A 52,633-nucleotide genomic window follows, 5' to 3' on the forward strand; every position below is an offset into this window, starting at 1 on the left:
CAGTGACGAAATTTGTTGCTTGGTCATAAAGTAACCCGTTTAGTTTCCCTTGAGAATCCCGTCCAATTTCCCCGCCTTTAGGTGAGATACTATCCTCAGTAATTCCGCCATTTTTAAGCGCGGATGTGTTCCCTAACACAACATGATGGCAAATACGGGTAAGCAATATTGGCTCTTTGCGTATTTCATCAAGTTCACTGATTGTCGGAATTCTTTTGTCTGGAAAGTTATTTTCATTCCACCCTTCCCCGAATAACCATTGATCAGCTGGCGTGTTTTTTGCCGCTTCCCTTATTAACTCAAGCATTTCCTCTGCAGTTTTAGCTTGTGCTAAATTAAGGCGAACTAGTTTTTCACCTTGGAATAGGATGTGTAAATGGCTATCCACAAAGCCAGGATACATCGTGGCGCCTTGTAAATCGTGTAGTTCATCAGCTTGAGATTGTAATTCCTCAAAGTTCCCTACTGCAGTAATTTTCCCTTGTTCCACTAGTACCGCTTCTACTGTTTCATGTTCTTTTTCCATCGTGTAAATTTTTCCGCCATACCAAAGTTGTTTCATTTGAACAATCCTTTCAATCTAACGAGTAAGTAATTGATTAATGTTAGTTAGTATCTCTTTCGCTTTTCCTTCAATGACTAAATCAAAATAATTTGCATTACTAGTAATATCTTTATTAATAAATACAGTTCTTCCCTTTGTCATTGTTGGAAGTTGATTTACTGGGTACACTTCAAGACTAGTTCCAATCACAATTACTAGTTGCGCTTCCCGTATTGCATTAAGTGCTATCATCCAACTATCTTCAGGTAAACTCTCCCCAAATAATACAATATTTGGTCGTAAATTGCCTTCGCAGTGCACACATTTCTCTTTTTCGATAAATGCCTCTCTTGTTGCAGGTGCATCACAATGTGCACATCTAAATTTTTGGATAGACCCATGAAGTTCTGCTACGTTTTGATTTCCTGCTTTAGAATGGAAGCCATCAACATTTTGCGTTGTGACTGTATGCACAATGCCCCGTTTCTCCCAATCTGCTATAATATAATGCCCATCATGTGGCTCGCATGTATCTAAAGTTGTGAGTCTCATAGAATAAAATTCGTGAAACAAGTCATAATTATTTTCTAATGCGGAAACGTGCGCTACGGTATGAGGGTCTATATTTTTCCACCAACCTGAAGACGACCGAAAATCTGGAATCCCGCTTTCTGTTGACATCCCAGCTCCAGTAAGAATAACCGTGTTTTTGGAAGTTTCAAGCCAATCACGAACCGTTGTTAAATTGTTCATCCATATTTCCCCTTTCAACTACTCTTCTATAATTACATTCGATATTGAATGAAAAATTCCTATTACTTAAAAGTAGGGAAAATGGACTAAGAAAAATATGTTGTTGGCAGTTTGTATCCCAATATTTTTTGTTGCATTATTCGGAGTAGGATTTTATCAGAGGATTTATACGAAAAAATTGAAATGGAAAAATAAAAAGAATGATGGTGAAGTTGTAGCACTAAAAAGATATGGTGAATAGTCATGGGGGAAATAAAAGCGTATTAGGGATTGGTTCTCTAATACGCTATAATTCATTTTTCAGTATTTCTGCATATTCTTGTGATGTTTTAATTTGAATGGTTATTACACCTGGTAAGTAATAAGTTTTAATTATAAATGGAATGCCGGTTGTATTTTGAAATTGATAGTCTAAGCCGCCAAAGGAAACCGTTGCATCTCTCCCCTTTGGTACATAACCAATATCTCTAGAATGGCGATGTCTTTCAATCGTTTTTACGCCTAGTAAATCGACCGCATTAAACAGCGTAGAAGAAGTTTGGCAAATTCCTCCCCCAATCCCCATCACTAATTTACCCTTTATTATTTCTGGAGCCTCTTGATAGCCTGTTGTAACATCTCTTGGTCCGACAGTTGTATTAAAAGAGAAAATGTCACCACTACCAACGATCACGTTATTTATTGCGATTGCCGATAACTCAATATTTTTACTACGGCCACTGTTTGCACTATTAAAAAAAGTTGTATAGGATGCTAAGACAACTTCATTTAAGTAAGGTACATCTGACTTTTTATAATCGCTCTCCGTATAAATTAATGGTAACTCCACTTCCCCACCAGAAAAAGACAGTTCTAATATATTATTTACTAATGCCGCCTCGTCAACGGTAATAAGTGGCCTACCCATAATCACTTCTCCACTTATATCTAAACGGTCTAAAATCATAGGTTTTCTATAGCCTTTAGAAAAATCCTCAACCCAAGTTTCGATTGTTTGCTTATATGATTCAAAGCTTGTTAATAGTAGCAAATCATCTGGTACAATTTCCTTTACTATCTTATCAGAAAATGGGTCAACAATTTTTATCGCTCGATTTTCGGAGATAACATCATTAAACGGAAAAAAAGCGAACGTTTGATAAGGGATAAGCAAAACGATAGTAAATAAAAAAACAGCACATTTAGTCTTCAATACATAACCCAACCTGTCTTTTGAAATTATGTAAGTTCTTAAATGTACTGTTCCCCTTATTTTTTATTCAAATACCCCATTACGGAAAATTTCAATATTTACTTTGACATTCACTTTCATATTTGGGTACATTTGATGCCACTTTGCCTCTGTTAATCCAGAATTTCGAACACTAGCATAATAATCATCCCCAAAACCAAATATATCGGAATTTTTCTCCTGGGTATATTTAATAATTCTTGATATTTCACTTTCCATCTTGTCGCCAATAGCTTTTTCTAATTTTTTTGTTACTTCCGGTCTTCCAGTGTTTTCGTTCGAGTGTAATTCAATTAAACGACATCCAAAATCAACTGTAACGTCAAACTCCGGTGTTGAAGGGTTCGTTAAATTTATGGAACGTTTAGATTTTATGGAATCAATCGATACTTCTAATTTATCATCTTGATCCCTATCATGATTTAAAGTGTTTCCAGGTAAAGACAGTTCCACTGAACCAGCTTTAAATTTATCACGAAGCATAATTACATAGAATGCATCTTCTGAAGAGAGCTCTCCAACCATCTTAGATTTATTGAATATTGCAAGTCCATTAATTTTAATTATTTGCCCTTCCTTTTTTATTATCGGCATGGCAATGTCACGAAATGGTGAATAATTGTTCCTCACAACTTCATGTAACGTAGACGATACAGAGTGTTGTTCTTCTACGTTGTGATCAATTAAATTAAATACATGTTGCCCAATGTCCGTAATATTTTCATATTGAGCTTCAATAATTTCTTTCGTAGTTCCATCAGCTACTGCTAAATAAATACTGCTACTAATTTCAGAATTCATCATGGTTGTATGCAAAGTTTGTTCAATACTATCTTGAGCTAATTTTTTTCCAAATAATAAAACGCGGAGTTGACCAGCCATAATTTTTTTCGATGTTTGCAGGTTCACTTTTATGCTAGTTCCGTTACTAGTTTCTTCAGTATTGGATTGTGTTTCTAAACTACTTTTATCATCAGGAGATACTTGTCGAACAGTTAATGTTGTCGTTACTTTATCTTCTTCCTCAAGGTCGTATCCGAGTAAAGTTGTGATACTAATTCTTTCAAGTATTTTTTGTTCTGTACATCCTGCTACAAACAAAGTGCAAATGAGTAAAATTAATATTGGTTTAGTTTTCTTCATTTTTGCTCACCTGCGATTTTTTTATTTTTTTCTTTATAAATGCAAATAGGAATAAAATAAAAGGATAAACAAAAACAACAATAAACGCTACTTTACCAAAATAATCATTTAGCATATTAATAGTCGCTCTTTTATTTACATACAAGTTGACTACAAAAATAATTAAGACAAAAAAGAACGTAAATTTTTTCGTACTAATGAATTTCATCCGAAGTACCCCTCGGTAAGCTGACCACATATATAAACAAAGGTTTGGCAAGATGATGATCAGCCAAATACAAATTGTGATAATTTCAACTCTCTCTATAAATGGAAGACGGATAATACTAAATAAAGTTAAAGTTGCCCAAATCGTTTTGGATAATTGTTCTCCACTAAAAAAAGTAAGAGATATTAACAATATGGATAAATATAGAAATAAAGTAAACAGTAACCCAAAATGGACATAACGTTTATATTTATCCTTTTCTTTTACAAAGGGATAAATGATATTAATAATTTCAAAACCAATGATTGTAAAAGACATTGAAAGAACGCCTTTCGCAATGCCTTTCAATTCAGTATCTAATACAGGTAATAGGAAATTTAAATCTGAATAATGTAAAGGGAAAATCAGTATTGGTGGTATCCAAAGTATAAAAAAGAAACTAAAAAAACAAATACCGACGATTACTCGAAGTCCACCTGAAAATGCATATACGACTATGATTAATATCGTTATGCATAAGAAAATTGTATCTAAATATGGGAATACCCATGTATTAATTACTTCAATATAGTTTTTTAAGATAGCTAAAAATGCAGCCATGCAATAAACAATGTAAATGAAATTAAGAAAATTTCCGAAATATTTACCGAAAATATCCAAATGAATTCCGTATAGATCATTGGATTCATACATATCTAATGTTTTCATCATCACCATGACGGCAATATGAGCCAAAACAAAACTTAGAACTAATGAAATCCACGCATCTTGTTTGGCTTCAGAATAAAGAACGCGTTGAAATCCGTGAATCCCTACACCAATCTGGGATGCAGTAACTACATAAAAAAGGAGGAAAGCATTAAATTTTTGAGTGTTCCCAACATAAAGTGTATTTTTCACTTTGCCACCTTCTTTTCGCCCTGTTGAGATTCGTTACTATCTTCGTTTCGAGAATTAACCGTTTGACGTTTGATAAAAGTAATTGGTAAGCGAATAATACTATTTGGCCACTGTTTAAATCTTGGTGGATAAAATGGTGCCATATAAGGTGCGCCTAAGCTTGATAAACGCAGCAAATGAATCAACATTAAACATATTGCAATCATGATGCCATAATAACCCCAGAACCCAGCTAATAAAATAATTGGGAACCTCACAATTCGGATTACATTCCCCATCATATAGTTAGGTGTTGTAAAGGATGATAGTGCTCCAAGTGCAACGATAATAATCAAAATATTACTTGTAATCCCTGCCTGAACAGCGGCAGTCCCGATAACAATACCACCAACAATCCCGATTGTTTGTCCGACTTTTGTTGGTAACTTAGCCCCTGCTTCTCTTAATAATTCAATAATCAGTTCTAAGAGAAGAGCCTCAATGATGGGAGGAAACGGAACAATTGCTCTTGATTCGCTTAAAGGTACTAATAATGGTTGCGGAATTACTTCATAGTGATATGTGAGTGATGCTACGTATATTGGCGTTAAAAAAATCGAAGTAAAAATCGCAAAAAATCTTAATAAGCGCACAAAAGATGCAATAGGCCATCGTAAGTTTTGATCTTCTCTACTTTGGAAAAATTCAATAAATGCATAAGGGCAAAGGATTGCCATCGAACTTCCATTCACAACGATGCCAACTTTACCACTTAATAAGCCATCACAAAATCTATCAGGTCTTTCCGTTAAAAGCATTTGCGGGAAAATCGATTTCGAATTATCATCAATTAATTCAGCTAAAACGGCACTGTCCAAAATATCTTGTATATCAAGATCTGAAATTCTTTGTCTAACTGTATTGACGTACTCTTCTGTAGCAATTCCGTGAATATATAATAAGGATAAGGAGGTTTTAGTTTGTTTTCCAAGAACAAATTTCTCATTACATAAATTGGGATTAGTTATATATCGTCGGATTAAAGAAATGTTAGTCGACAAATTTTCGTTAAACCCTACTTGCGAACCAATTACTTGAGATTCGTTTTCAGGAGCCGATAATCCCCTTGATTGATAAGCAGAAATTTTTGCGACAACAACTTTCTCGTGTCCAACAATGTGTACAACTGCGGCACCTTGTAACATATCGCCAATAAATTTGTTCAGTTCATCGACAATATCCACTTCAGGTATCGTTAATTTTTGATGGATTGCCTCAGGAGTTTCTTCTACCTCTTGTAATTGAGTTAAGATAATCTCATTTAAGTTTTTATTATCAACTAAATTATCAACATAAACGACAATCATGTTGTCGGAAACAGAACGAACAATGAAATCGGATGGTGAATGAAGTTTTTCTTTTACAGTGAGCAAGAATTGATTTTTATCAGGAGATATTGGTTCTTTTTTTGGTTTTTCTTCATTCTTTTGTTGTTCTTTTTTTTCTTTATCTTCTTTCTTTTGCTTGTTATTCTTGAACATCGCAATCTCCCCATTTTTAATCTTGTTTATCTATTTTTTACAATGGAAGTAAAAACTATACGGTAAACAGTTTTCACCATAGAAAATGCGGTAAAGAAATTGCGCAATGAAGGGTAACATTTACAAAAACTGGTCGTTGGTCTAGCTCATTAAGGTCACTCCGAATAATTTCTGATGATGATTTGACGTTCATCTGGGGTATGAAGGTCACTAAGAATAGTTTCTGATGATGATTTGACGTTCATCTGGCGTATGAAGGACACTACAAATAACATGTGATTGTGATTTGACGTTCATCTGGGGTATGAAGATCACTAAGAATAATTTCTAATGGTGATTTGACGTTCATCATGCGTCTGAGAAGAAATTTGGCGGCTAATTAGATAATGAAAAAAGCCGTAAAGCCAATATTGATTGACTTTACGACTAAGTTATTGAACCTAGAGTTTGAAATTTTGCGTGGCGATGTTTAGTTCTTCTGCCATTTTTGCAAGGGTTTCTGCGGAAGCTGCAATTTCTTCCATTGAACTTGTTTGTTGTTCGGATGCGGAAGCAATTTCTTGTGTATTGCTTGAAGCTTCCAACGAAATTTCAGAAATGTGGACGATATCCTCGACCATTCTTTCTGATGCCTCTTTAATCAACTTACTTTCTGATAAAATTTCGTGCATATGAACCGAAACATTTTGAACCGCTTGCTCGATCTTTTCGAATTCATTTCCAGCTTTTTCAACCAATGTTTTTCCATCGTTTACAGCCGTATAGCCTTCATTCATTGCTGCCATGGAGGATTTAATTTCTTGTTGAATTTCTTTAATTAATTCGCTTATTTGTCCTGATGCGAGGCTCGATTGTTCTGCTAGTTTACGAACTTCATCAGCAACTACTGCAAATCCTTTTCCATATTCCCCTGCTCTTGCTGCTTCAATGGCTGCATTTAGCGCGAGTAAATTCGTTTGATCTGCAATACTCGTAATGACAGAAATAATTTCATCAATTTCAGATGATTTTTTACCTAATTCGTTAATTGTAGAAGATGCCATGCTTGTTTTCTCTTCTACCGTTTTCATTTGATTAATAGTCAGATCAATCACTGATGTCCCCGTTGTCGCTGCTTCAACGGCATTGTCCGTTAATTGATTTGTATTTTGAATGTTTTCAGAGATGTTCGTAATCCCATTTGAGATATTAGTTACAACCTCTTTTGCATCTTCTGTAAAGTTTGTTTGTGCTTCACTATTCGATGCAATGGTTTGGATGGATGCAGAGATTTGTTCAGTGGCTTGAACGGATTCTTCAGAGATAGCGGACAGCTCTTCAGAAGAAGCTTGAACAGATTCGGATGCATGTTTTATTTCTGACACAAGTTGTTTAATATTTTCAACCATAACATTAAAGTTATTTGAAAGCTGTCCAATTTCATCGTTGGATTTGACAATTAGCTTTTCGGCCGTTAAATCCCCATTTGCAATTTTTTCCATACCGTCCACTATTGTGAGCATCGGTTTTGTAATGCTTCGAACAATTACTAAGGATAAAAACGCAATGATAATCGCTGTAATGGAAATGATGATTAGTGATGTATTTTTAATTGAATTTGAGTCTGCTAATACAATCTTTTCTGGTGTATAAATACTTAAACCATAACCTACCGAACTAATTGGAGCATAAGTCAGTATAAAATCTTCCTTTTCAAATTGGAAGGAAGAGATTCCTGTTTCAATCGAACTTTTTGGAAGAATTGTTTCTAGCTCCCCTATTTCAGCTTCCTCTACTGGTAGCCCTATGATTTCTTCCATCGGTGCTTCCTGAATGATTCCTTGCTGATCTACTAAAATGAGATTAGAAGAATCCTCATTACTATCTTTCAAGTATGAATTCACTAGCACTTCAAAATTTGCAGAACCAGCTAAAATACCAATCACCTGATCGTTGTTATCTTTAATGGGTGTTGCTGCTACCACAATTCGGTTTCCTGTTGCTTTTGAAATTAATACTTCTGAATAAACCGATTGTCCATTTAAAGCATTTGGGACATAGCTTCGATCACTATAATCTGAACCGATACTATCCGGTTTTGTATGGGCAATTACTATTCCTTTAGGGTCAATCACAAACATTGTTTCAAAAACTTCAGAACGTTCCTCAAGGTGTTGCAAATAAGGAACCATTCGTTTTGGATCCAATGACTTCAAATTATCACTAGATGCAGATATTTGCATTTCTGACATTTGGGCAGTAAACCATGAATCCACTGATTGCGCCTTGCTTACTACTAAATTGTGCATAGCGGCTTGTTCTTTTTCAATGAGAATATTTGAATTGTTATGCTGAACGAAGTAAGACACAACAAGTAGCGGTAGCATGGCAATGAGTAGTAAAATAACAGTAAATTTTAAACGAATACTCGTTTTTCGTTGATGCTTTGTTTCACTCATGTTTCTATCTCCTAAATTAATATTTCTAATTGAACTCTATCTCTACTATTCAACCTTCCAGATATTATTATATAGTCATAATAATAATAATTGTTGAAAACTTTATAAAATAAATTTGGGGTTACAGAAAAATGTAATAAAGCAGAAAATTAATGCGCGGGGGGGTGATTTCTCAGCACTTTTAAGAGCGCGCTGTGACCCCCACAAAAAAAACACGACCTACGAACGTAAGCCGTGTTAAGAATGAATCACTTTATTTTTCTATAAATCTTTTGAGGATGACTTATTGTTTCATAATAATCATTAATTTTTGTATAGTTGATTGACTCTTTATTACCAAGGCAAAGGACCCCAAACATGCCCAAACTATTATAAAATAATTGATGCACGCTATTTTGTAGTTCTTTATTAAAATAAATTAATACGTTACGACAAAGTATAACGTGAAATTCATTGAATGAACTATCCGTTACAAGATTGTGTTGGGCAAATACTACATTTCTCGTTAATTCAGGATCAAATTTCACTCCAAAATCTATCACCTTATAATAATCAGAAAATGACTTTTCTCCACCGGCTTGTAAATAATTATTTGTATACTTCTTCATAGCATCTAATGGAAAAACGCCACTTTTTGCTGTTTTTAAAACGTCTGAATTAATATCCGTGGCGTAAATCTTTGTTTTATCATAAAGGCCCGCTTCATGAAGTAAAATGGCCATCGAATATACTTCTTCACCTGTTGAACAACCAGCATGCCAAATTCGAATGGATGGATAAGTTTTAAGCAATGGAATAACTTTTTCTTTAAACTCTTTAAAAAAGAGCGGATCTCTAAACATTTCGGTCACATTGATTGAAAAATCCGCTATTAACTTTTGAAAGCATGTAGCATCGTGAATGACTTTGTCTAATAAACTCGTAATCGTTGTTAGATTTTCTGCATATAATCGGTGTTTAACCCTTCTTCTAATGCTCGGATACGCATAGTTTCGATAATCGTAACCGTATTTTAAGTAAATTCCCTCTAACAACAACTGAATCTCTAATTTTTCTGTTTCATTATATTCCTCATCTATTAGATTGTCTTTGTGCATATGAAAACCCCTTTAACCTAATATAGCCATACTTTTAATAATGAAAGTAATTGGTCTGGTTCGACAGGTTTTGAAATATAATCAGATGCCCCAATTTGTAAACATTTTTCACGATCTTCTTTCATTGCTTTTGCTGTTAAGGCAATAATAGGTAATTGTTTGTTTTGTGGATTGGAGCGTATTCTTGTAATCGCCTCGTACCCATCCATTTCAGGCATCATAATATCCATAAGTACTAAATCAATGTCGGAATGTTGTTTTAAAACATTTAAACTCTCAAGGCCGTTTTCTGCAAACAAGACATCTAATCCAGCCATTTCTAAAACACTGGAAAGAGCATAAACATTTCGTACATCATCATCCACCAATAATATTTTTTTACCTACTAGATTGTGATTTGTATTCTCGAGTTTTTCAACAGGCGCAAATTTCTGTCCAGAGTCTGTATCATTCGTTAAATAAAGTTCGAGTTCTGCAAGTAGACGCTCTGGCGAATGTTCATTTTTAATAATAATCGTCTCAGCGTGTTTACTAAGCTCCATCTCTTCTCGAGTTGTTAAATCTCGCCCAGTATAAATAAATACTTTGATAGATTTATATTCTTCATGGTTTTTAATTTGCGTTAATAAATCGAAGCCGTTTGTATCAAGTAACCCTAAATCTAAAATAATACAATCAAAAGTATTGGATTTTAATATTTCTTTTGCTTCTTCACCTGATGAAACAGAATTGATTACGAAATTCAAGTTACCAATTAGTTCCATTAAGCTATTTCGTTGATTCAGATCATCATCAATAATTAACAATCGTTTAATATGGCTATTTTCTTTTGTTTGTTCTGTAAGTTGAATAGGAGTAGTTATTACTTCAATTTTTGGTTTTTCCACAGTTGCAGCTACTTCATCTAAATGGGATGGATTTTCAGTAGTTTGCTCGTAACTGCCAACATAAAACGTAAATGTACTTCCCTTGCCTTCCTGACTTTCAACTTGAATTTCTCCACCTAAAAGCGATGCAATTTCTTTACTAATAGATAAGCCAAGTCCTGTACCGCCAAATTTGCGACTAGTAGTTCCGTCTGCTTGTTGGAATGCTTCAAAAATTAAGTCGAGTTTTTCATTTGGAATTCCTATACCTGTATCTTTTACTGAAAATGCAAACATTGGTTTAGTACGAGTCGTATCATGTGCAATACGTAAAACCACTTGACCAGAACTTGTAAACTTAAAGGCGTTGGATAATAAATTTACTAGTACTTGTTGAATTCGAACCTCGTCACTATAAAATGTTGGTGGAGTTCCGTCTTCAACTTGGATTTGGAATTCTAAATTTTTATTGTCAGCAACAGCTTTAAAGTTGTTTTCTACATATTCTACTAAGTTGTTTAAACTCACTTCTCCTGGTATGATTTCCGTTTTTCCAGATTCAATTTTTGCTAAATCTAAAATACTATTGATTAATATTAATAAATCATTTCCACTTGCATAGATGGTCCTTGCATATTCCACTTGTTTTGCAGTTAAGTTATGCGTTGGATTATCTGCTAACAGTTTGGATAGAATAATTAAACTATTTAATGGCGTTCTTAATTCATGGGACATATTGGCAAGGAATTCTGATTTATATTTTGAACTTAATGCCAGTTCCTCGGCTTTTTGTTCTAGTTCTAATCTTGCTTTTTCAACAATGCGGTTTGCTTCTTCGTATTTAATATTTTGCTCTTCTAAAATTTTCGCTTTTACTTCAAGTTCCGCATTTGTTTGGGCCAATTCCTCTTGTTGCATTTGAAGTTTTTGCTCCGATTGTCGAAGGGCTTGCGTTTGTTCCTCTAGTTCTTCATTCGTCGCTCGTAATTCTTCTTGTTGATTTTGTAATTCTTCCGATTGAGCTTGAATTTCTTCCATGAGTGTTTGGGATTCTTCTAAAAGTTTGGCTAACTGTATTCGACCAATGACACTTTCTAAGACAATGCCCAGATTACTACCCAGTTCATCTAAAAATTGGTGATTTTTTACATCACATTTATTAAATGAAGCAAATTCTAAAACTGCATTTACTTCCCCTTCAAATAAAATTGGAAAAATATAAACATTTGATGGTGTTGCTTCTCCAATAGCTGAGGAAATTCGTACATAGTTAGTAGGAACTTCTCTTAATTCAATTGGTCTTTTTTCGATGATTGCTTGACCAATTAACCCTTCCCCAGGCTCAATGATTTTTTTAATTTGGCAATTTTCATCTGCTGCATAGCTAGCAAGATATTTGAATCTTGAACTATCAAAATCCTTAACATAGAAAACGGCATAGCTAGAGTTAATTAATGGCACAAGCTTGGACAACAATGTTTTTCCTAATGTTTCTAAATCTCTAGTTCCCGTTAAACTTGTTGTAATATCTGTTATATTTGTTTGCTTCCATGTGGTTTCTTTGTCTTTTGTTATTTGAACTTCTAATGTGTCTGTCATACGATTGAAGGATGCTGCCATTTCATCTAATTCATCATTTGCAATAATATCAATTTTTGTAGTAAGTTTTTCACGTTTATTTGCAATGTTACTCATCAATGTTGCCATAGATGCAACACGTCTTGTTAGAGAGAAGATGGTTTTTAGTGAAATAAAGAAAAGGATCATTAAACCAGCAGCCAAAATACTACAAAAAGTGATGATTTCCGTCTGTAAACTGTTTAATACTTGTATCAACGTATTTTTTAAGTCGTTATCAAATGTATTCGTCAATTTTCGGATGGTAACGGTCAACTCTTCGTGAAGAGTTTCCGAATTCTCGTTCAGTAGGCTTTTTGCAACATCATTTTTTCCACTTTCGTAGTAAACGACAACTTGATTGGCAAAGTGAACAAAATTCGTATTAATCTCTTTCAGGTGATTCATTATTTCCTGCTGTTCTTCGGTTTTTACATAGCTTTCAAGAATAGGGATATTTCGTGCTACATTATCCTTTTCTAGTTGCAATTCAGCTAATTCATTATTAATTGCATCTTCATCTTCAAAAATCATTAAATTTCTTAAAATAATTTCTTGATCCTTTACATCAGCACGGATTTGACCAGCTAGTACGGAAGCATCGAAATTATCCTTTATGTTGGCGCTTGCCCCGTTCAAATCCGCTATTTGTCTAACACTCATAATAATAATTATTATTAAAAGAAGTGGTAGTGTAAGTAAGGATAAAAGCATCTTTGTGCGAACTTTCATTGAAACACTCTCCGTTCAAAGCGATTATTGAACTTCTTCTTTTTGAATACATGTTTCATACACTAATGCAATGGCCTGTACACGATCTGAAACATTTAATTTTGAAAAAATATTTGTGATATGATTTTTTACTGTATGTTCGCTTATATAAAGCTTTTCGGAAATTTCTTTATTGCTAAGACCATCAACAATTAAAGAAAAAACATCTACTTCTCTCGTTGATAGTGAGTAAGAAGTTTTCACTTGTTGGATAGCTGTTTTTACGATGTCATGATTTAGTTTTAAGTTTTCTTTTGGCATTTCAATAACGTTTTCATATAAATTTTCCGATTTCGTTGGTGATACTACTCGTATTTTTTCGTATTTTTCCAAAAATTCAAAGAGTTCTGCTGGTGGTAATGGTCTACAAAAATGGTAGCCTTGATATTCATTACAGTACAATTCTTTTAAAATATTTAATTGTTCAATTGTTTCTACACCTTCAGCCACAACATTAATGGCAAGTTTATTCGCTAAGTAAATAATCGATTCAACAATGGCATGACTTTTTTCACCTTGTTGTGTTAATTCTTGAATAAAGGCTTTATCAATTTTCACAGTATCAAAGGGAAAGACTCTTAAGTAATTTAATGATGAGTAGCCTGTTCCAAAATCATCGAGACTTACATGAATATTTAGTTCCTTCAACTTTCGTAAAGTGGTAATAATAAAATCTTCATTACCTAAAAGTGCTGTTTCGGTTATTTCGATTTCCAATAGCGTTGGGTCAATGTTGGTCATTTCTAATTGTTCTTTTACTTCAGTAACTAAGTTTTGTTGAATAAAATGTTGGGCAGAAAAATTGACCGCAATACGAATCGAACTTAATTCATTATTTTTCCATTGAGCTATCTGTTTACAAGCATTATGTAAAACCCATTTGTCAATATCCATAATGACGCCAATTTCTTCTGCTAGTGGGATAAATTCATTCGGTGGTATCATGCCCCATTTTGGATGTTTCCATCGAACAAGTGCTTCAACACTACTAACTTTCCCAGTTTGAACATTGATCTTTGGTTGGAAAACGAGTGAAAGTTCATCTCGTTCAATTGCTTTACGTAAATCGCTTTGAAGTAAAAAGGTTCTGTATGATTCTATATTCATACCAGAATGAAAAACTTTGTATTTATTCTTCCCTTGCTCTTTTGCTCTGTATAAAGCAGCATCAGCATTTTTTAAAATGGAAATCGAATCTTCCCCGTCATAAGGAAAAACAGCAAGACCGATACATGTTGTAATATAAAACTCATAAGTATCTAAGTAGAATGGTTGTTTAAAAGCTTCCAAAATGTTTTGCGCTACCATTAAACATTCGTCGCGATCACTGTTTGTGAGTAAAATCACAAATTCATCGCCACCAATTCTGGCAACAAAATCTTCTTCACGAAGAGTAGATTGCAATCTTTTAGCGACTAGCTGTAGAAGTTTATCGCCCATTAAATGTCCTAAAGAGTCATTCACATATTTAAAGCGATCTAAATCTAAGTACATGACACCCAATGGCTCATTTACATATTTTGATTTGTTAATTTTCTGAATAATTTGTTCATTTAACATTCTTCGGTTTGGCAATTCTGTTAAACCATCGTGGTAGGCCATATACTGTATAACATTGTTTTTTTCTTCTAATTCTTTTGTTTGGGCTATTAGTTTTTGACGAAGAATATATTGTTCTACAAATCTAGCAACTTTTGACTTTAAAATAAGCGGGTCAAAGGGTTTTAAAATATAGTCAATTGCACCGACAGAATACCCCATAAAGATCTGTTCAGAGTCTAAATTATTAGCAGTAATGAAAAGGATTGGGATGTTTTTCGTTTTTTCCCGAGCTTTAATAATTTTCGCAGTACTAAAACCGTCCATTCCAGGCATTTGAACATCCAATAATATGACGGCAAAATCGTATTTTAACAGGTATTTTAGCGCTTCTTCCCCCGAATAAGCTTTCACTAAATTGTAATCTTCTTGCTCTATAATAGCTTCTAACGCTAATAGATTTTCAGGGCGATCATCTACTAAAAGAATATTTATCTGATCTATTTGATTCATCTATTAAAATCTCCACCCTTCATTGACTATAGAACTTCATCGTATTTAGAAAAGGATACCATATTAGTACGAAGGAATGGTAGTTATTTGGGGAACAAAACAAAATATTAAATCATTGGAAATGGGTAGAAAGGTATAGGGGGAATAGATTTGTCGGTAACGGTCAAATAAAAATACTCTGATTGTAAAAAAGTTATTAAAAATATTACAATCAGAGGATATTTTTTGGAGTGTAAAAAAAACTAAGAATACTTAATAGCGCGCTTTTTTACAGCAATAGCAGAAACACCTTTTATTCTTCCATCTTTATAGAAAGGTTTTAGTTTTAACTCAATGTTGGTGCTTTTCATATTTTTATGGATTAGTTCTGTTTCAAAAGTAATAGTTTGTCCATCTAATGCTTTTTGGAAGTGTTGTTTAACTTTAAAAATTTCTTTAAAGGAAAGAAGTTGCGTAAAGTTTGTCCCAACTAGTTCAAAAGGTAAATAGCCAATGATCTTTTCTATCTCCTTATTTGCTTGGTAGAAATATCCATCATAATCTAATGTGAATTCTACATAATGGTCATCAAGTTGGTATTCATTATTATTCGTTGGATTTTCTAATATTAAAGGGTTTGTTAGTTGTTCGAATTTGCTAGAAATATCACGGACAACAGTTAAAAAATATAAGGAATCTGAATGTCTAATTGGCGTTAGTTCAGTTTCATAATAACCGTGGCCCCGTTTAACAGTTGTAAAAGTAACGTTTTGATTTGAAGATGCTGCCATGAGATAATATTTTCTTAAAAACGCTACTTCGAAAGGTGGAAAAAGATCCTCGAAGGTTTTTCCTTCCACACTTCCTGTAAGTTGAATCAGGTCTAAACCAGCGTTGTTTGCATATCTATATACAAATTGGTTTTCAAAAAGTTCTATTATAAATACACTGTCGTTAGAATTGTTTAGTTTTGATGAAGGAAATTGATAGAGTGTATAGTCAGTGAATCTATTAGGTTGATTGATAAGAGACATAAAAAGTGTTACCTCCAATGTAGTACGAAAACTGCTTCTTAATCATAGTTGAAAAACGTATAACGAATATATCCCCGCAAGTTCTCATTTTGATAGGAACCTATTCCTATTTTGAGAATATCTTCGTACCATCGTATAAGTTTACCAAAAAAAAGGCATTCTCAAAAAAATGAGAACGCCCTTTTTGCTTATTAAAATGGTTTAAATACCATAAGAAAAACTAAGATGACTAATAAAATTTGTGCTGTAATTGTTAGTGGCGCAATTTTTTTCGAAACTTGGATATAGTCATAAGGAAGTACATCTCCCTCTGCTTGTTCTAAAATTGATACGAGTGTTTTCGTATGTTTTGGAATAAGGTAAGCTACGATTGGTTGAGTAAGTATATATAAAATAATGGATAAAATATACCAACCTTCCTTGAACAAATAAGGATGGATGATCGCCATAATTAAACCTGTTAATAATAAAGTAATACTCCCTATTTTTGCTAATTTCTCCACTTTCCCATTGACCATATGTGCATAGGCAGCTGTTCGTACATTTCGTGCATTTTTCATAATAAATGGTGATGCAAAAGTTGCACCAAGACCGCATATTGCGCCTAAAATGTGTAATAATAACAACAGTTTAAAAAGAATTTCCAACATTCCACCCCATATTGTTAGTATAGTTATGTATACGTCATTAATAGGTTAAATATTAAAAAGGAGCATCTGATTTAGACGCTCCCTATGTTTAACCAATTAAAAATTCAGATGTTATGTCATAACCCCGCATATAGTCGGGAGATCCTGGGAATCGTTGCATGAAACCATGAATATCACCGTCAAATCGAACTAATTTTACATCTACCCCTGCTTCCTTTAATTTTTCAGCATACATTTCACCCTCATCACATAGTGGGTCGTATTCTGCTGTGAAAATTAATGTTTGCGGCATTTGTGCCAAGAGTTTCGTGTCAGCATGGATTGGTGAAATAAAATTACGATTTTCTAGATCTTCATGTTTCAATGAGGCATGTCCCGCAGCAATATCTAGACCATATCTTGCGTTGTACAGTTCTCGGGATTGATATTCACTACCCTTAATTTTTTCATCTAAGTCAACAGCTGGATAATGTAACACTTGTTTTGCCAACTGGAAATCTCCTGTGACAATTGATTTTAATGCAACTACTGTGGCAAGGTTTCCACCGCCACTTGCACCACCAATCATAATGTTTGTAGCAACCCCACCAAGTTGTTTGGCATGTTCCACCACCCATTTTGTTACATTGTAGCAATCATGGAATGCAGCTGGAGCAGGATGAACTGATGCTAATCGATAGTCTACTGCAATCACCTTTACTCCAGACAAGGAGCAAATTAACCGGCATGAGACATCATTTGATTCGAGGTCACCTTGCACATATTCTCCACCATGAAAGTAAATAAAAAGTGGCAATGGGGGTTTTTCCTCAGGAGTATAAACACGAATGGGGATTTGATGCGTATCAACCTCAACCTGTAACTCCTCTATTTTCAACACTTTAGGACGTTTATCTATCGGAGGATTTTCAACTGGAACACCTAATTGTCGTGCTTGTGGATTATTTTGAAAATATTGTTCAATATAATGGTGTAAGGGCATACCATCTCTCCTTTCATGTTTTTCGATGATATTGTGATATTTGCACCACCCGCACGTTACTTGTGTTAAGTTCATGGTAAATCCCGCGGCTATCGGTAAATGAGATATACTGGTCGCGTTCGCTTTGTATAAGTCGTTCCGCTGCTCTTTGGGATTCAACATGGATAAATCTTCTGACATAATGCTGTTCATCAAAAAAATAAGTGACTTTGAACTCCAACAAGAATGCTACCTCCAATAGATAAAATATTCTTAAAATTTAGGTTAACCAATGGTGTGACGTCTATGACAAAATAAAAAAACCAAGTTTAGAGGTGAATTTCCTAAAAACTTGGCTTTTGGTATTATGTTAATGATCTTCAATGAAAAACAGTTCAGGAACGTACTGTGACATGTATGTTTTAATTTCTCCGTATAATTGATCTCGATTTGGTAATACTTCTTTCGATACTTTATGTAAAGGGATGATTTCGTAGTCTTTCCAATTGCTAAACTTTACATAAGTAGGAAGAAGGCTCGGGTTCGTTATTTCTATAGTGGAAGATGCATTCCCTTCTCTATCATAGGTGATGGTTTTATTCACATCTAACTGCATGATGGCTCCAATTTGTCGATAAAGTTCATCTTGTGCTGATAAAAAATTGCCTAATGAATGAATGACAAAAGTTTTGTTCCCATGAGTGCCTTCATACCATTTTACGGGCTGTAACACATGAGGATGATGAGCAAAAATAATATGTGCGCCACTATCTGCAGCTAATTGAGCGATTTTTTCTTGATAGTCACTAATTTTTCGCTCGTATTCATTTCCAATATGAAGACTCACAACAACTACATCTGCTAAACTTTTCGCGTTTTGGATATCCATCTTTATTTTTGTTTCGTCAATATAATTGACTAAGTATTCTTTTCCTTTTGGTGTAACTAGTCCATTCGTTCCGTAAGTATAAGCTAGAAATGCAAAGGTAATGCCATTTGCAGTCAATGTTTTAATTTGCTCTGTTTCTTCTTTATTTCTTGCTGCGCCAACATAGGTAATACCAAGGTCGTTCCAATGTTTCGTTGCGTTTAGTATTGCCTCTTCCCCACGATCTAGCGTATGGTTATTGGCCATACTGACGACATCCACTCCAACATCTTTTAAGACATTTCCCACTTCAAAAGGACTATTAAAGCGCGGATAATGCGATAAACCTATTTTTTGCCCACCTATGATACTTTCGCTATTTGCAAAAGTAATATCAGTGCTTTCAAGGTATGGTTTTACATGCGTAAACATTTTCGTGAAATCGTATTGATTATTCCCGATATATGCATCGTTATAAACTGAAGAATGAATTAAGATATCTCCTACTGCGGAAATAGAAGCTGAAAAATGTTCAGGTTTTTTTGGTTTAGGTCGTGGAGCTTCTTCCGTTAGCGGTGGATATTCTTTAATGACCTTTGTTTCAGTAAGATTGGAACAACCGGTGATAATAATAATTGCAATTAAAAGAAAAAGTTTTTTTATGTTTCTCAACCTCCTCTAATAAGTTCCATTATATACCATATAGTAACAAAATTTTACACTTATTTTAAAATGTGCGGTTCTACTTAATTTTCGCTAAACTCTATAAAAAACAAGGCGTAATTGAAGGATTTGTTGCCAATATTTAAGGAGTTTTTCATATGTATAATCCGTGTTACAGTTGGACTGTCGAGATGATTCGACAAAAACTGACTCACTAAGGAGCGGATTTATTTGAAAAAACAACTTTTAACGGTAGCGGCATCTGTAGGAATTATGTTCTCTGCATATTCAGCGCAAGCTTCGGCTCATGAATTGACTTACAAAGTTCAAACAGGTGACACGCTATGGCGAATTGCTTCTTCAAATAATATTGCTGTCTCAGATTTACAAGCATGGAATAACCTTGGTTCAAATACGATTCTTGTTGGACAAGAGCTAACATTACTTGCACCACATAGTCATTCTACATATAGTTCATATACGGTGAAATCTGGTGATACTCTAACTTTAATCGCTAGAAATAATAATATTACGGTAACTGAACTAAAATCGATTAATCAATTAACAACAGACATAATTAATATTGGACAAGTGTTAAATGTGCCAAATGTTGCTGCTGCTCCTCAAGCTCCGGTTGCGACAAAAACGGACACTTATGTAGTTCAATCTGGGGATTCTCTTTGGGGAGTTGCAGCGAAACATAGTTTATCAGTGGATCAATTAAAATCGTTGAATGGTTTAACAAGTAATACGATTAACGTTGGCCAAGTTTTAAAAGTATCTACTACTGCGGCATCGAATGAAGTTGCACCAACAACTAGTTTAAAAACTTATACTGTGCAAGCTGGGGATACTCTATGGGGAATTGCGACGAAGAATGGAATAACAGTTGATCAATTAAAATCTTTCAACGGGTTAACAAGTAATGTCGTGAATGTTGGCCAGGTGTTAAAATTGTCATCTGATAGCATTGCTCCTGTAACGGAAAAGGCTTTCAATGTAGATGCTTTAATAGCAGAAGGTAAAAAATATATTGGTGTTCCGTATGTTTGGGGAGGTAGTACGCCTAAAGGGTTCGATTGCTCGGGTTTCCTAAACTACGTATTTGGTAAAGTAGGTGTGTCAATTCCTCGTACGGTTGAAACAATTTGGAATGCAACAACATCTGTGTCATCTCCACAAAAAGGAGATTTAGTGTTCTACACAACGTATAAAGCAGGACCAAGCCATGCGGGAATTTATCTTGGAGATAACACGTTCCTTCATGCGAGTTCTTCTGTAGGTATAATCATTACATCTATGGATAATCCATACTGGAAAGCTCGTTATCTCGGTGCCAAAAAAGTAAATTTATAATGTTGTGAGGAGAATCCAATTTTGGGTTCTCCTTTTATAATAGCATTTTTAAATATTTTTCAAAATTCACTCCAGCTTCTTTCGGGATTTGTTCTTTGACTGTGTCTTGAATAGCGGCTGTTAGAAAGTTTTGCGCAAGTTGAACGGAGCTTTCTAAGTCTTCCCCACGCATTAAGCTTCCCATAATAACAGAGGCAAATAAATCCCCTGTACCAGAATAATTTTCCCCGTTATATTCGTTCTGACTATAGAAGGTCTTTGTTCCATCGAGATACATATTGCCAATGAAATTTGATGCAGGCGGATTCACACCAGTAATAATGACTTTTGCATTGGTTTCTTGTTGTAAAAGGGTTCCAACTTCTTCTAATGCTTTTATAAAATCATGGTCATTTGTATAACTATGTAATTTTTCATAAGACATATCTGTTAATAAGCAACATTCCGTTACATTTGGTGTAATCACATCTGCACATTTTACAAGTTGTCTCATTTGGTGCAGGAGTGCATCGGTATATAGTTTGTAAACTTCCCCTACGTCTCCCATTACTGGATCGACAAGTAATGCAGTGTCTTTTGTCTGGAATGTATTTAAAAATTGAAAAATATTAGTAATTTGCTCTTGGCCCGTAACAAAGCCTGTGTAAATTCCTTCGAACGTTACATTTAGTTTACTCCACTCTTCCGTGAAATAGTTCATTTTCGTTGTAAAATCTTCATAGAAAAAGCTTGGGTATCCCGTTTGCGCGGATAAAATGGCAGTTGGTAGAGGGCATGCTTGTACCCCCATTACCGATAGGACCGGTATGACAGCTGTTAGTGAACATTTCCCAAACGATGATAAATCCTGTATGACAGCTACTTTTTTCATAAGCTAACCTCCAAAATCGATAAAACTAAATTTCATATTACCATAAATTTAAGGATTTTGGCGTGTGGGCTAAACTTGTGGCTGAATGGACAAAAGATGACTTAGTGAGCAAAATGCCCGAGTGAACGGACAAAATGATAGTTTGAATGGGCAAAATCTGCGAGTGAGTGGGCAGAAATCGTACGTGAACGGGCAAAACCACATTTTTTTAAAACTGACCACTAAGTTTTTTGCAAAATTGGCACTTTTATCGTAATCAGTTCTTTGCTAAAGTTATCGATAAATTCAAACAGTTAGGAGTTCTAAGTTATGCAAAATACTCAAAGTTATTCAAAGCCACGTAGTCAAACTTTTGACTTAATCATTACAGCGATGTTAGTTGCGCTTGTTTTTGTGTCTACGGTCTTTTTGAATATTAAACTACCAATTACTGCTAATGGAGGATTAGTTCATCTAGGAACAGCGATGCTTTTTATTGCTTCCATTCTATTTGGTCCTAAAAAAGGTGCGATTGCTGGTGCTTTAGGAATGGGCTTGTTCGACATTTTTGGAGGATGGTTAGTGTGGGCGCCAATTACGATTGTGGCACGTGGATTACAAGGATTTATCGTTGGGAAAATTGCCTATGCAAAGGGCCGTGATGGTAACAGCATTGGGTTAAACTTAGTCGCAACAATTGTTTCAATTCCATTTATGGTAGCCGTTTATTACATAGGTGAAGGAATTCTTTATTCCAATTGGGTGGCGCCACTTGCTTCAATTCCAGGAGATCTTGTACAAAACGTATTAGGAATTATCATTGCGATTCCAGTTTGTGTCGTTTTAAAGAAAATTTCTTATTTCAAGTAAAAAAATAGAGGGTTGTGAAAGCTAGGGCACTGAAAAAGTCGATTTTAATAAATTTTTATAATAAAAATACGCTCAGATCTTTTAGGAAGTGGGATTCACGAAGACTCCTACGGGAACAGCTTGAGCTGAAGACCCCGCAGGAGCTTGCGACGAGGAGGCTGAAGCCAAGCCCGTGGAAAGCGAAGTGAATCCCACCTTCTATTTAGAAGCAAATAATTACTATAAATTTTTATCGGTATTTAGTTTTTCAGTGGCTTCGTGAAAGCAGCCCTCTATTTTAATCCTAAGTACTCCGATAATTCCTCTGTAAAATCTTCATTAAGCTTTCGATACTCACCTCTTGACGAGAGTAGCACAAATCCATCTTGGTACGACCAAATTTGATACGTTATGTTTTTTAATACAATTTGGTAATCAGCTGGACGAGACATTTCAAAGTTTGCTTCATCCCATCGAAGCATACCAATAAAAGCTTTTACTTTTGAGATATTGTCTTCTGGGATGGTAAGGTTGATTGTTTGATTTTGAGAAGATTCTGTCATATAGTCATCAATCATTTTTAAGTCCCAAATATCTGTGACATATGGAGACTCATCATTAGATCGCATCTTATAAAATACTTCTACTATATCCCCGATACTAAGATCAGGTATGTTATCTTGCGGAACCCAGTATCTTTCGTTTTCTAAATACGATTCTACAAGAAACATATTGTCTTCAACTTCAACAACACGGCCTAACAGTTTTGTCCCCTCCCCTAAATTTGAATCTACTAATGGAAGGTTTAGTTTTTTCTTAAAAGCTTGGATATCACCTGTATAGTGTTGTCGGAAATAAGGTACAGCATTTTTGATGGCAAGCTGATTTGCAATGAGGCGATCAATTTTAGGATACTGCTCCATAAAATGTTCTTCTAATTTGTTTTGAGCCACTCGGTATGGCGTATTGCTATAAATATATCGTTCATAGTCTTTTAAAGAAAGATTAGCGGATTTTGCCCATTCTTTGTGCGATTGTTTGGACTCTTTACTTTGATATAAAAATTGAATCATTTGTTCATAGGAATTTTCTATTTCGGTTTTAGTAATTTCGTAACCTAAAGATTCCGCATATACATAATAAGCAATATTTCTTTCAATGCTATCGTACACTTCTTGCTTTAAATATTCTTCATCAACATCATTCGAATATACAAATGTTCCTTTTATCTTTAGCATTACATTATATTGATGTTTATCAAAAAGTGTTGCCTGTGTAACTTCATGGTTATTATTCAACAATAGTGAAGTGACAATAAAGAATAACCCTAACACAGCAACAACAGTGATTGCTGTTAGAAAGTTCCGTTTTGGGTGGGGTTTTGGCTGTTGATGCATTGTCATTTTCACCCGTTTTTTACTTTCACTCATATCTCCTGCAGCTTCTATTAAACTCTTTTTTATTTCATTCATGTTCTAACACCTCCCACACCTCATCTTTTAAAAGTGATTTTAATTTTTCTCTCGCTCGTTTAAGTCTTGTTTTGATTGTGTTTTCAGATGTATGTAGTAAAATGGCAATTTCATGTATGCTTAGTTCTTGGAAGTAATACAAGATGATTGGTTCTCGGTATAGTAGTGGTAGTTCTAAAATAGCCTCACCTATTAAAGTTTTCTCATTTTCCACTAACAACCCGTCTTTTCGTTTCTTTACGCGTTCAACGGTCCACTTCTCTTTTAATTGAATTTTTTTATAAGCCCAACTTTTTATGTAATCTTTTGATTGATTAATTGTCATTCTTGAGAGGAAGGCGCGCAAATTTCCGCGTTCGTCATATTGTGCATTCATAAATTTGATGAAAACTTCTTGTACGATATCTTCCGCACTATAATGGTCTTTCGTGTAAAAGTAGGCTAGCTGGAGCATGTGTTCTGCATGTTCTTCTATCATCATATCAAGTTCTCTTATGATCTCATTCACCTCCCTATGTAATATATTAACGATTGCCAAATGGTTGTCGTTTCAAAAAAATGTAAAAAAGACCTTGCATTTGAATAGGGCACTGAAAAACTAAATACCGATAAAAATTTATAGTAATTATTTGCTTCTAAATAGAAGGTGGGATTCACTTCGCTTTCCACGGGCTTGGCTTCAGCCTCCTCGTCGCAAGCTCCTGCGGGGTCTTCAGCTCAAGCTGTTCCCGTAGGAGTCTTCGTGAATCCCACTTCCTAAAAGATCTGAGCGTATTTTTATTATAAAAATTTATTAAAATCGACTTTTTCAGTGCCCTACATTTGAATTAGGTCTTAGCTAACGATTAATTGTGTTAAAGTACCAGTTCAAAGCTGGTATAGAAGAAATCGATAATATGAAAATGTGCATCAAAAATTCGCATATATTTTCTCCCTTTTGTAGAATAATAAATTTTAATTCATACATATTAGCAAATGCCTTAAATGAAGGACATTTATTTTGCTTCTCTGAAAGGAGAATGTTGTCATGAGTCCAATAGTTAACAGCTTAGTCATTTCTTCTATTCATACATCACATCTCCCAATAAAGGTGATCTCTGACTTATTAACAAGTCTTGCTTATTTCACGATACCGCTTGCCATTGTGTTCTTCATGAGGAAAAAGAAGGTAATTAAATTTAGATGGATGTATTTATGTTTTACGTTGTTCATTTTATGTTGTGGGATTACCCATTTATTGCACGTTTTACCGCACTTTACTTCATTTGAATCACTAAACACTTTAGAAAGTGTTGCAACTACTATCACAGCAATTGTATCAATAGGAACAGCTATCTTGATTTGGGCTATTATGCCGAGACTTCTTCGTATTCCAAGCCCTGAAGAACTAGAGGCAGCTAATAAAGAGATTTTGAAGCTTGCACAGTATGATACTTTAACAGGCTTAATGAACCGAAATTATTTTAATTATATTATTGAACGGATCATAGCAGAAACATCGGAAAACAAAAAGCATCTAGCCGTTGCATTTATTGATTTAGACCGTTTTAAAGTAGTTAATGACACGTATGGCCATGGAATTGGGGATCTTCTTCTTAAAGAAGTGGCGAAAAGAATTTTAACTATCGTAGAAGAAAAGGATATTGTTTCACGTCAAGGAGGCGATGAGTTTATTCTTTTGCTTCAAGATGTTTGTCCCGTTGATGTTGAGGTAATAATGAAAAACATCATTCATAATTTGTCATTACCTTTTATGATCGATGGGAAAGAAATTCATTGTTCGCCAAGCATCGGTATTAGTTGTTTCCCAACAGATGCGCAAGATGCTACAACCTTAATTAAGTATGCGGACTTGGCAATGTATAAAGCAAAAGAAAAGGGTCGCAACAATTATCAATTCTTCACGAATGCGATGAATGAAGAGATACTAACGAAGTCATTACTTGAAAATGACTTACGAAAAGCGCTCAGTAATAATGAACTAGAAGTCTATTACCAGCCGCAACTAGATGTCGACACAGATAAAGTTATCGCAACCGAAGCATTGCTACGCTGGCACCACCCTGAAAAAGGTTTTGTTTCTCCTATGGAATTTATTCCGATAGCAGAGGAAACTGGCTTAATTATGCCAATAGGTGAATGGGTGTTAGAGGAAGCCTGTAAACAGACGAAAAAATGGCGAAATCAAGGACATGACCTTACCGTTTCAGTTAATTTATCAAACGTTCAATTAATGGATAATCGAATTGTGGAAAAGATCAAAGACATTCTACTGAAAATTAAATTAGAGCCTCAATATTTAACTTTAGAAATAACAGAAAGTACGGCTATCACAAGCCTGAAAGATACACATTGTAAATTGAAGCAATTACAGCTTTTTGGTGTAAATATCGCATTAGATGATTTTGGAACGGGCTATTCTTCACTCAGTTACTTAAGCTCACTTCCAATTAATATTGTCAAAATTGATAAATCCTTTATTAACGATATTACCGATAAAACGAAAAAAGAAATTGTAAAATCCGTCAGTAATATAGCTCACAGTATTGGTCTAAAAGTCGTAGCAGAAGGTATAGAGGAAGAAGAACAATTTACTGTCATCCAATCTCTTGGGATTGAAATGATTCAAGGCTATTATTTAAGTAGACCTCTTCCAAAAGAAGAGATGGAGAAGAAATTTCTAAATCACCTCAACAAATAAAAGCTAAGTATGTCAAACAGTGTGGCATACTTAGCTTTTGATATTTATCTACCTTTTTTCTTTTTTTGTTCTTTTATAAACTTCCGAGCGTTTTTCATGCCACCTAAGTCATGAAACATTGTGTTAATTTTCTCTTTTTCAATCATTTTCGAATTTAAGCCTTCATATTTCGTTTCTTTTTTCAGTTTCCAATAACTTTCTAGCCTTTCAATGGATAAAACGCCATTTGCAATTGCTTTTTGCACAGCACAGTTTGGCTCATTTTTGTGTGTACAATCGTTAAACTTACATTGTAAGGAAAATTCATCAATATCAGTAAAAGCTTTTGAGATATTAGAACTAATAATTCCAATTTCTCTCATTCCTGGAGTGTCAATCACGACTCCTAAATTCGGCAACATGAACAGCTCTCTCCTTGTCGTGGTGTGTCTTCCCTTATCATCATTTCTGATGTCACTTGTATCTAACATGTCTTGACCTAGTAGCCGATTAATTAACGTAGATTTTCCCACTCCTGACGAGCCGATAAATGCTGCTGTGTGCCCTGCTGAGAAATAGTTTTTTAGTGAATTATATCCGTCATTTGAAATACTGGATGTAACCAATACATCTACACCTATTGCAATAGAAGATATTTCAGCAAGTCTTTCTTCAATATCTGTACACAAATCTGCTTTTGTCAGGACAATGACCGGGATTGCACCGCTGTCCCAAGCGATAGCAAGGTAACGTTCTAGCCTGCGAAGATTAAAATCATTGTTTAGTGACATGCAAATAAAAGTTGTATCAATGTTTGTTGCGACAATTTGCGTATCATGTTTGGAACCCGCTACTTTTCGTGCAAAAACACTTTTTCGCGGTAATATGTGGTGGATAATTGCGGTCCCTTGAGTAGTGTCAATCAAAACGAAATCTCCAACAGCAGGATAATGGGATAAATCTTTTGCATGATAGTGAAATTTTCCGGATATCTCTGCTGCAATTTCACCTTGTTCCGTGATGACTTTATAGAAATTTTTAGATTGGGATGATACACGACCAATAGAAAAATCGTTATATTCTTTAGACGCTTGTAACATTTCTTCAGTAAGTCCTAGGTTTTTCAACATCATTTCCTCCTAAAGTTTCAATCAAGACTTTTGGGAGGTTCTATGCATCGGTTTATTTCGCACATCCCTCCCTGTTTGCTACAATCTCCAAGTTTTGGTTGTTATTCATAAAAGCAACATCCTTTCTTATTTTTTAATACTATATCACATGTAAATCAGGGTACGAATATAATTGGACAACAATACTAGGAATGAAAATAATAAGAAGATGATTAAAAAAAGACAGACTATTCCCTTTAGAAAAAAAGTCTTAAAGTGTACGGCACTGAAAAAGTCGATTTTAATAAATTTTTATAATAAAAATACGCTCAGATCTTTTAGGAAGTGGGATTCACGAAGACTCCTACGGGAACAGCTTGAGCTGAAGACCCCGCAGGAGCTTGCGACGAGGAGGCTGAAGCCAAGCCCGTGGAAAGCGAAGTGAATCCCACTTTCTATTTAGAAGCAAATAATTACTATAAATTTTTATCGGTATTTAGTTTTTCAGTGGCTTCTTAAAGTGTGAGTCATTTTTTAATAACCTTCCTATTTTGCTTCATATGGACGTTTAATAAATATCATTGGATGTTAGCCATTCTAAAAAGCGTTGATATGGGTAGTAGGTAGTTCCTTTCAAAACAACTTTTGGTGCATCAGGATATTTACTTAACAATTCTTTTGTTTCTTCTTTCGTTAACCCTAAATATAGATGAAGATCCCTTTCGTCGATTAGTGTGGGTTGCGCAGAGTAATTAACTTTTGGATTTTTCAAGTTTTTTAAACCATCCCCAATAAAATAGCCCAAAAATGCTAGTCCTGCTCCTATCCAGAATAAGCCTGCATCCATTAAATATCCCCTTTCAAGAACAATCCTCAATTGGTTTCGCTTTATTATATATGATATTGTCATTTTACTAATAAATGCAGAATTCTATTGGAGAGGCGAGTTATTTCCGATAAACGTATTGTATTGTTTGTTAGTTAAACGATTATCGCTAAGTTTTGATGCTATCAAAATAGTGATAATTATTCAGCATCTGTGTGAATGGATTGAACGGAAAAACCATCCGTTAGCAAAAAAAGGTGATTTAAATTCTCGTATTTCATTTATTAGAGGAGTTGGCGTCCCGGGGTATTATTAGTCGTTAAAGAAAGCCAAGAAACTTTAAACATTGAAACTAATTCTAAAAATGAAGTTAAAGAGAATAATCAAAACTAGCTGACATTTTTGGATGTGAAGGATTAAATTAATAAAAGAGGTGTACCATTATAAGAGTGTACACCTCAAATTTATTAAAGCTAGTTCCTAATTTGTACAACTAGTTTTACATTGGCAACTCCCCATAGGTTGAATTTGTTGCAATATGCCAATCATTAATGGCGTTTGGTCTTCCACTAATCGATAATGCTTCCACGTTCCTACTTTTCGTTCCGTGACGATGCCGGCTTCCTTTAATTTTCGTAAATGCTGACTAACGGCGGGTTGAGAGATTCCAAGGACATCGACAAAATCGCAAACACAAACTTCCCCATTTTTCATACAGGCAAGTAGCTTAATACGGTTCAAATCGGCAACAGCTTTTAATTGTTTTTCCAATAATAAATGTTCCATTGTGCCTCCTAAACGATTATTGACTTGTTTCACTGAACGTTTTAATTCTATCCCCTATTTCATCACGAACTCGTTGGAAAACGGCCCACATCTCTTCTTCTGTTCCTTGCGCTTTCGCCGGATCATCAAAGCCCCAGTGTTCTCGTTTTACGGTAATTGGCGTGACGGGGCATTTATCCGCTGCATCGCCACATAAAGTAACGACTAGTTCTGCATTATTTAGTATTTCAACATCAATGATATTTGACGTTTGTTGCGAAATATCGATGCCAATTTCTTTCATTGCTTTCACTGCATTTGGATTTAATCCATGCGCTTCAATCCCGGCGCTTTTTACTTCCCATTCATCACTTGGTAACAGCTTCTTTGCCCACCCTTCTGCCATTTGACTACGACATGAGTTTCCAGTACATAAAAAATAAAGTGTTTTTTTAGCCATATGTAAGTCTCCTTTAGAACAGTAATAATGTGAAGTACAATCCTAATAACGTGATAAAGAGAATGGGTATCGTTAACACAATCCCTGTTTTAAAATAAGTGCCCCAAGAGATTTTTACTCCTTTTTGGGAAAGAACGTGTAGCCATACTAATGTTGCAAGGGATCCAATAGGCGTAATTTTTGGTCCTAAATCAGAGCCAATAACATTTGCATAAATTAACGCCTCTTTTACAATGCCGGTTGTATTTGTTTCAGCAATTGCTAATGCATCAATCATGACAGTTGGTAAGTTGTTCATTACTGAGGATAAAAAGGCGGCAATAAAGCCCATTGTCATCGTTGCAGCATATAGACCATGACTTGCATATGTTTCAATAACTCCAGCTAATGCGTGGGTTAACCAAGCATTTCCTACACCATACACAACGACGTACATGCCTATCGAAAATAGGACAATATTCCAAGGTGCCCCTTTTACAACAGCTTTCGTGTTCACCACATGACTTCTTCTTGCCATAAATAAAAAGAAGATAGCGATAATACCGGCTACAATCGAAACTGGGATATTCATAAACTCACTTGTGAAATAACCCATTAATAACAAGCCTAGTACATACCATGATAGGTGGAACATTTTGATATCTTTAATGGCTTCGTGTGGCTTTCTTATTTTCGATAAATCGTACGCTTTAGGTATGCTTTTCTTAAAATAAAGAAGCAATACGGAAATAGTTGCAACTAGTGAAAATACATTCGGAATCATCATTTTTGATGCATATTCCCCAAAACCAATGTTAAAGAAATCTGCAGAGACGATGTTTACCAGGTTACTAATAACAAATGGTAATGACGTTGTATCCGCAATAAATCCACTCGCCATAATAAATGGAAAAATCATTGCCTCTTTAAAGTTCAAATTTCGCACCATTGCTAAAACGATTGGCGTTAAAATTAATGCTGCTCCATCGTTGGCAAATAGTGCTGAAACAATGGCCCCTAAAATGCTGACATAAATAAACATTTTTATGCCATTACCCTTTGCTGCCCTCGCCATATGTAAAGCTGCCCATTCAAATAATCCGATTTCATCAAGAATTAACGAAATTAAAATAATTGCTACAAATGTTAGTGTGGCGTTCCAGGTAATGTGGATCACCTCTGACACATCCCCGAAATCCACTACCCCAACGATTAGCGCGAGGATTGCACCGCCGCAAGCAGACCAACCAATATTTAATCCTTTGGGCTGCCAGATGACAAAAATGAGTGTTACTAAAAAAATTGCAGTTGCGAGTATTGCAGATAGCACTTCTTGTTCCTCCTAGATGTTAATTACAAATATCATTATATAATAATTTACTTATATATAAATAACATTTTTATTATTAAAGTGACCTAAAGTCTAAATAATTTATTAAATGATTAAAATATTTAAATTAATTAACAAAAAAGTGAAAGAAAAATATTGACCCAGAGTACAAAAAGTATTATAAATAGTTTGGTAGTTATTTCATAAAAAGGAGAAATATATGTCACCTACTACACGTATTCACTTTATGGATTATTTAAAAGTTTTTCTTTCGTGCACTGTAATCATTCACCATGCAGGTCAACCTTATGGCGGATCAAATGGGTTTTGGTATGTACAAGATTCTGGTGTTGATTCTGACCTTGGCGCTTTTTTCGGTATAAACGCTGCCTTTAACATGAGCCTTTATTTCTTCCTATCTGCTTACTTTATTCCTCTTGCCTATAAACATAAAGGGAATATTGGCTTTTTCAAAGATCGTTTAAAGAGAATTGGTATACCTTTATTGTTTGGTTTTTTAGTGATCATTCCATTAATCATGTTCTTTTATTATAACGAATACCGTGGTTATCCTACCCTATCGTTTTTTGAATACTATAAGAATGTTTATTTTGGTTTTGGTGAACAACCGTTAAATTGGACGGGACCAACTTGGCCAGACTTAAACTTTGGCCATCTTTGGTTTATAGAACATCTATTAATTTATTCATTACTATATCTGCTATTGATGAATCTCTTTAAAAATATTAAGTTACCTAAAATGGCATTTATTCCAAACAATAAATCTATTTTTATATTTGCTATAATCATATCGTTCATCACTTATTTAGTTCGAACAAAATATGAATTAGATGAATGGATTGGCGTACTAGGTTTTATCCAAATGGAATATGCACACTTTCCTCAATATTTGGCATTTGTCATTTTAGGGATCACAGCTGCGAAAAGTAACTGGATTCACCAGATTTCAGCAAAGGTTGGAACGTTTTGGTTGTCTTTTGGGATTTTATTAATTATCTTAAATGTCATTGGATTGGTACCACATTCAAGGGGTGGCTGGGATGGTGATTCATTAATTTATGCAATCTATGAAACTTTTTTATGTACAGCACTTTCGATTGGTTTAATTGAACTGTTCCAACGTAAATTGAATAGGAAATCAAAATGGGTGGAGATTTTATCTAAAAATACATTTTGTGTTTACGTTATTCAAACCCCGGTATTAATGGGCATTCAATATGCGCTAATTAGTGTACCTGTTTCAGGCTATATCAAATTTGGGTTAGCATCATTTTTAGGTATTGTCTTAAGCCATTTTATCTCGTATTTTATTATTCGGAAAATACCGGTGATTAGTCTATTATTCTCTGGAAATAATCCTAGACGTTCTGAAAAGTTTGTCGCTCGGCTCAATAAAAAAACAGTTTAAATTAAGGAACCTTTCCTGCGAATTAAATCTTGCAGGAAAGGTTTTTTCAATTATTCTGTAGAGATTCCTTTAAAGAAAACATCAAAACTCATCATTAATTGGGTGATAAGATCATCTTCTCCCCCACCAAGACACCAGTGAGTTAATACACCAATAAACATTTGTATGGTTAGGTCCGCTAGTGTTTCTGGAGGTAATTTTGTCGTAAATTCCCCCGTCTCTTGTCCAAGTTTAAAAATTGGAACTAAAAGCGCACGGAGATTCCCCATATTTTCCATGTGGTCATTTAAATTATTTGTGCTGGATAATGTCGCCATTAATGTTGCCCTTCTCAATGACCGTGTATAATTTAGATTATGTACGATATTAATTAATGAAGATAGTAGTTTTGGAACGATTGGACTTGTGATATTCATTAACTTTTCCGCTTCTGAGTAGATTGAGATTCGTTCAAAATCTTCAATAACTGCCTCTTTCGTCGGAAAATAATTAAAAAAAGTACCTTTCGAAACGCCAGCCAACTTCGCAATATCTTCTACTTTTGTGGATTCATATCCATTTTCCGAAAATAATTTGAAAGCCGCATTTGTTATCGTTATTTTCGTTTGTTTTTTCTTTTCTTCCCTTCTCAACGATTTTTCACTCCATTTCTTGCAATAACAATAATATTAATTGTACTATAAATACCTTTTAAAAGAGTCATTATAAAAAAAACAGACAGCAAATATAACCGCTGTCTGACATAATTACAATAAAACATTACTTAGTTCTTTAATAAAATCATTGTAGTGAAGTTTGATGGCTATTTTTGTTTTGCCTTTTTTACTGGTTGGTCGATAATCAATATAAGACATTCCCTTTGCATCGGTGCCTTCAATTACTTTTGCATCGTAATTAATGTAATCAACAATGGTAGGATTTTTAACAACCAATATTGTAAGAAGATCGTGAATTGGTGCACCATTAATACCCGGGTTAGATTTCTTATAAAATTCGTAGTAATATTTATAGATTGGATCTACCAACGAAGCGTAAATGTTGTTTTTATTTTGAGAGATGGCATTGACAAACTGTTGAGTTAGAACGGCGTGTTGAGTCACATTTAGCGGTGTGATGGTTAAGTTGTGTGCATATTGAAGAATGAAGTTCGATGCAGCAGGATCACCGTAGAAATTAGCCTCGGCCAGTGCAGTGATGTTGCCAGGCACAAAGAAAGCACCACCCATCACATAAAAGGATTGAACCATCTTCATATGGTCTGGATATAAAATAAAGGCAGTTGCTAAGTTTGTAGAACGACCTGTATCCACAATAATGAGTTCATTTTTATATTTTTCTATTATGAAACGGATGGTATCAAAAGGATAAATCTGATAGCGAAAATTCCTTGGTATTTGTATGGGGCCCATTCCATCCTCACCGTGAATTTCCGGGTAAAATGTGACATCCTCATCTTGTACAGGTTTTGTAGCTCCAGGAATAATCGGAATATCACTTCTTCCTGCTAAATGTACCAAATAAGCTGCATTTGCTGTAGCTTTATCTCTTGTTATATTTCCATAACTCGTCACAATCCCAACTAGTTCAATATCTGGATCTAATATTGAATACATTATGGCGATAGAATCATCTATGCCTGGGTCACAAAATAAAAGGATTTTCTTCGTAATAAGCAGAACCCTCCTCGTTTCCACGATATTCCATTTAGAGATTAAAAATTACAAAGTACTAGAAACCAAGAGCATTCTTGGTTCCTTATAGTTAAAAGAAACTTATTTGAAAATTATTTTTCGGGGCAGATTGAACGTTAATGGAGTACATACGATCAATTTCTTTTTTTCGTGTCTCAACTTGATTTTTTAACAAGGTTTCTTGTTTTTTCCGTTCCTGCACTACTTTTTTGTACTCTCTTTGTAGTAATTCAGCTCTTTTTTCATCTTTCGGAATAACATCACCTTTAAACAAGTGATACGCCAGTTCAGAATAAGCATCCTCAAATTTTAGCTCGAGCGCATGATTCATCCAATACATTCCCTCTTTTGCGTTATTGACCGACAGATAGTAATTGGCGAGATTAAATGTGGCAAATGGATGTTGCTGATTTGCGGCCTTTTTATAATAATAAACCGCTTCTTCCATTTGATTGATATCCTCCAACATTGCGCCTAACGTAAATTGGGCTTGGGGATGGTTTTTATCAGCAGCACGTTTTAACATAACACGAATCGTACCTTCGCTCATTCCAAGATTTTCTGCCATTAGTGCAAATATATATTGCACGTGAGGATCTTCAAATGAGAAGTGTGGCGTTAAGTTTTTTAGCTGATTATTGACCTTAAATGTTTCTACAATTAAGTTCTCTCCGTAATCATTATAATCGGGTTGTATTAGCTGCAGCATGTCTTTTATATATGCCAAATCTCTTAAAAAATCTAAGCGGGTTTGAATGTTATTTACCTTTTGCTCATCTCTGTATTTTGCACTTGTCTTGAAGAAATGGCCAATTTTTTTCAATTCCTCTAAAGGTAGGTTTGTGTCATTGATTGCAAGGTGATAAACGTCATTTATTGAATCTGTTTGATCGTCCCCATCTATTTCAAATCGCAACAGTGCTTCTTTATAATATCGTTGTCGCTTACAGTAAATGCCGCTACCTACCCACTGTTTATTGCTGTCGAATTCTTTAATTTTATATTCATTTTTCAATGATATCCATTTTGGGTTCTTTTCAGCTGGATCTGCTCTTTTACAGATTTTAAAAATTGCTGCATATTGTTCTGCTACTTCAAAACATTCGATTGCTTCATCATATAATTGAGCATTTCTGAATAAATTGCCTGCTTCTTCATAATTCGCATGTTGTTTTTCAATGTAAGCCCGACAAACTAGTATTCGATTTTTAACTTCCTCATCTGCAGAAACATGTAAATAACAGTTTTTAGCCTGATCATATAACCCACGCTTGAAGAAAAGGTCTCCCCGTTCCTTCCAATCTGCATCTGAATAGTCGATGTCCTCTTTTTGTAGGTTAACAGATGTCTGTATTTCTAGTTGTTTCTGAATGTGTTCCATATTCCATATATCAGCTGATGTTGGGCCATCATAAATCCAACATTCCTTCATACCTCTCGTTACTGCAACATAAAGCAAGCTCGCTTCATAACGAATAAAACGCTGCATCACTAAGTCATCTTGAAATAACTCATTTTTGTTTATTCTATTAACGATCTTCTTCCATTGTTTCGCTTCACTAGACTCATCATGGAGAATTTTCCATAGTAAGACTTTTCGAAATTCCAATCCTTTTGCTTCATAAATCGTAAATAGTAATGGTTGTTTACTAGATTGTGCTAGATCTTTTGTGAGTTGCTCTTTGCTTTCCTCATCACGAATTAAGATGGCATCATATGGTCCGAAATGATTGAAGGTTGGAAATAAAGCATGATCCTCGATATCTTTTAAAAGTTTAGGCATTTCCCCATATTGGAATGGAACAGTTTGATCTGATTTATATTTAAAATCTGTATAATCTTTTTGCAACTGATTAATTTCCCTTGCAAATGAGGCGATATTCCCCGTATTTCGGAAGTTTTTCGATAATGAATGAACATCGGAAATGCCAATCTTGAATGTATGATAAAATGCGTTTTTCACATTTTCCCATCGAAATCCGCTATGATGAACGACTTGGTGATCATCCCCTGCAAACATTAAACGATTTGGTTTGTTGTTGGCTAGTTTGAAAAGTAGCTTTATATGATGCATCGTCAAATCTTGAATTTCATCACATAACACCATTTCAAAGGAAGGTAAATCGAGTTTCAACAGTTTTTGTAATAAATCCTGTTCATCAATCAAATAGTGCTTTGCTAAATACTCTTGGTAGGACAAAAAGATACGATAGACTTTTTTTCTGTTCTTATAAAAATTAGGTGCTTCATTGGAACTTAAAGCAACATACTCATTTTCAGATAAGAAGGTGTGAGAAGATTGAAAAAGACCGCCCTTGATGACACCACGAAATTCCTCCCAAAGCATAAGTGCAGGGAATTCTTTTTCAAGGTGCTGCCCTTTTGAAAGTTTTTGGTAGTACTGAATAAAGTGATCTTTCGTCACAATGGTTTGAAATCGTTCTTCCATATGGCGTTTTAAAAAATCTTTAAAAGTTAAAAATGTAGTTTGTCGTTTGTATTCTTCTTCTTCATCCAAACCTTTGACAAGACTTAAAAATTGTTTTTCCGCTTCGTCTCTCAATTGTTTCGAATAAGTAATATATAATTTAGAAACAGCTGGTCCCTCTAATAGTTTATGAATTAAAATAGTCGTTTTACCACTTCCGGCAGTGCCACTAATTAACAGTGGTAAGTCCATTTTTAATAGAGACCTCTGTTCGCTTGTTAGTCGCAATTTCATTTCCCAAAACTCTTCTAAATCTTCATCTTGTTTCATCATAAAACGTGTAAGTGTTTCTTCATCAATTTCATAAGCCTTTAATTGTTGAAATTGGTGGAAATAATAATCGTTTTTCCAAAGTTCTTTGTGATGGTTGGCGAATTGTTCGAAGGATTCTGTTGTCTCGATTTCTTCCGTTTGGTATAGTTCGTAATCTAGATCATCATCTACAATTGTTCGTGCAATGCGAATGACATCATCATGGTGAAGGGATAAACGAAAGACGAGGATGATGGTTTCAAGTAGGTCTGAATCGTAATAAATTGAAAAAAGCATGCGATTTCCTTTATCGATTCTTGCTTCAAAAATATTTAACTTTTTATTAACGGCTTGTAATCGTTTCACCCGCGTTCCATTTTTCCATAATCCATTTCGCAATCGATGAAGTCTTTTTTCCACACGGTTCATTTCATCTACAGAAAGCGTTTGCACTTCTTCTTTGGCGTAATCATGAAGACATACGGTATACATGTTATCTCCTCATTTCTGTGCGCGTTATATTTGTTTTTATTTTACCATAATGGGTGTTTATTTAACCTAGAGGATAGATATCGTTAGGATTTTGAATGGTTCTTAACAAAATTAGCGTTAAAAAGTTTGATTTTTTAAATTTTTTAGGTGCGTGGATATGAAAAATTTTATAAATTATAAGTGTCGGATAATATGTAATATTGCCCATAATAGAACCCGAGAATGCTAAGCTTTTATCACATTCACGGGTTTTAAATTGTATAAAGTTTTCAGAATTGTTTGTGTACCGGGTACAACAATGCTACACATAATTCATGCAATGCACGACTTGCTGCAACATAGGCTAATTTTCGATCTGCTATCGTATTTTGGTAAACCGATAAGTCTGGAATGATTACACAATCAAATTCCAGCCCTTTTGCCAGTGCCGCTTCAATGATGATTAATGATGAATGAATGGATTCACCAGCAGATTTTTGCCATAACACTTCTTCTAAGTCATTCTTTAATGCATGATATAATCTTTTGGCTTCATTGAAATTCTTACAAATAATGGCGATAGTTTGATAAGTGTAATCAGCTTTTTTTAAATACTCAACGTAATCTTTAATCCCTTTTAAGATGTCGGTATATTGCTGTTCTTTTACTGCTGGGCCTGATCTGTAAATTGTTGTAGGCAATTCAAACTTACCATTGCTAAACGGTTCTATAATTCGATTACAATATTCTACTATTTCCTTTGTTGAACGGTATGTCTTTTTTAAATTATAAAATTTGATATTCGGAAATATTGCTTGATAATCCTCCCAGGTATCAAATGTATTCGACTGATGAATACTTTGTGCCAAATCCCCTAGAAGCATAAAACTTTTCCTCGTTGTTAACTGCGTCAAACACCATAATTCATAAGGTGAATAATCTTGTGCTTCATCTGCAATAAGATAACTTAATGATTTTGAGAAACGTCCATTCATAATGATATGAATATTAAATAATGCAGGTAAATCGCTTTGCTCGAAAGTTTCGCCTAATTTCATTTTTGAAAAATCATCTTCGTCTGTGCTTTTAGTCGAATAAATCCGTCTAAGTACTTCCGCTTCATCCTTCAACCATTTAGTGGAAACAAAAGCATTGATTTTTTGAATATCGCTGTTAATTTGTTGCGTATTCATCTTTTGCTGTTCTTTCGGCTTCTCTGTATTGTAAGTTCTAGATGGCAAGGCTACTTCATGTTTTAAGTAGATTTCTCGTAACAGTTTATTTAATCGCTCTTCAAATTTAAATGACCACCATTGATTAAAACTATTTAGTAGTTCATTGAATTTTTGATTTAACTCTTCTTCCATCGATGCGTGATAAAAACGATTAAATTCTTCCGTTGCATTGTCTATTAAACGCTTCGTCGATGGTTGTTTCATAAAATCATCTAGTGCCACTATTAATGTTGGATGCTTAAAATGAATATGTTGGGAAATTCGCGAACTAATAAATTCCTTACTTTTTTCAGCAATCATTTCATCAATCACTTCATTTACACTAGACTTTATTTGAGAGTGAAATATAATTGCTGCACGATTCATAGATGCTTCATACTTGATTAATAAATTTTTAAAATTCGTTTTTAATAAGGGAATCAGTATTCTTTGTATTTGTTTGGCTTCTTCTGTTACAGCTGAGTAGAAAAATTCATTCGGGTCATTTTTTTTCTTATCACGCTTTACTTGTTGAGCAAATTTATTCAATACCGAGATGATTTCACTTGATAAAAGTTGTTCAATATTTGAAATATTTTTAGGGAATTCTAAAAACAATTCCTTCAACTCTTCATTAATAAATTCATCCATCTTGATCCTAATAGTAGAAATTAATTTTTCTTCACGTCTTCTACTTTCCAATGCCTTCTTTTCAATCATTTGAATCATAAAATTTTTACGATCGTTATATGGTAACTTTAAACTTTCATCGGCAACCTCTAACATCTCTAGTGCAGAAATGACGAAATCTTGATCTAAAACTAAATCTTCATTCCACAGTTTCAAGTCATTTAACAACATATTGGTTTTTCGTTCGATCCAATTTTTATATTGTAAACTTGTTTTCCACTCATCTTGGTGAGTGTTCATAAAGTGATTCACACCTACAATTTTTCCAAGGTAATTAGACAAGGTCGTTTGAAGTACTTTATATGTACCTAAGCGTGGTAATACTTTTTCAATATGTTTTAAAAACAACTCATTTGGTCCAAAAAATGCGATAGAGTCTTCGCTTTTTATCGTATTTTTATATTCTGTTAGTAAGAAACGAATTCTTTGTAAGGCGATTGCTGACTTTCCACTTCCTGCTGACCCTTGAATTATAATCACTTCATTTTCATTTATGGGCATTCGAATAATATCACTTTGCTCTGCGTCAATTGTTTCTACGATAATATCCATATCAACACCATGCTTGGATGCAAGTTTCTGGATTAACGCTTCATTAAATTCAGTTTCCCCTATTGGTTTATGTAGTTTAATAATTTGGCTTTGCTCGATATCTATATTTCTTGCAAAAGTTAGTTTCACTTTTCCTAATTTTGGATGGTTCACAAGTTGATTGTGATAGCGTTCTTTCTGTTCAAAAAGTTCTCCAATCGACGTTTCCCAATTTGTAATAAGAAACTGGTCCTGCCCTTTCCCATCAAACCCTTGTAATCCAATATAATACGTTGCCTTTTCATTCACTTCATAATCGTTTATGTCAATTCGTGCGTAATAAGGGGTTGGAATAATGTTATTGATCTCTTCACGTTCTCTGTGATCCATGATGACTTTGATAGGCGAATCTTTATGAAAACCAGCTTCATATAACTCTTTCACATTGTACTTGGCATTAATTTTTTTATCCGTTAACGCTTTTAAATAATTTATTAAGTTAGATAAGTGACTATATTCAAATGCGTCTTCTCGGCTATGGGTTTTATCTAGTAGATCTTCTGCTTCATCTATAAGCTGTGGAATAATATTCGGTTGAAAATCTAAAATGGTAAATGTTGATTGGTCTGGTAATGGAAATGAAATAAACTTTTCAATATTTTGTTGTAATTGATATTCGGCGTCTTCAATTATTTTACTTGGTAGACTCGATTCTGGTTGTGCCAATAGCTTTTTTAAATGTTGGATTTCTTGCAAAATACCACTTACATTTTGTTCTAGCATCTCGATTGACGTTTTAATTTCATCTTTTGTCAGCAACTTAACTTCTCCCTTCATTAACAAACAGCTAATTTACATCCCCTTAATGCATTTATTACAATTAAATATTAGCAAATATTTCCTAATGATAGAATGATAATTTTGCAATGCGGAGAAATTTGTCACATTTTGGCAGGAATATACTTGTATTAGTGGGACCTTATAAAATATTTTGCGTCAAATAAATATGATATTTAATGCTCTAGGGGCGTCAAATTTATTAAGTACAAAGGAACTGTCGGATAATATGCAAAATGGTGAAAAATAAAAAACCAAGAATGATGATTAATTTTGTCTCATCCTTGGTTTTTGCTTTCTAAATTGTATTAAATTTTCAGAATTGTTTGTGTACCGGGTACTGCTATCTTTTGCTGAAAGGCAAGATCATGCTCCACAAACACCATTGTAGGATTAAAGCTTTGAATGAGCTCTTCAATCTGGATGCGCGAGTAGATATCGATAAAATTTAACGGTTCATCCCAAATGTATAAATGAGCTTTTTCACATAAGCTTTTGGCAATTAGTAGCTTTTTCTTTTGTCCACCCGAATAATGGGAGATATCTTTCTCAAATTGAATACGGTCAAAATCCATTTTACGCAGGATGGATTTAAATAATGTTTCATCTATTTCATTGTCCCGAATATAGTCCGATAGCTGACCTTTCAAATGTGAAGTATCTTGTTGCACATAGGAAATCTTTAAGCCTGAACTTACATGAATCGAACCAGTATGCTGGATTGAATTCCCCAATATTAGTTTTAGAATACTACTTTTTCCACTGCCATTCTTTCCATTTAGTGCAATTCGGTCACCTTGTTCAATTTTAAAGCTAACTGGTTTATTGACAGTTTGACCATCGTATTGCACAGACACATCTTTCAAAACAACCAATTCATTTGAATGGAATTTTAATGGCTCTAATTTTAGGGGCTCCGTCTTTTCTACATTTTTCAGCAATTTCGACTTTTCCTCAATCGCTTTTTGTTGTCTGGATTCGATGTTTTTGGCTCTTTTCATCATCTTAGCTGCTTTATGCCCTACGTAACCTTTATCCAATTTAGAACCTGAATTCGTTGTCCCAATTTTTGAAGCCTCTACTTTATTTGACCAACCTGCTGAACGTTTTGAGGATTGTGTTAATCTGCCAATGTCCTTTTGTAGACGCTCGTTCGTCGCCTCTTCATGTTCGAGTTTGCGGTCAAAATTTAACTTCCACGATGAATAGTTCCCACTTTGAACTTGGATATTTGCTTTATTAATCGATAAAATATGGTCTACGCAACCATCTAAAAAGTTTCGGTCATGGGAAATTAAAATAAACCCTTTTTTCTTCTTCAGATAATTAGAGACAATCTTGCGTCCATCCGTATCTAAGTGATTCGTTGGCTCATCAATTAATAAAAATTGACCTTCATTTAGAAACAATGCAGCAAGCAACACCTTTGTTTGTTCACCATTTGATAAGTGATGAAACGGTCGGTACATAATTTCTGCATCTACATTTAGATAGGCAATTTCACGTAGAAATTCCCAATCTTCTGCTTGGGGGCAAATTTCGCTTAAAATTTCATACGTATATTTGCTTGGATCTGAAACGGGATATGGAAAATAATTAAATTCAACAGACGAATTGATTTTCCCACTATATTCATATTTTCCTAATAGTAAATTAAAGAATGTTGTTTTTCCTCGACCATTTCGACCGATAAATCCAAGTTTCCAATCGGTATCAATTTGAAAGCTAACCCCTTCAAATATATTGTCAAAACTACTTGGATAAGAAAACGTTAAATCTTGCACTTGTATCATGGCCATTATAGTTCCTCCTTTGTATTTCAACAGTTACAAAGTCGGTAATCCATCTATTCTTGAGTTCTCCGTATAAGTTTGATGGATTTAGCGACTTATCCGGAGTAAAACATGCGTCACAATTGTGTCATTATCGCTCATTTTCCCCACCCCTTTTTAATGAAAAAACCTCCCAAAAGTTGGAAGGAGTAGTCTTTGAAAAATACGCTTTATTTTATATATAGTAACATCTTTAATTGTGGAGTACAAACTGAATTAAATTCGTATGAGACGAGTAAACTTTTCATTGCAAGGTCTGTGTTAAGTGCTATCCACGTTTTATTACCTTTTTTAATAAAGAAAGGGTTCAACTACAACCACATATAAAGTATGCGGAAGTTTAGAATACACCCTACGAATATGTATTTATTTCTTAAATTCTTTAATATAAAAAGCTACTGAACCACAGTAAAAGAATGGACTTCGAGGCAAAAGTACGTACTTACAAAAGAAAGACAATCCACAATAATGAGGATCGCCTTTACTTAATCTTTTATTAATATTTACTCATCATCATACATATGACTAGATAATCTTGATATGTCAAGGGATACCTTAGCATCATCATCATAATTTGAAACTACTACAATATTTAACTCGGTAACAAAACTTAAATCAACATCAAGCGTTATCGATGGTAAATTTGTACTTACTCCATAAGAAGCTAACACATTTCCGTCAAAGTTACGGTAATCATCAACATTCTTTTTCACAAATGAATCATCCACAAAATAAACTAACGCTTCATTCCCTTCTTCTAAAGTTAAAGTAACTTCCATTGATTTATAAAGTTCATTTAAAAAGGCAACATAATTTCCGTGTTGATACTGTGAGTCAATACCATAGTTATAATAGGTTCCTATCGTAAATCCACCGTAGTTTTCCGTTGAATGTATCTCAAGATAATCCATGTTATAATCTTCATTCAGGATCGGGAAAAGTTTAAACGTTTCGGGTTCAAATTCCCTTACATTATCCATGTTTACATAGTTGACATTTGCTGTAGAAAAGTTAGATTCGATCGTCTCTGGAAGTAAATCGGTTAACCATCTGTAATTGGTGTAATAATTCAATGTATCATTTTTTTCATATGCCACCCAAAATAAATTGTATGGATTCGTCATTATGAGTAACTTTCCATCATTTTCTGGATTGTCACTATCTGTATTGATATAGGATTTGGCCATCTTTTCATTCGTATTGAGCGGTTTAAATTCAGAATATTTTTCAACTAATTCTTTATATAAACCTTCTCCTAGTAGAGTTACTAGTGCAAGATCTTGTTCAGGAGTTAAAAATAAAATTTGTTGGAAGTTTACTAATTTCGTTGGAACACGAACAAATTCTTCTCTCCATGTTTGATTGTCATCCATTAAAAAATCTAAATTTGAACACGCTTCACCTGAACCGTATACTAAGACTTCTAAATTTAAATTTTGCTCACTAAAATTAATCATGCAATCATTCGCGTTAAGTATGTATTGATGATCGTTAATTAAATTTGCAGAGCCTTTTGAAATGGTTTCTCCTGCTTGTTTAAATTCAAAATCAAATTTTTGGTCCACATTGTTTGAGATTTCAAGCTTAACAGATTGATCCGTTTGTGTTTCAGATTTCTCTGCCTCTTTATCTTCTAATACCCATTCCCCAACCCAGGCTGTCGGATTTGACTTAATTTCAGTTACTTTATTTTCTTTTACATTTTTGGAGGTATTCGAATTCGAGTTTGAGTTAGAGTTCGAACTACTTTCACCACAGCCTACTAGTACTAATACCATTAATGTACTAATCAGTAGAAATTTCCACTTTTTAAACAACATTATTTACTCCATTCTATACAAATATTTTTGAATATTAAAATAACTTTTACATAATACCATAGTATTAGTATAAAAATAATATTTATTTGAAAAAATTTGGTACCAGTTCTATTATTTGTGTCTATAGATTAGTAAAAGATTTTGGCTCTTCCATGATTGTATAAATCCTCGTAGTAACCCAAGTTATTTAGAAGCTTTCGTTGATTTTTCTTTCCATTATCGATTCACACAATTAAACAATTTTGTTCTTTTTACACAAAAAATCCCTAAAAAAACATAAAATCACTTAACTTATTGCATTCGAAGCTTATTTAATTGTATTTTCGCTATCAATCTAGGTATTTAGTTTATAATATATGTAAAATTTGGAATTAGGTTGGTTCTTTTTGATTTATATAACGCTCTATACGTAGGTCTATAATCTATTTTTAAACTTACTGGTTAAAATTTTATAGTAGAATTGTGGTGCATATCGATGTCTATGAAATTGAAAATCTATTTTTTAACGACAAGTCTTGTAATCATTACGGCAATCGTGTTACTTGCTCTTAGTGTTCATTCTATATGGAGTCACATTGAAGAGGAAAAGTTCCAGGAAGTGTCTTCACTTGCTCTCCTTCTTGATAAAAATATAGAAGGTACCTATGAGGACTTAGTAAAAATAAATGGGGAAAACGGAGTAACGATTGAAGCATTAAACAAGGAACTACAACCGTTTATTGATAAATTGACAGATGCTTATCCTGGCTATGGTACTGGCTATTACGTAAAAGAGTTAAACTCAATTGTTGCATTTGGACCCGATTTTAAAAAAGAAGGATTAATCGATATTAGTCCTGATTCTTTGGCAAGGAATGTCTATAAAACGAAAGAACCTTATCAATTCCAAAATTACTCACAAACAAGAGATGGTGTTGTCCTAGCCAATATCCGCCCTATCATTCGAGATGGTGAAGTGATTGGACATACTTGGGGAAATGTATTAGTTGAAGATATGAATTCCCTCTTTGTAAAAGAATTAAAAAAAGGTATTGGAATATTAATTGTTATTTTAGTCATTGGGTTAATTGGCTCTCATGTGATTACTCGACAATACATAAAAAATTTAAAAGATTTCCGTAAACGTGTTAAAAGTTTAGATTTAAATCAGCAACAAGCCCCGAAATTTGGAGCAGATTTAATGGAAGTCTATAATGATGTTGTTTCTAGCCATGTCGCCTTAGTGGAAAGTGAACAACGTTTTCGTGATGTGGCGAATGCCTTTGAAGAATTCATTTGGGAAACCGACTTAAATGGAAATTATATTTATCTTTCTGAACGTGCTACCCATATTCTAGGGTATGAGCCACATGAGTTGATTGGAAGAAATACGGTTGATGCTGTCATTAAAGAAGATCAAGAATTCATCCGAAAAACGTTAGAGAAACATTCTAAGGAAAAAACAGGATTCCGAAATTTAGAATACCGCAAAATAACAAAAGACGGTGAATTAATCTATTTAAGTACCAATTGTGTCCCGATATTTAATTCTGAACAAGAAGTTATCGGTTTCCGAGGTGCTGCACGAGATATTTCTACAAAGAAAAAACATGAGCAACAAATTCAGTATTTAGCTCATTATGATTATTTAACAAATCTCCCAAACCGTTCGTCATTAGCACAAGCAATTAGTGAACTTATAAAAGAAAATAAACCATTTGCACTCCTATTTGTTGATGTTGATCACTTCAAGACCATTAATGATTCTCTAGGACATACGATGGGTGATGATTTATTAAAGCATATTGGAAAGCGTTTAACAGATAGCATTTCTTCTTCGGATCAAGTTTATCGATTTGGTGGCGATGAGTTCATAATCGTAATGAAAAATTTCGAACATATAAATGAGATAAAAAATCGTACGCTGAAAATAGTAGATTATATGGCACAACCAATATTTATCAATAACCAACAATTGTTTACCTCGATTAGTATTGGGATTAGTAAATTTCCAACTCACGGAATAGATTATGAATCTCTCATTAAAAATGCAGATATGGCAATGTATACGGCGAAAGAAAATGGACGGAAACAGTTTATAATTTATGCGGATGAATTTGGTGAGAACGTAAATGAAAAATTTGAATTAACAAATAATTTATATGATGCGCTAAATAAAGAACAGTTCCTATTAAATTACCAGCCACAAGTTGACCTACATTCTGGGAAAATTGTTGGTGTTGAGGCTTTAATTCGTTGGCAACACCCAACAAAAGGTATGATTTCTCCTGCAAAATTCATTCCGCTTGCTGAAGAAACGGGCTTGATTAATCCACTAGGTTTATGGATTTTACGCAGAGCATGTTTAGATCGAAAACAATGGCTGGATGCAGGGATTCAAGATATTCGAGTTGCAGTGAATATTTCTATCAAGCAATTCCAACAAGACAACTTTGTTGAAACGGTCTTAGATATATTAGAAGAAACTGGATTAGATCCAACCTATTTAGAATTGGAAATTACAGAAGGTATCGCAATGAATAAGCATCAAGATGTGATTAAAAAATTAACTTTATTAAAAGAAAAACTAATTTATGTTTCAATTGATGACTTTGGTACAGGGTATTCTTCTTTAAGTTATTTAAAAGAGCTTCCAATCAATCAACTAAAAGTCGATCAATCTTTTGTTCAAGGTATTTGTGATGGAAATTACCAAATTCTACAGTCGATTATTACCCTAGCGCAAGCAATGCAACTGAATGTGGTTGCTGAAGGGGTAGAAACAAAAGAACAGGCCGAAATGTTGAAGGAATTCAAATGTTCAATTGCACAAGGGTATTTATACTATAAACCAATGCCTGCAGAGGATTTGTTAGCTGTTTTAAATCCATATAACCTCACTTGCTAACAAAATAACACAAAGAACAGCTGAAGCTCCAATCAATTCCTTAGCACATACCCATTAATTCGTGTTTTTTAAAAACCAAGAATGTTAATTTAACAGCATTCTTGGTTTTCATTATTTTAGAATAAATCAATATGGGTAATCAGAATCTGCTTGTTCGTATAAGTACTTGTTCAAACTTGTTTGACAATGGAAATGAATCCCACACTTTACTATGTGTTATTTCAACCACTTCATAATTCTACTGCCTGTATAGCAGAGTAAGTAAGCAAAAGGTAATATAACTCACAAGTAATGTCACGCCACCACCAATATATATAATCATTGTTATAACTTCTGGAAAATTAAATGGCTTAACCATGTATAACCACATGCCGAATGTTAAACCTACTGTACCTAAAATTGCGCTCCAAACGTGTACTTTTGCCAAAACAGTCTGTGTTTTTTGGAAAACCTTATAATATACTGCCCACGCAAATAGACTTAACCATCCAACTACAAGAATATGTGCATGGATTGGGCGAAATGCATATGAACCTGCGCCAGCCATATGTGCGCCTAATATAGCTCCTATTAAACCAAAAACACTCGCAAATCGTAATAGTACTAGACTATATTTACTCAAAATAATCCCCCCTTTTTAAATCCACTTTTAATGTCCTCTTATAAGTTACTTCATCAATATGAACAGAGTGTGAATAAATTTTTACAAAAAAATCCACTCACTGATGATTGATACCTTAATCGTCAATGAATGGATTAACTTTGATTATGAATTGTAAGGTAGCTCTACAACAAATTTTGTTTTTACGATTTCCTTACTTTCCACCTGTAAATGACCATTATGTAGATTGATTATATCTAATAACATTTGTTAGTAAATTATCCCTTGGCATTTTCAGCTGAGGCTGGTCGACCTTCCTTCACTTCTACTAAAAAAATAGTAGCACAAACCATGGTTTTGGTTTGTACTACTAATGATTGTATGTTTAGTTTCTTGATATTGTTAGATTTAACCATCCAAATAGTATAGTGAGGATTGGACTTAGTAAACAGAAGAACGCAAAAGGCAAATAGTCGATTACGGATACGTCAAGCATTGAGGCAATAAATAACCCACAAACACTCCAAGGGACAAGCGGATTCACGACAGTACCCGCATCTTCCATTACCCGGCTTAAATTTTTCGGATGTAAGCCTAGTTCTTTATACTTTTGCTTAAAGGCTTCCCCTGTTAATAAAATCGATAAATACTGTTCTCCAACTACTATATTAATCCCAATTGCAGTTAAAGCCGTACCTGTAATCAATGCGCCAACTGATTTTAATAAATTGTCAATTTTACTAAGCAATGTTTGAATAATACCTAAAGCAAACAATAACCCACCCATGCTGAGGCTAAGCACCACAAGCATAATTGTAAAGAACATACTACTGATACCACCACGAGTTAAAAGTGAATCAATTACTTCAACGCCTGTTTCAGAAACATAACCACTATATAAAATGGCACAATATTCACTAACTGATAAAGATGTATGAAAAATTGATAAGAACAGCGCTACAAGGGAACTTACAATCAGTGTTAAAAATGCCGGCACTTTTTTGAATGTGCAAACAATCAAGACTAAGAGTGGCACAATCGCATACCAATGTACAAAATTTGTATCTTGTAAACTAGCCTGATAGAACTCAATAGTCGTGTTATTGACTCCTGCTACTGAAGGCGATAAAACAGCATATAGGACACCGCTAATGAAAAACGCAGGAATCGTTGTCCAACTCATATTTTTAATATGTACAAATAAATCAATATTGACGATGCTCGCTGCTAAATTGGTTGTATCTGACAATGGAGACATTTTATCGCCAAAAAACGCTCCGGATACAATCGCGCCAGCCGTTAATGCTAGTGATGCATCAATCGCTCCTGCAATACTTACAAAAGCAACCCCTATCGTCGCTACAGTCGTTAATGAACTACCAATGGCTGTACCGATAATGGCTGTAATGATAAAGACAATCGCATAAAAGAAACTAGCCGATACGAGCGTAAAACCCATATATAAAAGTGTTGGTATTGTACCACTTACAATCCAGCTACTAATCAATATACCGATTAAAAAGAAGATATAAATAGCTCCTATACCTGAAATGGCTCCAGATTTCATACTTTCTTCCAACACGTTAAATGGCACACGCTTTAGCAAACCATAAAAAATGAGAAGAATAATAGATAAAAGAATTGGGATATGTGGCGTACTACCAAACTTACCGATTGCAAAAGAAATGATTGAAATAACGACAATTACAATGAATAATGCTTCGAATACTGACGGTTTTGATTTTGCCTCAATAGAAAACATATGCTGCTTACTCCTAGATGAAATTATTTCACGATATTAACTTTAACACTTCAACGCGACAAAGTCTTTATCATTCTAGCATGTAATTGCGCTATGTCAATAGAGGGAGATTTTAAGATGTTAGAAAAGGCAAAGAATTAGGGCTTTAAACGCGCTTCTAAACAGGTAAAGCTTTTCATACGTGACAATAAGCGTGGTAACTTGGTTGTGGAGGTAGAGAAAAGCCAATCGTGAAGTGCTGAAGGAGAACTTGCTTCTTTTGGGTGACTTTGAATATAGAAGATCTAATACAATTGAAATGACAGAGAAAACTGTTACTAATCCGGCCCGTTAAAAAAATAAACGCGTTTTTAAATAAACGCGCAATTGGTAGATCGTTATTCAAGTTATTTATCTGTTTGATGTTGCTTCTTTTTCAAATACTCCGCACGTATTTTTTCAAGCTGCTGCTTTTTATCAAATTTGGCAGGCTGGTTTTTCTCATGATACTTTGTCACAGCTACCTTACCTTTTGTATCCAATTGATATTTCCCCACTTTGTTCACCTACTTTTCCATGTCTTTAAAGAGAATCTAATCAACAAATATAATATATCGTATTTTACTAAACAAACCTTATTATGTACTGTTAACCTTGCATATATCAATAAATACATTAAAATTCAGCAAATTAATTCAAGATTCATCGCCAAATAGTGTTTTAATTTAAAATCTCTATTAGAAATTAAACATCTTTTCAATGTTATTTGGTTCTATGCTATCTTCTTCTGTCCGAGAATCATAATAATGATTTTCAACAGTTGTAATTTACTGACCGCTCTGAAATGAAAGAAAATAAAAAGTACTGGACCTCTCATTTCGCCCTTTAACGAATTGTGAGTTCTACTAAGGAAGATTCCACCTTGCGTTAAAGATTATTACAAATAATAAATCTCCAATTCCTTACGTTTCAAGTTTTACCTTCAAGTTAATATTTCCTCTCAACCTATTAAAGTTAGAAAATGTTTGCACAAAATTCCACCAAGTAAAAATATATTCAATTACATTCCCAAGCACACACCTATTGGACTTATGCCTCATATTCTAAGCGTAAAAGAAATGAGGGAGAATATGTATGGGTGCATTAGGTGTTGATTTGTCAGCGCTGCATTGGATTTATGTCGTGTTCATTGTGTTGATTATTGGGTTTATGGTCAAACGCCGCGATACTACGTTGATCTGTATCATTGGGATTTTTATGTTGGCGATTGTGGCGACGGGTGATTTGACGGCTTCCATTAGTGGCGTCTTTAATAGCTTTATATACGCCATCACCGAACTGTTGTCGACGATCTTGATTATTTCGATAATTGTTGCGATGAGCCGGGTGTTGATGAAGACGGGGATTAATGAAGTGATGGTTTCACCGTTTACGAAGATTATTAAAAATCCAACACTTGCTTATTGGACGATTGGGATTTTAATGATGGTGATTTCGTGGTTCTTCTGGCCTTCTCCAGCTGTGGCGTTACTTGGGGCGGTGTTGTTACCGGTTGCGATTCGGGCGGGACTTCCGGCGCTTGGTGTTGCAAAGGTCAATAAAAGAACCTTTTATAAAACATCATTTAATTGTTTGATTTAAATTTACATATAGTAGAAATTAAAAACCAAGAATGTTAATTAAATAGCATTCTTGGTTTCCTATTTCAGAAATAACTTACTAGTTTCTTATTTCTCTAAATAATAACTATTCCTACCTTTACCATCTAATTCATCTATATAACCTAATAACTTTCTTAATTGACGGGGATAGCCCATTTGTACACGATAAAACTTTGTCGTCTCATTCGGATACATTGCTCTAACCTGTGCAAGTTTCGCCATTTCAGAAACATCGTATTTTGTTTTAGACATAATAAAATTTCCAGTAAACTGACTAAACTCTATTTGACTAATCCCTTCTTCATTACCCTCCCAACAATATAACATAACTTTTTTATGTAATAACTCTAAATTGTTTTGTTCAATTAATAAGCGATAAATTAAATCGCATTTTACATCTAACGTAATATTATCTCGATTTTCTTCAAATGCCTTATGTTGCTTTTCTAAAACAAAAACAATGATTCCCATTAAGTTATCAATCATTTGTAGCAATAGATCTTTTTCTGAAGATGCCTGTTCAACATCCACAACTTTATAAGCTTTTTTACGATATGCGGAATGTGCATTCATTTGTTCAATAATTTTCTTTTCCAATTCAATTTTTTCATATTCACTATTTTCATCGATGACAATTTTAATAGGTTGTCCTGTAGATAAATCTCTTGTCAGTCCATAAAATAAACGTTCAGGAATTTTCACATAAAATAATTCACGTAATTCCGCCATCTTAATGTCCATAGCTGTTGTTAGCTTCTCAGCATCGCCTTTATTAACAATCATTAAATTTAATTGAATGGGTTGACTTAATACGTAATGCAAGGCTTTAAAATATTTTTCAAAATTCGTATCTTGCGTATATTCAACAAAATGCATTTCCGACTTTGACCTTAGTGTTTCATTCAAATTATTTATATATTGACGAATATTATTGGCTACTGTTTCATCCATCCCTAATGCACCGTAATAAGAATAGTCAATTCCGGGTTGATCTAGTTTATTTGATTCATCAAAGTAAATAACATAGGACATCTTTCAACCTCCTTCAACTTTACAAAATAAAACACGTATACTATAATAATAACAATCATATTATATATTTGAGCAAATTCTTTCCCCACTGCGTTAGTAGGGCTGGAATCGCTCTTAAAGCACCTTTTCCCCGCTGCGTTAGTAGGGCTGAGGTGCTTTTTATTTTCTTTAAGTAAAATATACCATAAAAATTTATATGTAGTAGCTATTCTCATAGATAAAAATCTCTCTCAACCTATTAAAACGAAAACCCCCACCTGCTATACTGCTTACAATACATCTTAAGTAAAAAATGTATCCAATCAACACCCTAAGCACACACCCATTAGACATTTGCCTCATATTCTAAGCGTAAAAGAAATGAGGGAGAATATGGGTGCATTAGGTGTTGATTTGTCGGCGCTGCATTGGATTTATGTTGTGTTTATTGTGTTAATTATCGGGTTTATGGTCAAACGCCGCGATACTACGTTGATCTGTATCAT

General features: G+C 34.2%; 38 protein-coding genes and 1 pseudogene (1 of these 39 running past the window's edge). 6 read left to right on the forward strand and 33 right to left on the reverse strand.

Going from position 1 to position 52,633, the window contains the following annotated elements:
• From CRO00_RS16615 to CRO00_RS16685, 15 genes are all read right to left on the reverse strand, one after another.
• A protein-coding gene (locus CRO00_RS16615) for an amidohydrolase (protein ID WP_097074796.1) crosses the window boundary here: on the reverse strand, window positions 1–562 show its beginning. Its footprint begins 1,019 nt before the window's first position; 562 of the gene's 1,581 nt are visible here — the first part of the coding sequence; the start codon lies at window positions 560–562; its stop codon lies off the left edge, out of view.
• An 18-nt stretch (window positions 563–580) separates the two neighbouring features.
• On the reverse strand, window positions 581–1,297 hold the full coding sequence (locus CRO00_RS16620) for an SIR2 family NAD-dependent protein deacylase (RefSeq protein ID WP_097074797.1): 717 nt from the start codon (window positions 1,295–1,297) through the stop codon (window positions 581–583).
• Window positions 1,298–1,583: 286 nt separating this feature from the next.
• Window positions 1,584–2,489 carry a VanW family protein gene (locus tag CRO00_RS16625; protein WP_237658457.1) on the reverse strand — a complete coding sequence of 302 codons (906 nt, stop codon included), beginning with the start codon at window positions 2,487–2,489 and terminating at the stop codon, window positions 1,584–1,586.
• A 63-nt stretch (window positions 2,490–2,552) separates the two neighbouring features.
• Complete coding sequence (locus CRO00_RS16630; RefSeq protein WP_097074799.1) at window positions 2,553–3,671, reverse strand: Ger(x)C family spore germination protein; 1,119 nt, start codon at window positions 3,669–3,671, stop codon at window positions 2,553–2,555.
• The gene (locus CRO00_RS16635) at window positions 3,658–4,779 is read right to left on the reverse strand and encodes a GerAB/ArcD/ProY family transporter (protein WP_097074800.1); all 1,122 of its coding nucleotides are present in this window, start codon (window positions 4,777–4,779) and stop codon (window positions 3,658–3,660) included. The genes CRO00_RS16630 and CRO00_RS16635 overlap by 14 nt, the downstream gene beginning before the upstream one ends.
• Window positions 4,776–6,299 (reverse strand): spore germination protein, encoded by a 1,524-nt coding sequence (locus CRO00_RS16640; RefSeq protein WP_097074801.1) that lies wholly within the window; start codon window positions 6,297–6,299, stop codon window positions 4,776–4,778. Before CRO00_RS16640 ends, CRO00_RS16635 begins: the two co-directional genes overlap by 4 nt.
• Window positions 6,300–6,739: 440 nt before the next feature.
• The gene (locus tag CRO00_RS16645; RefSeq protein ID WP_097074802.1) at window positions 6,740–8,737 is read right to left on the reverse strand and encodes a methyl-accepting chemotaxis protein; all 1,998 of its coding nucleotides are present in this window, start codon (window positions 8,735–8,737) and stop codon (window positions 6,740–6,742) included.
• A 248-nt stretch (window positions 8,738–8,985) separates the two neighbouring features.
• Window positions 8,986–9,834 (reverse strand): CheR family methyltransferase, encoded by an 849-nt coding sequence (locus CRO00_RS16650; protein ID WP_097074803.1) that lies wholly within the window; start codon window positions 9,832–9,834, stop codon window positions 8,986–8,988.
• A gap of 17 nt (window positions 9,835–9,851) precedes the next feature.
• Window positions 9,852–13,049, reverse strand: coding sequence for a response regulator (locus CRO00_RS16655; RefSeq protein WP_097074804.1), 3,198 nt, complete (start codon window positions 13,047–13,049; stop codon window positions 9,852–9,854).
• 24 nt (window positions 13,050–13,073) lie between these two features.
• Complete coding sequence (locus tag CRO00_RS16660) at window positions 13,074–15,140, reverse strand: EAL domain-containing protein (RefSeq protein WP_097074805.1); 2,067 nt, start codon at window positions 15,138–15,140, stop codon at window positions 13,074–13,076.
• Between the two features lie 242 nt (window positions 15,141–15,382).
• Window positions 15,383–16,153: a PAS domain-containing protein gene (locus CRO00_RS16665; RefSeq protein ID WP_097074806.1), complete on the reverse strand. Its 771-nt coding sequence runs from the start codon at window positions 16,151–16,153 to the stop codon at window positions 15,383–15,385.
• Window positions 16,154–16,344: 191 nt separating this feature from the next.
• On the reverse strand, window positions 16,345–16,800 hold the full coding sequence (locus tag CRO00_RS16670) for a DUF2269 family protein (RefSeq protein WP_161946717.1): 456 nt from the start codon (window positions 16,798–16,800) through the stop codon (window positions 16,345–16,347).
• Between the two features lie 91 nt (window positions 16,801–16,891).
• Window positions 16,892–17,785: an alpha/beta hydrolase gene (locus tag CRO00_RS16675; RefSeq protein ID WP_161946718.1), complete on the reverse strand. Its 894-nt coding sequence runs from the start codon at window positions 17,783–17,785 to the stop codon at window positions 16,892–16,894.
• Between the two features lie 13 nt (window positions 17,786–17,798).
• A complete protein-coding gene (locus tag CRO00_RS16680; RefSeq protein WP_097074809.1) occupies window positions 17,799–18,008 on the reverse strand; it encodes a hypothetical protein in 210 nt (69 codons plus the stop codon).
• Window positions 18,009–18,134: 126 nt separating this feature from the next.
• Entirely contained in the window at window positions 18,135–19,304 is a 1,170-nt protein-coding gene (locus CRO00_RS16685; protein WP_097074810.1) for a CapA family protein, read from the reverse strand.
• Between the two features lie 222 nt (window positions 19,305–19,526).
• Between CRO00_RS16685 and CRO00_RS16690 the strand changes: the two genes are divergently transcribed.
• The gene (locus CRO00_RS16690) at window positions 19,527–20,651 is read left to right on the forward strand and encodes a C40 family peptidase (protein WP_097074811.1); all 1,125 of its coding nucleotides are present in this window, start codon (window positions 19,527–19,529) and stop codon (window positions 20,649–20,651) included.
• A 34-nt stretch (window positions 20,652–20,685) separates the two neighbouring features.
• Here the strand turns inward: CRO00_RS16690 and CRO00_RS16695 are convergent, their stop codons facing one another.
• Window positions 20,686–21,522, reverse strand: coding sequence for a pyridoxamine kinase (locus CRO00_RS16695; protein ID WP_097074812.1), 837 nt, complete (start codon window positions 21,520–21,522; stop codon window positions 20,686–20,688).
• Between the two features lie 309 nt (window positions 21,523–21,831).
• On the opposite strand from CRO00_RS16695, the gene CRO00_RS16700 reads away from it, so the two are divergent.
• Window positions 21,832–22,371: an ECF transporter S component gene (locus CRO00_RS16700; RefSeq protein WP_097074813.1), complete on the forward strand. Its 540-nt coding sequence runs from the start codon at window positions 21,832–21,834 to the stop codon at window positions 22,369–22,371.
• A 272-nt stretch (window positions 22,372–22,643) separates the two neighbouring features.
• On the opposite strand, the gene CRO00_RS16705 is transcribed toward CRO00_RS16700, so the two are convergent.
• The gene (locus CRO00_RS16705) at window positions 22,644–23,822 is read right to left on the reverse strand and encodes a hypothetical protein (protein WP_097074814.1); all 1,179 of its coding nucleotides are present in this window, start codon (window positions 23,820–23,822) and stop codon (window positions 22,644–22,646) included.
• On the reverse strand, window positions 23,815–24,303 hold the full coding sequence (locus CRO00_RS16710; RefSeq protein WP_237658458.1) for a sigma-70 family RNA polymerase sigma factor: 489 nt from the start codon (window positions 24,301–24,303) through the stop codon (window positions 23,815–23,817). Before CRO00_RS16710 ends, CRO00_RS16705 begins: the two co-directional genes overlap by 8 nt.
• 546 nt (window positions 24,304–24,849) lie before the next feature.
• Between CRO00_RS16710 and CRO00_RS16715 the strand changes: the two genes are divergently transcribed.
• Complete coding sequence (locus CRO00_RS16715) at window positions 24,850–26,523, forward strand: putative bifunctional diguanylate cyclase/phosphodiesterase (RefSeq protein ID WP_097074816.1); 1,674 nt, start codon at window positions 24,850–24,852, stop codon at window positions 26,521–26,523.
• Window positions 26,524–26,567: 44 nt separating this feature from the next.
• On the opposite strand, the gene rsgA is transcribed toward CRO00_RS16715, so the two are convergent.
• From rsgA to CRO00_RS16745, 5 genes are all read right to left on the reverse strand, one after another.
• On the reverse strand, window positions 26,568–27,632 hold the full coding sequence (gene rsgA / locus CRO00_RS16720; protein WP_237658459.1) for a ribosome small subunit-dependent GTPase A: 1,065 nt from the start codon (window positions 27,630–27,632) through the stop codon (window positions 26,568–26,570).
• A 547-nt stretch (window positions 27,633–28,179) separates the two neighbouring features.
• On the reverse strand, window positions 28,180–28,458 hold the full coding sequence (locus CRO00_RS16730) for a DNA-binding protein (RefSeq protein ID WP_097074819.1): 279 nt from the start codon (window positions 28,456–28,458) through the stop codon (window positions 28,180–28,182).
• Window positions 28,459–28,917: 459 nt separating this feature from the next.
• Complete coding sequence (locus CRO00_RS16735; RefSeq protein WP_097074820.1) at window positions 28,918–29,223, reverse strand: ArsR/SmtB family transcription factor; 306 nt, start codon at window positions 29,221–29,223, stop codon at window positions 28,918–28,920.
• A 16-nt stretch (window positions 29,224–29,239) separates the two neighbouring features.
• The gene (gene arsC / locus CRO00_RS16740; RefSeq protein ID WP_097074821.1) at window positions 29,240–29,662 is read right to left on the reverse strand and encodes an arsenate reductase (thioredoxin); all 423 of its coding nucleotides are present in this window, start codon (window positions 29,660–29,662) and stop codon (window positions 29,240–29,242) included.
• A 13-nt stretch (window positions 29,663–29,675) separates the two neighbouring features.
• Window positions 29,676–30,971, reverse strand: a complete 1,296-nt coding sequence (locus tag CRO00_RS16745) for an arsenic transporter (protein WP_097074822.1) — start codon at window positions 30,969–30,971, stop codon at window positions 29,676–29,678.
• 220 nt (window positions 30,972–31,191) lie between these two features.
• On the opposite strand from CRO00_RS16745, the gene CRO00_RS16750 reads away from it, so the two are divergent.
• Window positions 31,192–32,400 (forward strand): acyltransferase family protein, encoded by a 1,209-nt coding sequence (locus CRO00_RS16750; protein WP_097074823.1) that lies wholly within the window; start codon window positions 31,192–31,194, stop codon window positions 32,398–32,400.
• Between the two features lie 50 nt (window positions 32,401–32,450).
• Here the strand turns inward: CRO00_RS16750 and CRO00_RS16755 are convergent, their stop codons facing one another.
• The 6 genes from CRO00_RS16755 to CRO00_RS16780 form a co-directional block, all read right to left on the reverse strand.
• Window positions 32,451–33,032: a TetR/AcrR family transcriptional regulator gene (locus CRO00_RS16755; protein ID WP_097074824.1), complete on the reverse strand. Its 582-nt coding sequence runs from the start codon at window positions 33,030–33,032 to the stop codon at window positions 32,451–32,453.
• A gap of 114 nt (window positions 33,033–33,146) precedes the next feature.
• Window positions 33,147–34,070 (reverse strand): nucleoside hydrolase, encoded by a 924-nt coding sequence (locus tag CRO00_RS16760; RefSeq protein WP_419865884.1) that lies wholly within the window; start codon window positions 34,068–34,070, stop codon window positions 33,147–33,149.
• A 91-nt stretch (window positions 34,071–34,161) separates the two neighbouring features.
• The gene (locus CRO00_RS16765; RefSeq protein ID WP_097074825.1) at window positions 34,162–37,323 is read right to left on the reverse strand and encodes a UvrD-helicase domain-containing protein; all 3,162 of its coding nucleotides are present in this window, start codon (window positions 37,321–37,323) and stop codon (window positions 34,162–34,164) included.
• A gap of 269 nt (window positions 37,324–37,592) precedes the next feature.
• Window positions 37,593–40,556: a 3'-5' exonuclease gene (locus CRO00_RS16770; RefSeq protein ID WP_161946719.1), complete on the reverse strand. Its 2,964-nt coding sequence runs from the start codon at window positions 40,554–40,556 to the stop codon at window positions 37,593–37,595.
• Between the two features lie 326 nt (window positions 40,557–40,882).
• On the reverse strand, window positions 40,883–42,373 hold the full coding sequence (locus CRO00_RS16775) for an Lsa family ABC-F type ribosomal protection protein (RefSeq protein WP_097074827.1): 1,491 nt from the start codon (window positions 42,371–42,373) through the stop codon (window positions 40,883–40,885).
• Between the two features lie 536 nt (window positions 42,374–42,909).
• Complete coding sequence (locus CRO00_RS16780) at window positions 42,910–44,223, reverse strand: hypothetical protein (RefSeq protein ID WP_141396983.1); 1,314 nt, start codon at window positions 44,221–44,223, stop codon at window positions 42,910–42,912.
• A gap of 478 nt (window positions 44,224–44,701) precedes the next feature.
• Between CRO00_RS16780 and CRO00_RS16785 the strand changes: the two genes are divergently transcribed.
• Window positions 44,702–47,113, forward strand: a complete 2,412-nt coding sequence (locus tag CRO00_RS16785; protein ID WP_097074829.1) for an EAL domain-containing protein — start codon at window positions 44,702–44,704, stop codon at window positions 47,111–47,113.
• 238 nt (window positions 47,114–47,351) lie between these two features.
• Here CRO00_RS16785 and CRO00_RS16790 read toward each other — a convergent pair whose 3' ends face one another.
• The 3 genes from CRO00_RS16790 to CRO00_RS20360 form a co-directional block, all read right to left on the reverse strand.
• Entirely contained in the window at window positions 47,352–47,735 is a 384-nt protein-coding gene (locus CRO00_RS16790) for a hypothetical protein (RefSeq protein ID WP_097074830.1), read from the reverse strand.
• Between the two features lie 364 nt (window positions 47,736–48,099).
• Window positions 48,100–49,476 (reverse strand): Na+/H+ antiporter NhaC, encoded by a 1,377-nt coding sequence (gene nhaC, locus CRO00_RS16795; RefSeq protein ID WP_097074831.1) that lies wholly within the window; start codon window positions 49,474–49,476, stop codon window positions 48,100–48,102.
• Window positions 49,477–49,862: 386 nt separating this feature from the next.
• Window positions 49,863–50,012 (reverse strand): hypothetical protein, encoded by a 150-nt coding sequence (locus CRO00_RS20360; protein ID WP_097074832.1) that lies wholly within the window; start codon window positions 50,010–50,012, stop codon window positions 49,863–49,865.
• A 577-nt stretch (window positions 50,013–50,589) separates the two neighbouring features.
• Here CRO00_RS20360 and CRO00_RS16805 point away from each other — a divergent pair.
• A pseudogene (locus CRO00_RS16805) lies at window positions 50,590–51,045 on the forward strand (hypothetical protein); the annotation flags it as partial.
• 137 nt (window positions 51,046–51,182) lie between these two features.
• On the opposite strand, the gene CRO00_RS16810 reads toward CRO00_RS16805, so the two are convergent.
• A complete protein-coding gene (locus tag CRO00_RS16810; protein WP_097074833.1) occupies window positions 51,183–52,148 on the reverse strand; it encodes a DUF3800 domain-containing protein in 966 nt (321 codons plus the stop codon).
• Window positions 52,149–52,633: the final 485 nt, after the last annotated feature.

Origin of the sequence: Ureibacillus xyleni, from assembly GCF_900217795.1 — a bacterium.
Classification (GTDB): Bacteria; Bacillota; Bacilli; order Bacillales_A; family Planococcaceae; genus Ureibacillus; species Ureibacillus xyleni.

Bases quoted from the DNA above. Each gene is read 5' to 3' on its own strand.
- CRO00_RS16620 (WP_097074797.1), bottom strand. From the start codon at position 1,297: ATGAACAATTTAACAACGGTTCGTGATTGGCTTGAAACTTCCAAAAAC.
- CRO00_RS16630 (WP_097074799.1), bottom strand. From the start codon at position 3,671: ATGAAGAAAACTAAACCAATATTAATTTTACTCATTTGCACTTTGTTT.
- CRO00_RS16640 (WP_097074801.1), bottom strand. From the start codon at position 6,299: ATGTTCAAGAATAACAAGCAAAAGAAAGAAGATAAAGAAAAAAAAGAA.
- CRO00_RS16645 (WP_097074802.1), bottom strand. From the start codon at position 8,737: ATGAGTGAAACAAAGCATCAACGAAAAACGAGTATTCGTTTAAAATTT.
- CRO00_RS16650 (WP_097074803.1), bottom strand. From the start codon at position 9,834: ATGCACAAAGACAATCTAATAGATGAGGAATATAATGAAACAGAAAAA.
- CRO00_RS16655 (WP_097074804.1), bottom strand. From the start codon at position 13,049: ATGAAAGTTCGCACAAAGATGCTTTTATCCTTACTTACACTACCACTT.
- CRO00_RS16660 (WP_097074805.1), bottom strand. From the start codon at position 15,140: ATGAATCAAATAGATCAGATAAATATTCTTTTAGTAGATGATCGCCCT.
- CRO00_RS16665 (WP_097074806.1), bottom strand. From the start codon at position 16,153: ATGTCTCTTATCAATCAACCTAATAGATTCACTGACTATACACTCTAT.
- CRO00_RS16675 (WP_161946718.1), bottom strand. From the start codon at position 17,785: ATGCCCTTACACCATTATATTGAACAATATTTTCAAAATAATCCACAA.
- CRO00_RS16695 (WP_097074812.1), bottom strand. From the start codon at position 21,522: ATGAAAAAAGTAGCTGTCATACAGGATTTATCATCGTTTGGGAAATGT.
- CRO00_RS16700 (WP_097074813.1), top strand. From the start codon at position 21,832: ATGCAAAATACTCAAAGTTATTCAAAGCCACGTAGTCAAACTTTTGAC.
- CRO00_RS16705 (WP_097074814.1), bottom strand. From the start codon at position 23,822: ATGAATGAAATAAAAAAGAGTTTAATAGAAGCTGCAGGAGATATGAGT.
- CRO00_RS16710 (WP_237658458.1), bottom strand. From the start codon at position 24,303: ATGATGATAGAAGAACATGCAGAACACATGCTCCAGCTAGCCTACTTT.
- CRO00_RS16715 (WP_097074816.1), top strand. From the start codon at position 24,850: ATGAGTCCAATAGTTAACAGCTTAGTCATTTCTTCTATTCATACATCA.
- rsgA (WP_237658459.1), bottom strand. From the start codon at position 27,632: ATGTTGAAAAACCTAGGACTTACTGAAGAAATGTTACAAGCGTCTAAA.
- CRO00_RS16730 (WP_097074819.1), bottom strand. From the start codon at position 28,458: ATGGATGCAGGCTTATTCTGGATAGGAGCAGGACTAGCATTTTTGGGC.
- CRO00_RS16735 (WP_097074820.1), bottom strand. From the start codon at position 29,223: ATGGAACATTTATTATTGGAAAAACAATTAAAAGCTGTTGCCGATTTG.
- arsC (WP_097074821.1), bottom strand. From the start codon at position 29,662: ATGGCTAAAAAAACACTTTATTTTTTATGTACTGGAAACTCATGTCGT.
- CRO00_RS16750 (WP_097074823.1), top strand. From the start codon at position 31,192: ATGTCACCTACTACACGTATTCACTTTATGGATTATTTAAAAGTTTTT.
- CRO00_RS16765 (WP_097074825.1), bottom strand. From the start codon at position 37,323: ATGTATACCGTATGTCTTCATGATTACGCCAAAGAAGAAGTGCAAACG.
- CRO00_RS16775 (WP_097074827.1), bottom strand. From the start codon at position 42,373: ATGGCCATGATACAAGTGCAAGATTTAACGTTTTCTTATCCAAGTAGT.
- CRO00_RS16785 (WP_097074829.1), top strand. From the start codon at position 44,702: ATGTCTATGAAATTGAAAATCTATTTTTTAACGACAAGTCTTGTAATC.
- nhaC (WP_097074831.1), bottom strand. From the start codon at position 49,476: ATGTTTTCTATTGAGGCAAAATCAAAACCGTCAGTATTCGAAGCATTA.
- CRO00_RS16810 (WP_097074833.1), bottom strand. From the start codon at position 52,148: ATGTCCTATGTTATTTACTTTGATGAATCAAATAAACTAGATCAACCC.